The 57,671-nt window shown below is 52.8% G+C and carries 39 protein-coding genes (1 of these 39 running past the window's edge); 21 read left to right on the forward strand and 18 right to left on the reverse strand.

Features of this window, described 5'->3' with window-relative positions:
- The 5 genes from P8N76_23870 to P8N76_23890 all read left to right on the forward strand — a co-directional run.
- Positions 1–209: hypothetical protein (locus P8N76_23870; GenBank protein MDG2384727.1), on the forward strand; the 209-nt coding region annotated here is incomplete at its 5' end.
- A gap of 108 nt (positions 210–317) precedes the next feature.
- The gene (locus P8N76_23875; protein MDG2384728.1) at positions 318–1,418 is read left to right on the forward strand and encodes a hypothetical protein; all 1,101 of its coding nucleotides are present in this window, start codon (positions 318–320) and stop codon (positions 1,416–1,418) included.
- Positions 1,419–1,598: 180 nt separating this feature from the next.
- A complete protein-coding gene (locus P8N76_23880) occupies positions 1,599–2,018 on the forward strand; it encodes a PqqD family protein (protein ID MDG2384729.1) in 420 nt (139 codons plus the stop codon).
- A 2-nt stretch (positions 2,019–2,020) separates the two neighbouring features.
- A complete protein-coding gene (locus P8N76_23885) occupies positions 2,021–2,713 on the forward strand; it encodes a glycosyltransferase family A protein (protein ID MDG2384730.1) in 693 nt (230 codons plus the stop codon).
- Positions 2,700–3,971, forward strand: a complete 1,272-nt coding sequence (locus tag P8N76_23890) for a nucleotidyltransferase family protein (GenBank protein ID MDG2384731.1) — start codon at positions 2,700–2,702, stop codon at positions 3,969–3,971. The genes P8N76_23885 and P8N76_23890 overlap by 14 nt, the downstream gene beginning before the upstream one ends.
- A gap of 37 nt (positions 3,972–4,008) precedes the next feature.
- Here the strand turns inward: P8N76_23890 and P8N76_23895 are convergent, their stop codons facing one another.
- The 6 genes from P8N76_23895 to P8N76_23920 form a co-directional block, all read right to left on the reverse strand.
- On the reverse strand, positions 4,009–5,265 hold the full coding sequence (locus P8N76_23895) for a nucleotidyltransferase family protein (GenBank protein MDG2384732.1): 1,257 nt from the start codon (positions 5,263–5,265) through the stop codon (positions 4,009–4,011).
- A 164-nt stretch (positions 5,266–5,429) separates the two neighbouring features.
- Positions 5,430–6,290 carry a beta-1,6-N-acetylglucosaminyltransferase gene (locus P8N76_23900; protein ID MDG2384733.1) on the reverse strand — a complete coding sequence of 287 codons (861 nt, stop codon included), beginning with the start codon at positions 6,288–6,290 and terminating at the stop codon, positions 5,430–5,432.
- Positions 6,291–6,782: 492 nt separating this feature from the next.
- Positions 6,783–8,096, reverse strand: coding sequence for an Nramp family divalent metal transporter (locus P8N76_23905; GenBank protein MDG2384734.1), 1,314 nt, complete (start codon positions 8,094–8,096; stop codon positions 6,783–6,785).
- 65 nt (positions 8,097–8,161) lie between these two features.
- A complete protein-coding gene (locus tag P8N76_23910) occupies positions 8,162–9,355 on the reverse strand; it encodes a mandelate racemase/muconate lactonizing enzyme family protein (GenBank protein MDG2384735.1) in 1,194 nt (397 codons plus the stop codon).
- 32 nt (positions 9,356–9,387) lie between these two features.
- Positions 9,388–9,963, reverse strand: coding sequence for a thiamine pyrophosphate-dependent enzyme (locus tag P8N76_23915; protein MDG2384736.1), 576 nt, complete (start codon positions 9,961–9,963; stop codon positions 9,388–9,390).
- Between the two features lie 22 nt (positions 9,964–9,985).
- Positions 9,986–10,456 (reverse strand): hypothetical protein, encoded by a 471-nt coding sequence (locus P8N76_23920; protein ID MDG2384737.1) that lies wholly within the window; start codon positions 10,454–10,456, stop codon positions 9,986–9,988.
- Positions 10,457–11,126: 670 nt separating this feature from the next.
- Between P8N76_23920 and P8N76_23925 the strand changes: the two genes are divergently transcribed.
- Positions 11,127–12,983: a hypothetical protein gene (locus tag P8N76_23925; GenBank protein MDG2384738.1), complete on the forward strand. Its 1,857-nt coding sequence runs from the start codon at positions 11,127–11,129 to the stop codon at positions 12,981–12,983.
- Between the two features lie 249 nt (positions 12,984–13,232).
- On the opposite strand, the gene P8N76_23930 is transcribed toward P8N76_23925, so the two are convergent.
- From P8N76_23930 to P8N76_23945, 4 genes are all read right to left on the reverse strand, one after another.
- Positions 13,233–13,739 carry a hypothetical protein gene (locus tag P8N76_23930; protein MDG2384739.1) on the reverse strand — a complete coding sequence of 169 codons (507 nt, stop codon included), beginning with the start codon at positions 13,737–13,739 and terminating at the stop codon, positions 13,233–13,235.
- 618 nt (positions 13,740–14,357) lie between these two features.
- Positions 14,358–15,257: an alpha/beta hydrolase gene (locus P8N76_23935; GenBank protein ID MDG2384740.1), complete on the reverse strand. Its 900-nt coding sequence runs from the start codon at positions 15,255–15,257 to the stop codon at positions 14,358–14,360.
- 121 nt (positions 15,258–15,378) lie between these two features.
- Positions 15,379–16,038 (reverse strand): L-2-amino-thiazoline-4-carboxylic acid hydrolase, encoded by a 660-nt coding sequence (locus tag P8N76_23940; GenBank protein MDG2384741.1) that lies wholly within the window; start codon positions 16,036–16,038, stop codon positions 15,379–15,381.
- 129 nt (positions 16,039–16,167) lie between these two features.
- Positions 16,168–17,664, reverse strand: coding sequence for a sulfatase-like hydrolase/transferase (locus tag P8N76_23945; protein MDG2384742.1), 1,497 nt, complete (start codon positions 17,662–17,664; stop codon positions 16,168–16,170).
- Positions 17,665–18,651: 987 nt separating this feature from the next.
- Here P8N76_23945 and P8N76_23950 point away from each other — a divergent pair.
- The 3 genes from P8N76_23950 (at position 18,652) to P8N76_23960 (ending at position 28,422) form a co-directional block, all read left to right on the forward strand.
- Entirely contained in the window at positions 18,652–24,897 is a 6,246-nt protein-coding gene (locus tag P8N76_23950; GenBank protein MDG2384743.1) for a peroxidase family protein, read from the forward strand.
- Between the two features lie 250 nt (positions 24,898–25,147).
- On the forward strand, positions 25,148–27,058 hold the full coding sequence (locus P8N76_23955) for a DUF1592 domain-containing protein (protein MDG2384744.1): 1,911 nt from the start codon (positions 25,148–25,150) through the stop codon (positions 27,056–27,058).
- Positions 27,058–28,422: a DUF1552 domain-containing protein gene (locus tag P8N76_23960; GenBank protein MDG2384745.1), complete on the forward strand. Its 1,365-nt coding sequence runs from the start codon at positions 27,058–27,060 to the stop codon at positions 28,420–28,422. Before P8N76_23955 ends, P8N76_23960 begins: the two co-directional genes overlap by 1 nt.
- A gap of 3 nt (positions 28,423–28,425) precedes the next feature.
- Here P8N76_23960 and P8N76_23965 read toward each other — a convergent pair whose 3' ends face one another.
- Complete coding sequence (locus tag P8N76_23965) at positions 28,426–30,777, reverse strand: HEAT repeat domain-containing protein (GenBank protein MDG2384746.1); 2,352 nt, start codon at positions 30,775–30,777, stop codon at positions 28,426–28,428.
- A 700-nt stretch (positions 30,778–31,477) separates the two neighbouring features.
- Here P8N76_23965 and P8N76_23970 point away from each other — a divergent pair.
- The 6 genes from P8N76_23970 to P8N76_23995 all read left to right on the forward strand — a co-directional run bounded on the left by P8N76_23970 (position 31,478) and on the right by P8N76_23995 (position 42,999).
- The gene (locus tag P8N76_23970) at positions 31,478–33,760 is read left to right on the forward strand and encodes a PSD1 and planctomycete cytochrome C domain-containing protein (protein MDG2384747.1); all 2,283 of its coding nucleotides are present in this window, start codon (positions 31,478–31,480) and stop codon (positions 33,758–33,760) included.
- Entirely contained in the window at positions 33,760–35,196 is a 1,437-nt protein-coding gene (locus tag P8N76_23975) for a DUF1501 domain-containing protein (protein MDG2384748.1), read from the forward strand. Before P8N76_23970 ends, P8N76_23975 begins: the two co-directional genes overlap by 1 nt.
- Before the next feature lie 255 nt (positions 35,197–35,451).
- Positions 35,452–36,861: a DUF1501 domain-containing protein gene (locus tag P8N76_23980; protein ID MDG2384749.1), complete on the forward strand. Its 1,410-nt coding sequence runs from the start codon at positions 35,452–35,454 to the stop codon at positions 36,859–36,861.
- Positions 36,858–39,386, forward strand: a complete 2,529-nt coding sequence (locus P8N76_23985; GenBank protein ID MDG2384750.1) for a DUF1549 and DUF1553 domain-containing protein — start codon at positions 36,858–36,860, stop codon at positions 39,384–39,386. Before P8N76_23980 ends, P8N76_23985 begins: the two co-directional genes overlap by 4 nt.
- Before the next feature lie 76 nt (positions 39,387–39,462).
- Complete coding sequence (locus P8N76_23990) at positions 39,463–41,214, forward strand: hypothetical protein (GenBank protein MDG2384751.1); 1,752 nt, start codon at positions 39,463–39,465, stop codon at positions 41,212–41,214.
- A gap of 201 nt (positions 41,215–41,415) precedes the next feature.
- A complete protein-coding gene (locus P8N76_23995) occupies positions 41,416–42,999 on the forward strand; it encodes a hypothetical protein (GenBank protein ID MDG2384752.1) in 1,584 nt (527 codons plus the stop codon).
- A gap of 139 nt (positions 43,000–43,138) precedes the next feature.
- Here P8N76_23995 and P8N76_24000 read toward each other — a convergent pair whose 3' ends face one another.
- The 4 genes from P8N76_24000 to P8N76_24015 all read right to left on the reverse strand — a co-directional run bounded on the left by P8N76_24000 (position 43,139) and on the right by P8N76_24015 (position 45,046).
- Positions 43,139–43,663: a hypothetical protein gene (locus tag P8N76_24000; GenBank protein ID MDG2384753.1), complete on the reverse strand. Its 525-nt coding sequence runs from the start codon at positions 43,661–43,663 to the stop codon at positions 43,139–43,141.
- Between the two features lie 275 nt (positions 43,664–43,938).
- Positions 43,939–44,538 (reverse strand): hypothetical protein, encoded by a 600-nt coding sequence (locus P8N76_24005; GenBank protein MDG2384754.1) that lies wholly within the window; start codon positions 44,536–44,538, stop codon positions 43,939–43,941.
- Positions 44,539–44,609: 71 nt separating this feature from the next.
- Entirely contained in the window at positions 44,610–44,798 is a 189-nt protein-coding gene (locus tag P8N76_24010) for a hypothetical protein (GenBank protein ID MDG2384755.1), read from the reverse strand.
- 11 nt (positions 44,799–44,809) lie between these two features.
- On the reverse strand, positions 44,810–45,046 hold the full coding sequence (locus P8N76_24015; GenBank protein MDG2384756.1) for a hypothetical protein: 237 nt from the start codon (positions 45,044–45,046) through the stop codon (positions 44,810–44,812).
- 241 nt (positions 45,047–45,287) lie between these two features.
- Between P8N76_24015 and P8N76_24020 the strand changes: the two genes are divergently transcribed.
- Both P8N76_24020 and P8N76_24025 read left to right on the forward strand, forming a co-directional pair.
- Positions 45,288–46,031, forward strand: a complete 744-nt coding sequence (locus P8N76_24020) for an SH3 domain-containing protein (GenBank protein ID MDG2384757.1) — start codon at positions 45,288–45,290, stop codon at positions 46,029–46,031.
- 471 nt (positions 46,032–46,502) lie between these two features.
- Positions 46,503–48,881, forward strand: a complete 2,379-nt coding sequence (locus P8N76_24025) for an arylsulfatase (GenBank protein ID MDG2384758.1) — start codon at positions 46,503–46,505, stop codon at positions 48,879–48,881.
- A 411-nt stretch (positions 48,882–49,292) separates the two neighbouring features.
- On the opposite strand, the gene P8N76_24030 is transcribed toward P8N76_24025, so the two are convergent.
- Positions 49,293–49,484, reverse strand: coding sequence for a hypothetical protein (locus P8N76_24030; GenBank protein ID MDG2384759.1), 192 nt, complete (start codon positions 49,482–49,484; stop codon positions 49,293–49,295).
- Between the two features lie 167 nt (positions 49,485–49,651).
- Complete coding sequence (locus P8N76_24035; GenBank protein MDG2384760.1) at positions 49,652–49,939, reverse strand: hypothetical protein; 288 nt, start codon at positions 49,937–49,939, stop codon at positions 49,652–49,654.
- A gap of 704 nt (positions 49,940–50,643) precedes the next feature.
- Between P8N76_24035 and P8N76_24040 the strand changes: the two genes are divergently transcribed.
- The gene (locus P8N76_24040) at positions 50,644–52,074 is read left to right on the forward strand and encodes a hypothetical protein (protein ID MDG2384761.1); all 1,431 of its coding nucleotides are present in this window, start codon (positions 50,644–50,646) and stop codon (positions 52,072–52,074) included.
- A 63-nt stretch (positions 52,075–52,137) separates the two neighbouring features.
- On the opposite strand, the gene P8N76_24045 is transcribed toward P8N76_24040, so the two are convergent.
- Positions 52,138–53,352: a BBP7 family outer membrane beta-barrel protein gene (locus P8N76_24045; GenBank protein MDG2384762.1), complete on the reverse strand. Its 1,215-nt coding sequence runs from the start codon at positions 53,350–53,352 to the stop codon at positions 52,138–52,140.
- Between the two features lie 519 nt (positions 53,353–53,871).
- Here P8N76_24045 and P8N76_24050 point away from each other — a divergent pair.
- The 3 genes from P8N76_24050 to P8N76_24060 all read left to right on the forward strand — a co-directional run.
- Positions 53,872–55,287 (forward strand): FAD-dependent oxidoreductase, encoded by a 1,416-nt coding sequence (locus P8N76_24050; GenBank protein MDG2384763.1) that lies wholly within the window; start codon positions 53,872–53,874, stop codon positions 55,285–55,287.
- Positions 55,288–55,750: 463 nt separating this feature from the next.
- Positions 55,751–56,533, forward strand: coding sequence for a GNAT family N-acetyltransferase (locus P8N76_24055; protein MDG2384764.1), 783 nt, complete (start codon positions 55,751–55,753; stop codon positions 56,531–56,533).
- Positions 56,534–56,978: 445 nt separating this feature from the next.
- Positions 56,979–57,671: the 5' portion of a hypothetical protein gene (locus tag P8N76_24060; protein MDG2384765.1), read on the forward strand. The gene runs 45 nt beyond the window's last position; 693 of the gene's 738 nt are visible here — the first part of the coding sequence; it begins with the start codon at positions 56,979–56,981; the stop codon falls past the right edge of the window.

Genomic DNA, 57,671 nt, shown 5'->3' on the forward strand with positions numbered 1-57,671 from the left:
CTGGACCTGCTTCCGGGCTGTTTATTGCGGGCAAAACACGACCAACTGGGATGATCCCCCTAATCACCCAATTCAAAAAATTTGCTGTCTGCGCCACCGCTATGCATAAGCTGGCAATGGATCTTGTGGCAATTCAGTCGAATGATTCTCGACGCCCCTTCCGGCTCTGTCCGGAAACTATCTTTTCCAGATACAACACCCACTGTTGAACAGCAATCGCAGATTCCCCTCTCAGGAATTAAGCCTGGAGGAATTTCCAATCGTGCGAATTACGCTCGCATGCCAACGGACACTAAATTCGCCACTCCTTTTGCCTAATGATTCGAAAAGACCAAATCATCGTAGATGGAGCTGCAACGTTTTCTCAGCTTCAGAATACCTTCGAGGCCGCAGCGTTAGCACACACCACGGGGCAACGCCAACTTGATATAACCTGTGCGGGCCACACAATTCGTCTAAGCATTGTCGGCACCAAATTGGCCCGACAGCTCGCCAGCTCCTTCGGCCATCTGATTACCACGGACCTGGTCGATCCGGAGTTAACAATCCAGGCTTGGGACGCTGCCGAATCCGGCGTTCAACTGATGGCCAATTCCGATGCACCGAGCCAGCTCAACGACTTCGATATTCTCTTCAGGACTTCCACGGATGATCGTTACTTCAGCGAACAACGGGACACGAGTCTAAGCTGGTTCGATTCGGAGTCCAGCCAAGCCGCCAGCTACATTGCCTCGGCCGATGCACAGTATCCGGATCAAATCGGTCGACCTTTCCAAAAAATCATCACAGCTTGGTTACAAGAGCAGGGCGTTCAGTCAATTCACGCGGGTCTCGTCGGCGTTGAAGATACTGGCATGTTATTCGTTGGCAACGCCGGAGTCGGGAAAACGACTTCCACCATTTCCTGTCTCCGAGCCGGAATGAACTATCTGGGTGACGATATTATCGGGTTACAGACGCATTCGAATGGGTTTGAGGGGCACAGCCTGTTTGCAACCTGCCTTGTAGCAGAAGACCACTTAAAGCGATTTCCATATCTTCAAGAACATTCGTTGCCAACCACGCAGTCGACCACGGAAAAGACGGTTGTTTTTCTGAACGAGGCTTTTCACCAGCAAATCCAGCGTTCAATATCCATCAAGGCGATCCTGCTACCCAACATCGTCAACCGTGCAAAGACAACCTATCGGCCAGCCTCAAAATCGGACGCGTTATTTGCCCTTGCACCGACATCCGTCATGTTTCTACCTCGGCCCGATCAAGCTTCATTCAACCGCCTATCCGAAATGGTTCAACAGATTCCTGCCTACTGGCTCGACTTGGGCCACGAGATTAACCGTATCCCTGACTCGATTCGTCATTTAGCGAGGGAGGTGAGCCAAGGTTTATCTCAAACAAGCCGACGAGACACCGCCTGACGCATCAACCGGCCCACAAAATATCTCCCGCAACTCGTTTACTAAACTCCTGACCGTCAAGTGAAACAACCGGCTTAATCTTTGCCTCCGAAAAGTCACACCTTCAAAATATTCAACCGCTCCAAGCACCTTTGAAATCACCTCACACCGAGTGACTAAAACTTTGTAAAGGAAGAAAAAATGCCCCGAACGATCAGATTCATCACCAAGGAGGGTGAGATTGCCTCCAATGTTATGGATGGTGAAGTCATACTCATTAATCTTGGAAACGGCACGTACTACACGATGGGCGGGGTAGGCGATCGCGTTTGGGCCCTAATTCAAAAGCGAGCAACCCTCGATGAACTTTGCCAAGCGTTGACCAAAGAATATGATGTTCCGATGGGGCTAGTAAAAGCTGAGATGACAAAGCTCACCGAACAATTACTTTCCGAGGGCCTGATTGGAATCAACCGCGATACGGCCGAAGCGGTCACCGTCGACTCCCCGACAGAAAGATTGAAATACACGAGCCCGGAGCTGAAAAAGTTTGACGACATGGCGGAAATGTTTGCCCTGGACCCGCCACTTCCGGTACTCCCCAAAAACGACAAAAAATAACCATGCCATTTCCGACTGTCAGTTGCATCATCCCAGTGTTTAATGGAGCAGAATATCTGAAAGAGGCACTAGAAAGTGTCTTTTCTCAAAGCTACAGCCCCATTGAAATCATCGTGGTCGATGATGGATCCACCGATGCCACACCGAACATCCTTGAATCCTACGGCGATCGAATTCAAAGCCTCCGACAGGAGAATGCGGGCCCCTCGGCAGCGAGAAATCGAGGAGTTCAACAGTCAACCGGGCAGTTACTCTGCTTCTTGGATGCGGACGACATCTGGGTTGTCGACAAAACAGAATCTCAAGTCGCGCAGCTTGAGGATGAATCCCATCCCGGAATCTGCACAGGCTACCAGAAAAACTTCTGGATCGAATCTCTTCACGAGGAAGAACTCGACGCCCAAAATTCAGCACTCTCAGAGCCGCACCCCGGACCGTCTTCCACCCTAATGGTCCGTCGATCGGTTTTCGAACTCATTGGCTTATTTGACCCACAGCTTCGCCACCGTGACACGGCCGCTTGGTTGATAAAAGCTCGCGAAGCCGCTGTTAAGATCGTCGAGTCAGAACAACTCTGGGTACATCGACGCATCCATCTCAACAATCTAAGCCGAAACCGAGGCACTCAAGATGCCGACGAACTTTTTTCTCTGATCCGAAAACGGCAGTTAAAATCCAACGATGACCAAGCGTAGAGAGGCCGATCACGTGACTGACTCACGGAATCGAAATTCGGTTTCCCTCGCCCTTCGCCTGCCGTTGCACGCGGACGTTCTTTTACTCCGTTCCATCCTCTGGTCAGATTCTGCTGCGCGTGAAGCCTGGGAACAATGGGGCCTGCGAACAGGTGATCCCAAAGCCTACTTCCAGAATGAGATGATGGCCAGAAAAGGTCTGCTCCCCCTGATTAGCCAAGCGATTCGAGACAACCGAATCACGGTCGATGAAAATTTCTCAGCTTACACTCGCGCAGCACAACTGCGTGAGCAACTCCGCAACGAGATCTTCACCGACATCCTAAAAAGCGTGCATCTAGCGATGCACAACCTCGACGTCGATCCGCTCCTCATCGGCGGATCAGCCTATGCTTATTCAACTTACAAAGATCACGCGTTACGACACAACCACGGCATCGATCTGGTGGTCGTACCCGCCGAGCTCACGCGAGCCCGCTCAGCGCTATTCAAATCGAATTTCCGCGCCGTCCATTCGGAAAGAGCCGCCGTGGGATTAGTTGATCATTTCGTGCATCGATCTGGCCTCACTCTTACGATGCGATCAACGCTGTTCGCCATACCGCACGTAAGATGTAATCTCGAAGCGGTGCTACAGCGTAGTCACACCATCTGCATCGAAGAACGATCTGTCCGCATCCTCAGCCCGAATGATCGGCTAAGCCATACACTAATCGAAACCGCCACGTCGCCCAGCAGCCACAACCTTCGCTGGGTTTGTGATTCCTTCAAACTTCTCTCCCACTCTTCCGATCGCCCCAATCTGCTGAGCCTGAAGGAATCAGCGGGTGTGAACGACGCTCTTTCCCTGATTGCCAGGCTGCTCGACTACCTTCACCAACAACTTCACGCGCCCGTTGACCCGTCATTACTCCAGGAACTTTTGCAACAAGGCGAAGGCCAGGAACGCAGGGAACGAAATTTCATTCTCTCGGCAGGCCTACGTAGCCGTCGATCGGGCATCGCCTTTCTGAAACACGCGAGTACGATTCCACAGCTCCTGCCTGCAGCCATTGGATTCGCAGTGCTTCCAAGTCGCCAGCATTTATTCTATGAATCAAACGGTCGCCGAAACGTTCCAGTCAGCTATCTATTGCGAGCTGTCAGCTATCCCATCCGATTCGTCCGGCAACTCGGCTCGGCTTTTCGTGGATGGATCGCCGGATCACGCCAACCTCGATCGAAAATCTCAGATCCGCCAGTTGACCTAATGAAGTAATTTGTTATCCACCCTCGTACGGCGCGGACGCCAGTTTCTAGACCCGCTGCCCCAATGCGTTGACCTCGCGGGATCGCAAAGGTCTTTTTGCACGGGCAAGAGACCGGTAAAGCAACAAGTCTCGCCGGCCAACGCGTAGCAGATCCCACAAGAATCGTGCGAAACGATTGCGATCCGGAACTTCCCCGATCGCCTCCATGAAGCGTCGATTCCGACCCGAATTAAGAAAGGCTGTTCGCAAGAGTTCGCGGAGCGACGCCCCATGAAGAAGATGCAATACATCTCGATTGACCGAACGTGCATCGACCTGAAGCTCGAAAACAGCAGCCAGATTCTCTGCCTGCCGACGATCCGCAGCGTCAAGTAGTCTGCTCAGTCGCGCCTCCGTTCCTGCCCGTTGATCCTGCCCCGAAAACTTTCGCAAAATGTGTTGGCAGGCCACTAATGCAACGTTGGGCATTCCAGCTTCTTTGAAAATCCGTTCCTCCAACGGCTCATCATCGCCCCTAACAAGTTCATGGATATCCAACAGACTTTTGGTGATCGACGACGGTGTAAAGTTCTCGCGTAGCACGTGATGAGCTGACAACAAAAGATTATCAAGTCGACCTACATGGCGTATCGCCTGACCGCAGGCCTCGACCTGAACGCTCCGCTCTACAATTCGCTCTGGCTGGAGGGCAGGACCGCACATTTGTCCAAATCCCCAATGAAGGTCGATCGAATTGCTATCCTCATCTACCAAGGCAACGGCACGATTGCCAGAAAAGTGAGGCGCGCTGTGAATGAACGCTTGATAGTCTTCGATCGGTCCCGGAATATCGAGACGAAATCCGACATCCTCCAAGATCCTAATGGCGCGATCCAGAGCGTTCGGCGTTACCAAAAGGTCGACGTCACCCATCGAACGAAACGGCAGCATCCCCGTCTCGGCGTACCGGGCAAATCCTTTAAAGCAAACGGCATTGACGCCTGCCTCATTCAAAGCACCAAGAGCCATGGCGCCTCGGGATGCCAATTGCAAGGTGCGGACACGAGTCATTAATACGTAAGACTCGACACACTTGTTGACCTCAGCGGGAAGAGCCTCATCTCGTTCCGATAATCGCTGAAGCAATGCCGGAGCAAGCCCCCACTGAATTGCCCGTTCTGCGAGTCCTGCAGATAAAACGCGGGCTCGGCCTTGGGTCACTCCTCCCGAATTTTCCTCAAAAAGGAGTTCCAGTAACTGCCGTTCTATATTATCAACGGAACGATTCTGACTTCGACGGTCGTTGCCCAATGAATCACTCACAAATCACACCTGCTATCATTCCGATCTACAACTCGACGCAGAAGTTTCATCCAACAACTTGGCAAAGCACGCCTCGACGGTAAAACCGATGAAGTCTGCCTGCCGACTCCATACGACTCGAGTCCAGCATCGTTAATCAAAAAAAATTTGCGTCCACCGAGCGGTTAGCAATTTCCATCTACATGCGGCTTCAAAAAATCCTTGAGGCTGATTTCTGAACCTGCGATGCGGCAAGTCTTCTTAAACTTTCTCGCGAACAACGAATCGCTCCCGACGAGATCGTTTATTTCTTCTTCCGATATCTCCTCATAATCCTTAACTCGATTGTCCGTCGGTCGCGGATATTTGTATTCTGGCATCACATATCCAGTCCAACCTTCAATCTCTGGGTGAGGACCCCAGTTGGTAAATGTCGTTGCGTAGGTCAGGTCATCGACAACTTCAAGCTCTCCGCCGAGTCCTTCCCGACGCAACAGACTTAGATAGGCAACCTCTTCGGGTGCAAAGACCATGGAAAAATTCCTCATCCATTGCTCAGAGAAGAACCCATCTCGCGCGGCTAACAAAGACGCGTGCTTTCTATTCAGAATGCACCACGCGCTGGCTTTGTAAACCTGATGCTCTCCAAATATAGTTTCTATGATGCGATACCTGCGCAGAAATTCCTTGGGTCTTTCGTTGAAAAACGATTTATCGGTTTGATAGATCACCTTCTCAACGTGATCAAACGTTTTTACCGGAACGCATGACTGAGACAGAATGACAAACCGCTCGTTCGCCTTATCTTTTAGCGCTTCAGACAGAAGCAGATTTTGCGCGATCAACAAGGACACCTTTGCCCATTCTGTCTCCGTGCAAAATGGCAGAACCTTCTCTTTGTAATGTTTTGTCTTCAACTCAAGTTCAGGCTTGTAGTGAATGTAAATGCTATATTTCGAATCACTAACACCCGTGAAGAAGTGGTCATGCCACAAATCTTCGTGCAGAATTTCGTCGTAAACCATAAATAGGAAAGCAGTTTTCATGCACTGGATCCTTTTCGATTGCACCACGACAACCAAGCACCACTGGCTGCACGCCCACGACCCCGGGTTTGAACCTTGGCGCCCAACCAAGTGCTTGTCATAACAATGACCGTCTCGCCGCCAAACCTACACGGGGAGATAGCCACCCGGAGGCGGGCTACCCTACCGGTCAACGGTCATCCAAGGTCGTCGAGGATAAACGCTTAACCACTTCGTCCGGCCCTCATCTCTCCGTGTTTTTTAATATCGGCGAATACGCCTCAAATCTATCCCGATGACCGTCGGCAATCACCAAAAACACTGAGTGCGGGAGTCGGGAAGATACGATTTCAACAGTAAGGGCGATGAAAGAAAAAATATCGACAGACTTTGCTATCGCTGCTTTCCGACAGCATCACAGCCCGCGCGAGTCGATACGATGCATCGACCGTGGCGCAAACACCCTAGCTTACGGGATGAAACAATGATTGTCAGGCCACTGTTTTAAGCCGCTTACCAGATCAGTTCCCGCACCGCCCCTGTCACAGAAACGATCGCTGCCCACGCACCCCCAAGTGCGAGCACAAACAGGAGCAGCATGACAATATTTTCCCACAATCGATTCCGATACTTCTTGCCGATATAAGCAGGATCGGCAGTAATCCACCAGAGTCCACCCGCCAACAGAGGAATCAACACGACCTGTGCACTATTGGCGATAAGCGTGAGTGTCACGAAGTCGGGCATATTGGGAAGTGTCCAAATCAAGGGAGTAATCAGACACCACAGGACGATCCATCGATAACACCAATGCTGTTCGAATGCGCGGGTCGATCCCAACGGCTCTTTTCGCAAACACGAATAAGCATGGCTACCTAGCTGAGCCAATCCGAAGGCGTGCCCAATTAACGACGAGTAAACCGCTGCGAAAATCCCCACGTAAAACAAGAGCCGACCGCCGACACCCAGGATCTGGCTCAAGAGACGTGGCAAGTCATCCATCGTCTCGATGGTCAAGCCACGTGGATACAAAACCTCCGCACCCAGGGTCCAGATTGCCAAATCCAAGAGGATCATCACGACGACGGCTAACAGGAAGTCATACATCTGAACACGACGGTAGGCCGGACCTTTCCATCCCTTGCTTTCTAAAAGATAGGGGTACACAAGATTCATCAGCGATCCACCGACAGCCCCAATCATTCCAATCACGACCAACAGGGGAGAAAACTGCCCAGATTGGACAGGCAGTTTAAAGGCCAACGTGCCTTCCAGGATTCCCAACGGATTGGGCCCCACCCAGATCGCCGTCCCTAAGAATGAGACCGACAAGATGGCAAGAAACAATTTAAATAGCAGTTCAACTCGACTAAAAACGGGCCGAAACACGATCAATAAAGCCAGTCCATTCCAAAATAAAGCCCAGCCCAATTTCGTTCCGTAACCAGTGAGATTCACACAGGCTTCACCAATTCCGACGGTCATGTAAGCACAATAAATGTGCCCCATGACGATCGAGGCGACAAACAACAACACCGGGTAGAAACGGTGCAATCGGGCAAGGCCATCCAAGACACCCTCACCCCGTACATTGCAGAGCTGGTATTTGGCAATCAGCGACACGAACAGAAACCGCATCACGATGGCAATCACGGCGCCCCACATCAAGGCATATCCGAAATTGCCACCTGCCACACCGATCTCGACGATATCACCAGCGCCCAACCAGGTGAGCACAATCACCAAGCCGGGACCAAACGATCGCAAGTAACCCCAAAAAGTGTTCGGCAGTTCTGCGGCTTGAGAATCCTGATCTTTGCCGGTCATTCCATTCCCTTTTCAGAAGGCGAGATGCTTTAGCCAACGGGCAACCCGCTTAAAGATTCCTGGCATCAGTAATCCGTGACCGAGCCATCATCCAACAAACGAGGACCGCGCCAACGGAATCGAAAGGTCGGATCCTTGGCAATTCGTCGCATTTCGGTTTCGTCCACCTCAATCCCCAGCCCTGGCGCGTCGCCCATCCGGACGTAACCGGAATCCTTGGTCCAACTCGGCTTGAGAAACTTCGCAAACAAATCACTGTCATACGATTCATGAATCAACAGATGGGGCACGGCTATCGAAACCTGGAAGCTAGCGGTCATGCCGAGATATGATTGCGTGCAATGCGGAGCAAGCGGGCAGGTGTATGCTTCCGCCAACGTAGCAATCTTTTTCATCTGCGAGATTCCACCGGTATAGCCGCAGTCAGGTTGGACAATATCGACCACTCCCGCTTCCAGATATGGCAAAATACCCCAGATGGTCCGATCACGTTCTCCCAAGGCGAACGGAATGCGAATCTGCTGCTTGAGACGCTTAAAGACTTCAAGGTTACCTGGCACAGCGGGCTCTTCCAGGAACAACAACTCGTACGGTTCCACGGCATTGGCAAATTGAATCAGGAATGCCGGAGGCATCGCACAATGGGCGTCGAACATGACAGTGCCCTTGGGCCCCAACCGTTCGCGTGCCGAGCGGACCTGATCGACAAAAGGTTGAATTTCTGCCGGATTCCCAGCCAGTCGCTGCGGTCCGGCCCCCAACTTCACTGCGTCCGCCGATGGATAGACACGAATCTTGTCCCGGGTCGGACCACCGAGAAGGCTATACACCGGAACTCCCCAAAGCTTTCCGGCAATATCCCACAAGGCCATATCGATTCCAGAAATGCAGTGCAACATAAAGGCACCGCCTCGCTGATTCCGCTCGGCTCGGTACAAGATCTGCCAAATATGTTCGATACGCGTTGGGTTCTGACCTTCCAGCATTTCAAACATGGATACGACTAACGCTTCAGCGACACTCGGTATTACGCCTTTAATTTCACCCCACCCGCTCACCGCACGATTGGTATCGATTCGCACAAAGACACGATCTTGAAATCGAATCGGGACAAGTCGTGTGATCTTGACCTTGGAACCACGATCCACCACGGAGTCCTTTGTCTGCGCGGTCACCGACCACCAGCCACCCGCCAAACATGCCCCCGTAGACGCGGCCAACCACTTTCGACGTGAAGCGAATCGATCATTTGAATTCATCGCACGTATTATCTCCAAAGACAGAGTCAGTGTTAATTTTTCGCCAGCGATTCCCTAAATCGCTGAATCTGCATGGAAGCTGATTCAGGCGGTGTCTTTAGATCCTGCTGATCGGCAGCAGCAACCTTGAGATTGATAAAACGGGGTCCCTGGACCGCAAATATCGTCTCGGCGTCTTGGGTCCAGCTCGGCAAGTCGTCGAACGATCGTGCAACAGCAAAGCCGCTCCCGCTGGCGATCGCGGCAAAATCAATTGCGGTCCCGTTCGCGGCTGTCCTTTGTCCACCCGTCACTTCATAGATCCCATTCTCCAGTAGGACGACTGTTAGATTTCTAACGCCGCTGCCAATGACGGATACCAACGAACCAAGACTCATCAACAAGGCACCGTCACCCGAGACAACAATCACCTCTCGGTCCGCTTTTGCGAGTGCGATCCCCAAGGCCAAGGGTATCGCTCCTCCCATCGTCGACGGATTGTATTGAAAATCAAATCGATGACTCGAGATAAGCGGCCAAATACGTGCCGATCCCTGATTGGTAATCACAACGTCATTGTGTCCGCGCACACGCGACAGTACTTTCAACGACTCACGGACATCCATCATGCCGAAAACCTTTCCTATTGCACTATTCAGCCATCAACGCAAAGCCGGATCGTTTCGCCTCAAGGCACCGCGCATAGTGCGTCTTCAGTTCGTTCGCTTGGTTTGCTTGCTCAATCACGATGAAGTCGACTCCCCAGGCCTTCAACAAAGGTTCAGCACACAAGGCGGCCGAATCCTGAACTTCCGGCTTGAGCCAGTTTCTTGCTCCAATCAACGCATACACAGGTACTTCCAGGTCATACACCACGTGTCGCAATGCGTCACCAGATTCGAACAAACCCGTGGTTTGCATCATCACCAGCGGGCGACACCCGCCAACCGTTAGCCCCACCGCAAGTGGCCATGCCTCTCCCTCTCGACAGACACGCACCATCTGCAAGGAAGAGTCATCCAGCGCGGCCTCCCATCGCCCAATATCGCTGTCAGGGATCCACACCACGTGCGTGATACCCATCTCCTCTAACACCGAAACGATTTCGTTGCTCGTAAACATGACCTTTTTGCTCTCACTGCGAGTCGATCAAGGGGCGCATGCCCGTCCCATTCCCTCGGAAGGCGGATTGTACCAGATCACCCGCGTCAATTCCGCCTAACGGCCTACAAGTGGTTAACGGGCGGCCCGATCCCCAAGCCATGCATGAAAATTTCCTACGAAAACAGGCGAACGTTGCCACCTTCCAAAACGGTGTAACAAACAACCCAACACACCAGTCGGAAATAAATCCGGAACACTCGCTCCTTCCTATCAGCCCCGTTTTTTGGATCGGTTCAAATCACATAATTGGCCGCGGGAACGTTAACACGATCGCAGCCGCTCATCCGTTGAGAGACGATCGGGTGTTTATCCTCGACGATATTTTGTAACGTGCTGTCGCACTTAATCCCGCCCACGATAACCTTTTTTGGAGCGAGCCATTTACCTCATTAACTTCTATTCTTCCTGGATAAAATGAAGGGCAGGGGTTCCCAGTGGTTGAACAATCAGTTTTTTCCCTCACTCGGGCGGATTCCAGCTGAATTTGGTCTCACTTGTGCATTAAAATCAGGCACAACGGGCTAACCGCTTTTGCTTCGGCTCCGCGTGAGCGCCGTGATGGCAAAGCTCGAGAACATTCGTCAAACGCCTGCCTCTCCACCCTCAACCGCTGAAAGGTGATTTCGCCATGCAATTATTTGATCGTTATCACCCGATTTCTCGAAGTCTGCTGTCATCCATATCACTGACGCTTGGCCTGCTGTTGTCCTTCCAGCAGACACCTGTGCAGGCCGACCCCACCGTTGTCATTGACAGCCCGATGACACCACCCTATTGGGCGCTGCTTGAGCGGCAAGTACTCGATGCCAGTGCGAAAGCCTGCGCCGAGTTTTACCAACGGTATTTCGATGACCGTGGTTATTTGCTCTGCGTTGAGCGATGGGGTGGAAATGACGGACCCGATGATGCCATTGAAAACTGCAACGACTGGGCGCTATTACACACACTCGGCTGTGATGAGCAGGTGTTGAAAGATTTCCAGCGCGCGCTGGAAGGCCATTTCCGACAATATACGTTAGCCAAAACCACCGATGTGCCGTTGGCCCGCGACGGAATGTACTACAAAGAATTCCCAGTGATGTTCGACTGGGTTCACAACGGCGAAGGACTGAGCGGCTTCAATCTCCTCGGGCTATGCACACCCAACGACCTTCGACTCCGCCAACGAATCCAGAGATACGCTGGATTCTACATGAATGAAGATCCTGGCGCACCAAACTACGATACCGAGCATCGCATCATTCGCAGTATGTTCAACGGAAGCCGTGGCCCGTTACTTCGAAAGGCGACCGCGCTCGACTGGGCCGGCGATCCGATTGAAGTGGAAAACCGTTTTCTTGCGTTGCATGGTGAAAACAACTATGAGGAAATGCTTGCCCACTTCAAGGACTACAATGATATAGTCGGCGATCACCCTCAAAATCTCTGCGCAACTTCACTGGCGTTTAATGCCTACGCGATCACGGGCGAAGCCAAGTACCGCAGGTGGATTCTAGAATATGTTGATGCCTGGGCTAAAAGAACACGCGCTAACGATAATATTATTCCTACCAACATTGGACTCGACGGCAAAATCGGCGGCGCAGCCGATGGCAAATGGTATGGCGGTGTCTATGGATGGTCGTTTTCCGTTGAAGTGCCGCAAACAGGCGAGATAGCTCACCGCAACACCCATCAACTGGGACTCGATGGATTTGGAAACGCATTCCTACTCAGCGGCGATCCTAAATATCTGGCGGTTTGGCGCGACATGATCACGGCAATCAATCAGCAGCGGCGTACGGAAAATGGCGTCACCAGCTATCCAACCATGTACGGCGACAACGGATGGTATGCCTATCGCGCGGGTCACTATAGCCACGGCGCCTTGCCGATCTATTTTTGGTCGATGGCTGCGGAAGATCGAGAACGCGTCGGAAATAACCCTTGGTTATCCTTTCTGGAAGGGAACAATCCGGGTTACGCCGCCTCTGCCTTATCAGGCGATCTCGATGCAATCCGCCAACGGATCTCAAACATGCGTCAGGATCCGACAACGCCCGACACCCGGCTTGCTGATGTTCCGATGCAATACAACCCGGCAAGGGCGAACAACTTGGTGCAATTGATGCTCGGAGGCCTTCACCCAGGGCGATACGGTGGACCACTACATGCCAGGCTTCGATATTTTGATCCGGTTCGCCGCCGCAGTGGTATTCCTCCGGACGTCGCCGCACTTGTGACGCGCATCACGGATGAGGAAGTTGACGTCACTCTCGTCAATTTGAATTTAACGGAGTCTCGGGAACTGGTTGTCCAGTCAGGTGCGTACGGGGAGCATCAATGCGAACAAGTTAAAAGTCACAACGGAACCCTGTCCGTCAACGGCCCTTATTTTTCAGTTACGCTTGAACCGGGATGTGGCAACCGTTTAACGATCCAACAGGATCGTTATCGCAATCCGCCACAACTGCGACAACCCTGGAACCATCGCCGTAGTCCCTGACACCATTTTCACTTTCGACCATTCCGCCAAGCGGAAACCGGACGGACCCCAGCACCGCTGAGTCCGGCCCAAAACCAGCCTGAGCGAGTTAAACTCTCTCGGCGTCAACGCCAATATTGCAGCAAAACTCTCCACGCTGTTGTTCTGTGGAAACTCCACTTTTATCGCGAGTCGCGCACTCGATCCAATCTGCCAACGGGCCATTACCAATCATTTACGCATTCAAGCGGCGATCCAGCGAAGGATCTGTTACTTCGACTTCTCCTTGAGTTTTAATCTCACCAATTTCGCCCTGTAAACTGGCTCGGGCACGCCGGGAAAATGGACCGTCACAACCATGTTGTCTGCATCAGTCCTGTGATACTTAACACTCATTGCCCCTTCTTGCCCCCGCTCGTCGGTAAACAAGAAATTAAGTACCGCATCATCTTCCTCGAATTCCCATTCACCGAGCACGGAGGTCCCCTCACTGTCTGCCCCCATATGAAAAACCTTGCCAGTCTTCCCATTCACACCCATCAACCCGATCGATTCCTTACCGCTCTCTTTCGACCTTATTTCGATCACTTGGTCCCGAAATTTCCAGCTGAATTTGGTCGCGTTCTTGGTGTCCGGATCGACCCATGTTCCAACAATCCCGTCCCATTTTGCTTCGCGCAGGATCTCACCCAGATTTTCCGCCGCAGCCGCCTGTGCGGCAGTTAACAGCACAACGCCGGCCACCCAAATCCATCGCGTCGATTTGACGATATCCATTTTTGTCTCCGATCTTTTTTTGAAGTGCTTAAACCTAACTAAAAGTCTGACTCTTTGCGAATAACAACACAGCTGAGTTCGCTTACCTGAGGACCTTATTTCGTAACAAATCGTATCTGAACCAAACTCGGTAACCTCCCGGTTACCCTGCTATTGACAACCTGGGTTATCAAACTGTGCAGGCAACCGATTTTCTCGATTACGTGCTTCAACCTTTCCAGCTCTGGGCGTTCATTGCTTGCAAGCATTCCTTTGACCAACCGCTGTCCTTCCGATTCATCCTTCCGCCAGCAATCCCCAAAAGCGCTCTCGAGCTAACGTCTGCGGTGCCTTACAGTTCGCAACTATCGATCGCAGGTGGTGGTGCGGAATCGAAAGGCCTCATTCAGTGTTAGGAGAACACCTACCAAAGGTCCCGAACGTTCACCGTGCAAGTTTGTCAACCCTTGACCTCACGACACAAGAAACCTGCCCAAACTTGCCGCTTGTGATTCAACGCACTCGCGGTGGAAAGACAGCAATGAGAAGAGTTAGACTCATCGCAACAACGGCACGCACGTCGCTGTCCATTGGAAACGGAATTGCCTGGCTAGGAAAACGTCTCGCTAATTCGTTCGTTCAGTCCGAAGCCTCAGTCGACCGCAGGTGTAAATCCAGAAAGGGCACAATCTCATTCCGATATTGATGAGAATTGTGTTCCAGCAAATCATCGTGCGCTGCATCAGCGAAAACCACGAATTGTTTCGGTTCGTTAGCCGCTTGAAACAACGTCCTCGATTCGGTCAACGTCGTATGCAGGTCTTGATCCCCTGCCGCGACCAACACTGGACAATCCGCTTTGACAATATGGTCCACCGGACGAAGTTCCGATGGTGAGACACCAAGACGCGGCTTCAACTGAACAAGCAAAGCAGGAGCCAAAACATAATGAAACGGTCCCAGTCGCATCTCGATACGATTGTGAACTGCCTCAGTGACGTCGGGATAAACCGATTCGAGCACGAGTGCATCGATATCAAGTGGACTCGCCAGCAATGCGGCCGCTCCTCCCAACGAGCGGCCAACCACACCAATTCGATGCTTCGGATTTCGTGACCGGACGAACTCTACGGCCGCGACAGCGTCGTGCCGCTCAAGTTCGCCAAGTGCAATCCGATCACCAATTGATTCACCATGCGATTGCAGATCGACGAGAAGCGTCGAATAGCCAAGGTCATGCAATAACTTTGCGCGCCCAAGCATCGATCGACGATCCGCTCGTATCGGATGCAATAAGACAATGGTTGCCACGGCATTATCGACCGGTGCATACCAAGCCGAAATGGACGCTGCCGATTTGGATGGAAAGGTGACTTCGACGGCCGGAAAATCACTTGGAGGCAGGCCCACCGATCGATGAGCGGGTGCGATTAACGCGTTTCCGACAAGCCAACAGACAGCAACAAACATCAAAATCAGAACAGCAACAACGCCTAATAACCATCGCCCCGTTTTCATCGTTCCGAAAAAACTATTCATACCGTTTCGCCTCGAAGAACACTCAAGTACCACACCCATTCGCTTTTACGATCCGACCCAGATTTAAGATTGCAACGATTTTCTTTCCCCTACGCCGGCTGCTTGACTGTTTCTTGTGAGATTACTTCACCTTCTCGATGGAAAAGATGCAGTTCTCACCACCGTAACCTTTGGTCGTGTATCGTACGCGATTAAATCTCAGGCCGTGCCGCTGCGGGCTCATGCGGTTGAACCACAAGCCATCGAGTCGACAGGCACAGGTAGTCAAGCGAGGAACACCATGAGCTGCAAAAAAGTTAAAATACCAACAACGCACGATCGTAAACGTTAGCTGCCGATCATCGGTTTTGATTTCCCAACGAAAAAAACTGCCGTATTGCTTCATAATTGAATCGAAGATTCTGCCTGCACGAACAACGTCACCTCGAAACGATTTCATCAAACGCTCTAGTACAAACAGGGTCATCGGCGTTGCGTGAGCCTTTTCCATCGAAGCAGCCAGCGCCTCGATCGTCTGATCGGGACCTTCGAATTCTGGCAGCAGCACCTGGTAGGCCGCCAAAATAAAACTACTCCACTCCAAATGTCCATGCGAAGGCGGGTCGGTGGCCAGCGACTCCTCGTTACAAACATAATCCGCCGCTCGTTGATCAATTTGACGCAAGACATTCTTGCGCTCATGAGGCAGCTTGACTGCGTTGATCAAACTACGAACACCTTTACGGGTGATGCCTCTCGTAAAGTGTCCGAAAAACAAATGTCGGATCCAATTAGTAACCACCCGTTGCTCCTCGGTCTAAACCGTTGACAACCGCAGCATCACGTTGCCAACGCGACCCACACGCACTACGAGAGCTTAGCACGGCCAAGCTGGCCATTTGAAACATGGCACTCACCGTGGTACGCGAGGTCAGTCAGTGTAATCCGCTTCGCGAAGACTATTCAGGACGGACTGCTGCCATTGGCGAAGCTTCCTAGCCAACTCATCGGCCTCAGCCGATTGACTTTCGACAATATTCTGGCTCTCAGCCGGATCCTTTTCGAGATCGAAAAGCTCTTGCTTCAGCTGTCCCTCATTCGTTTCCTGGAGAACAAGCTTCAAGTCGCCTTGAATGATCGAACGAGCGCCTAAAAAGTCGGCTTCGGCGATAGGCGGCTGATGATAATTCTTAAAATCCCGAGTTGGCTTGCCACGAGCCAATTTAACGAGCGGCGTTGTTCCTTCCTGGAGTTTCGGATCGATGTAGGGGGTCGGTTGAATCCCGCGAAAGCGTCGGGTGTTGTACATCCAAAAACAGAGGGGTGCGCCTCGCTCAACCATTTGACCATCGAGTAACGGCACAAGATCAATCCCATCCAGGGGTCGTTTCGGAGGCCGCTGTCCCGTCAGGGCACAAAGGGTAGGCAACAGATCGCTCGTGGATGCTCTAACCTTCGTAGATCGTGCTTCCGTTATTCGAGCTGGCCACTCGATCAGGCCAGGCACAAGCGTACCGCCCTCGTAGATTTGCCCTTTCACACCCAAGTGTGGCGAGGCAACAGCAGAATCGGGAGATGTTCCGTTATCACCGCAATAAAAGAGCAGGGTGTTTTCCCGGAGGCCGTTGTTAGCCAGATATTCCCGCAACTGACCAATGGCACGATCCATGGCAGTAATCTCTGCGTAACGTTCGCGCAGCACCTCACCCTGGGGTCGTCGAATCTGCTGTCCCGTTTGGTTCGACGTAAGTCGAACCTCCTTTTGCTTGTACTTGGCCGGTAAATCATCGTAGATCGCCAAATCATCAGGCAATCCACTGTACGGTTCGTGCGGCGAACCAAACCAAATCACGGTCAAAAAGGGTTTCTGATCCTGGTGTGCCTGGTTGATAAAACGAATGGCTTCACGCACCAATATTTCCGAACTTTCGCCGGCCAGGACTTCGGGCGCTTCACCATTGAGAGACAGCGACGGATTCAATTCAAAAAAATTGTCATGAGAAAGCCAACTGTCAAACCCCATGGCGCCTGGATTCGTCGGTGAGCCAGCCTTCACCGTGCCCACGTGCCATTTGCCAAAGTGACCGCATTGATAGCCGGCCTTTTGTGCAATATGGGCGAGGGTGACTTCCTCGGGCCGCAGTGACCAACCCGGGGCAAACGTTCCCATCCGATTCGGATGGCGTCCCGTGAGAAAACTCGCCCGTGTCGGTGAACAAGTTGGATGCCCCGCGTAAAACCGATCCAGTCGCAAGCCGCTCACTGCCATCTCGTCGAGAATCGGTGTCTTAACATGCGGATGGCCGTTGTAACCCGTTTCTTCCCAGCCGTGATCATCACCCATCAACAAGACAATATTGGGCGATGCGACGACATTGGACATCAACGCCAAGAGCAGGAGCAACGTGACAGGAAGGCAGTTACTCATCAGAACAGATCCTAACCTTATTACGGAGTAAACGCTTCAATGATGTCACCCACGATTTTCGGCAGTCTACCACAACGTCTTCCACTTTGCCGACAACGCAAACCACCTTTTGATTCCTCCCAGGCAAAAAAAATCATCGAGCTAACGATCCCCTTGAAACCTTACCCGCTCTAACTCGCTCTTAAGCAGCTTCCCCGAGACCACTCCCTCCATCACTTCTGCAGCCACAAAAAACCATGCGTTGCCAATCAAAGGGAGTCCTCAGCACTAATCGATCGCCACTGAGGTCCCGAGATCGGTAACGTCCAAGACAGAAAAAGTGCCGTTCCCTGTCTCTCGCCACATTCGATTCACAGCATGCCTGTCAAGTTCACAACCCGTTCAAAGGCAGCGTGTGCACATCCTGGATTCGTCTTAACACTTCATCTACGCGGCCAAGTTTGGCATGTCATCACCTGCCACGCCCAGGCCGTAGCTAAGGAAACAGCGAGCGCCAATTCAAGATCCCTCACTCAGCCAAACGCGTGTCAACTTGATTAAACACCGACCCGATCACCGCTGCCGATCTTCAATTTTCTGCTTGTCTTCCCTACTTTGCGCCGTTATTTTCCGAAGCATGAATCTTTCCTAACACCAAAAGTTTGAACGTTAACTTTTTGAACGTTAACTTGAAGCGGCCTGCTAACAGGCCGACCACCAAACTCCGCACACGGGACTTGTTCCACCTTGGCCTCGCACAGCACGACCTTTCGGCCCAGCGTTCTTTCAGCCTATCGTGACGGCTAATGACGCGTCGCAACGCCATGTCTTCCTTCACAATTCAGTCAAAACCACTTATCGAACTTTACCCGACGCAGCGGCGCCGTATCGAACCGCCACCGTGAGTCATCGACAAACAAACGATCAAGGATCAACCAAGGAAGCAAATAGCAGCGAAACTTTCCGACACGATCTATCAACTGTCAAGCCACCTAACGAAAGCCAGACATGAGTAAATATCGAAGAATCGCACGCGTCGAAAAACTTGAGGACCGAAACCTCTTAGCCATTGGACAAGGGTTTAATCTCAACGCGGCAGACGTCTCATTCATTGCGGATCAAATCAAAATCGCCGAATTCCACAGTGATACGGTAACGTTTTCAAATCCGTGCGGAACACTAATTGGCACCGCCGCATCCCAGATTCCAGTCGGTGCCAATGCCGAACTGCTACCCTTGGGTTTACGCACGATCGATGGTTCTTGCAATAACTTGGTAGCCGGACAAGAAGATTTCGGTGCGGCGGACCGTCCCTTCCCTCGACTAACCGCGCCGTATTATCGAGACGCAGAGAATCTGACGGTTGACCTTGATGGCCCTGGTCCCCAAAACATCGGTGATCCATCATCTTACGCTCAATTGACAGGAGTTGTTGAGGACAGCGAACCTCGAGTGATTAGCAATTTGATCGCCGATCAAACACCAAGCAATCCGGCCGCGGTAGCTGCAGCAGGGCCCGACATGGTTCCGGACACCGAGCATGGCGATGTGCTTTTCATTCCCAACGTGGCACCCGACGAGGGTCTTTCTGCGCCCTTCAACAATACGATGGTCTTCTTCAGTCAGTTTTTTGATCACGGCCTGGATTTAACGACCAAGACAGGGAGTCCGGTTTACATGCCATTGAAACCGGACGATTCTTTATTTGACCCGGAGCCTGACGCACTAAATTTCATGCTCATCTCCCGTGCGATTAATGAATCGGGCGTTCCCATCAACAACACGACGCCTTATGTTGATCAACAACAAACCTACGCGTCTCACCCGTCAATGCACATATTTTTACGAGAGTACGAAAACAATGCGGAGAATCTCCCGGTTCCCACTGGCCGCATGCTAACCAATTCACCTGACACGGGGATGGGCACTTGGACGGCGCTTAAGGCGCAGGCGGCCAGTCTACTTGGTATTCAACTAGTCGATCACGACGTATCCAGCGTCCCGCTGATGGCCACGGATCCCTACGGAAAATTCCTGCCGGGCGAAAATGGATATCCTCAATTCGCGTTACACAACGGCGAGTTACTCGAAGGCGACCCCACAGCAAACGGCGGCCTTGGTGTCCTTGTCCCTGCTAACGCTATTTCGACGGGACATGCCTTTCTCGTCGACATCGCCCACCATGCGGTTCCAGGCTCATGGAATCACGACTCCAATCCGGCCACGCCCCCAATCCTTCAGACCGCTGATCTGGATACGTTGACGGTCGACGACCACGACCCAGGAACCTTTGATGACGAAATGCTCGGTGCTCACTACGTCGCCGGCGATGGTCGCGTCAATGAAAACATTGGCCTAACCGCCGTACACCATGTGTTTCACTCGGAACACAACCGACTCGTCGAGCACATCAAAGAGATTGTCCTCAGCGCGGATGCCACGCTACTCGACGAATATCAGGTCAGCCCGGGTATCTGGGATGGTGAACGCTTATTCCAGGCCGCCAGATTTGTCACAGAGATGGAATACCAACATCTGGCGTTTGAGGAATTCGCGCGAAAAGTCCAGCCGCAAGTCAACGTCTTTGACGGATACGACGCAACGATCGATGCGGCGATCACCGCGGAATTTTCACAGGCTGCCTATCGTTTTGGGCATTCGATCCTACCGGAAGTTCTTGCTCGTACTCATGACGGAACCTCCAACACGATCGATCTATTTGATGCATTCCTGAATCCGCTCGCTTTCGACGAAAACGACAGTTTGACAGCGGACGAAGCTGCGGGAAGCCTCTTCCAAGGCTTGACCCACCAGATCGCCAATGCATTGGATCCGTTCATCAGCGAGTCGGTTCGGAATACCTTGGTAGGTCTTCCTCTAGATTTGGCAGCCATCAATATTGCTCGCGGACGCGATTACGGCTTACCGCCGCTCAACCAAACACGTCGTGAGCTTTTTGAAATGAGCCCCAACACGGCAGTGCAACCCTACGAAAGCTGGATGGATTTCAGCTTCAACCTCACGGTGCCAGAGTCCCTGGTAAATTACATCGCAGCCTACGGCACTCACCCCACGATCACCGCATCTACCACCGTCGCCGCCAAGCGAACAGCGGCTGATGCCTTGGTCACCGGATCACATTCCGACAGTACAGATTTCATGCACAGCTTGGGCGATTTCGCCAACATCGACGGCATCACCACCACAGGTGTCGACGAGATCGATCTTTGGATCGGTGGACTTGGCGAACAGACACAACCCTTCGGCGGCATCCTCGGTGATACCTTCAACTCAATCTTCGAGTTGCAAATGGAAATGCTGCAAGAAGGCGATCGGTTCTATTACTTAGAACGAACAGCTGGCATGAACTTGTTGGTCCAGCTGGAAGGCAATTCGTTTTCTGAGATGATCATGCGCAACACCAGCGCAACCGATTTACCCGCTGACGCTTTTTCAGTGGCCACTTACTTTTTCGATGCCGCGGTGCAGGGCTCCCAACCCATGACGCCGATCGTGGATGATCCGAACACGCCATACGATGAGCGGACTTTACTGGTTCGTGAACTTGCTGGAACGATTCGATATCCGGGCGGAGATCATGTCAATTGGGCCGGTAACGATTCAGCTATCCCTGGCGAGGGTGACCGCATCCGATCTGGTGCCGGTGATGACACCCTCATGGGGAGCGGAGGAGACGATCGCCTTGAAGGCGGAAGCGGGAACGACAACATCATCGGCGGATTAGGCGATGACATTATCACAGATCTTTTCGGCGACGAAGACATCAAGGGAGGTGACGGAAATGATGCCATCTCCTCAGGACAAGGGTTTGATCTGCTCCAGGGCGGTCGTGGCATGGACTTTATCATCGGTTCCACCGATCCGAAGGAGATTCTTGGGGGACCAGGAAACGACTTTATATTCGATGGCGATGCAGGCGGTGATAGTCACGGAGATGACGGCGACGACTGGATCGAAGGGGGTCGGCAAGGCGACGGGCTCGAAGGAGACAGCGGGCTAGTATTTCTAGCGGGTCCGGACATCAACACAGCTGGCCATGATGTCCTGAACGGCAATGAAGGCAACGACCAATATTTTGCTGAAGGAGGTGACGACATTCTCATCTCTGGCACGGGGCAAGAGAGGTTCATGGGGCAGTTTGGTTTCGACTGGGTGACGCATTACAACGATCCCCAGGACGCCGATTCCGACCTACTCAACAACGTCTTTGCCCCTCCACTCACCGTCAATGATTTCGATCGCTTTTCTGGCATCGAAGGGCTATCCGGTTGGAGCAGGGACGATGCGCTCCGTGGCGACGACGCCGGTGAGATCGACTTAGCTGGACCGCTCGGATCCAACCACGAATTGAACGCGGCCGGTATCACCCGAATCGCCGGTCTGGCCTCCATCCTCCCCGCGGAAACGACATCATTCAGATCGGGTAACATCCTTCTGGGTGGCGGTGGCAGCGATACACTCGAAGGTCGGGGTGGCGATGACGTCATTCATGGAAATGCCTGGCTGCGTGCTCAACTAATGGCGCCAGATCCACAGGGAGAACCAGGTGCGACACAACTCGTCGACAGCATGATTGACCTCCAGGCCGACGTCTTTGCGGGCCTGATTAATCCGGGTGACATCTCGATCGTACGCTCGATCGAATCAAGCGATACGGGTACCGATACGGCCGTTTATTCCGGACCTCTTGCCGACTATGACCTCGGCGTGAGTAACGGCACATTCACGGTAGATCATGCTCGAGGAGACGGCCTCAGCAACGACGCTCAGCTGGACAATGGAACCGACCTGGTGACGGACGTCGAGCGTCTACAGTTCGCCGATCAGACGATCGATCTCCCCACTCCTCAGGCCCCACGAAGCCTCATGTTCTCCACATTGGGCAACAATGCACTTCCCAACCTTGCCGGCGCGCCAGACGATGCCGACATTTACCAATGGGCCGGAAGCGGTGCGAATTACAGTCGGATCGAGGATGCATCCTCCATGGGCCTGGCGGGTAGTGCTGACATCGATGGATTGTCCGTGGTCACCAATGGCCATTTCTTTGCCACCTTTAATAATCCGACTGTAATACCTGGCCTAGGCACCGTGCAGGACGAAGATGTCGTCCTATTCGAAAACGGCGCGTGGTCCCACCATTTCGACGGTAGCCTTCACGGTCTGGCCGGCCCCGCCGGCTTCGACCTGGATGCCATCAGCGTAGATGGTTCAACCACCTACTTCTCAATCGTCGACAATGAGACCTTACCTGGCGTCGCTGGCACCGGCGATGATGCCGATATTTATTCATGGAACGGGGTAAGCTTTGCACGTGAATTCGATGCATCCACCGTCGGCCTTGCGACTACGGCAGATGTGGATGCAATTTCGTTTATCGCACCCAACCATTTCTTCCTTTCCTTTAACTCAGCAACGACGGTGCCGATCTGGGGTCTTATCCAGGACGAAGATGTGGTCTCCTATAATGCTGGCGTTTGGAGCTTGGAATTTGACGGATCGAACAATGGACTGAGCGGCAGTTCAGGATTGGACCTGGACGCCATCAGCATGTCGGAAGGGCCTGATGTCACGCGACCGGAGTGGAGCTCTGGCAACGTTACGGCGTCCAACGAAACCGAAAGTTCATTCGACCTGGAATGGTCGGGAGCTAACGACGACATCGGTGTCATCGCCTACAACGTCTACCTTGATGGCAATCTTGCTCAGACCGTCGCAAGCAGTTCAACCACGGTCGAAGGGCTCCAGTCTGAAACAACATTCGCTGTCACCATTCAGGCGTTGGATGGAGCCATGAATGAGTCGGTGAATGGTCCATCAACGTTCGCAGCCACCAACGGACCTGATCTGACCCCACCCAATTGGTCAGGAGGAGTGGTCACTGCCTCCAATGAGACCGCCAGCACCATCGACCTCAACTGGTCGGGTGCGCAGGACAATATGGGCGTTACTGCGTACCGGGTATACGTTGACGGCAGCCTCGACCAAACGGTCACGGGGACTTCCACAACGGTCAGTGGACTGGCTCCCAACACCACGATCGACGTCACCATTCAGGCAACCGATGAGGCCTTGAACGAATCCATTGATGGGCCCTCCACGTCCGCAACCACCTTGGCCGCCAATGTGCTGACTTTCTCCACCTTGGGCAACGGAAAACTACAGAATCTTGATGGCGCAGCAGATAATGCAGATCTGTATCAGTGGTCCGAAAGTAACGTGAACTTCGAGCGACCTTTTGATGCAACCGCCATCGGGCTAAGCGATAAGGCAAACGTCGATGGTTTGTCAGTGGTGGGCAACCGACACTTCTTTGCCTCGTTCACCGCGTCGGTTGAGGTGCCCGATATCGGCACCGTTGAGGACGAGGACGTTGTCGAATTCAACAATGGAACATGGACCCTGTTCTTCGACGGCAGCCATTTCGGACTAGGAACAGCCGGCGGCTTGGATCTGGATGCGATTAGCGTCGACGGCTCCACTCTATATTTTTCGACGATCGGCAATACCAAGCTCCCCGGCGTCGATGGTCAAAAGGACGATTCTGACGTTTACTCGTGGAGCGGTTCGAGTTTTGCTCGCGTCCTCGACGCCACCGAGATTGGGCTACCCAAAGCAACGGATCTCGACGGGTTGACCCGAATCGCACCGGAACATTTCTTCTTTTCCTTCAACGTCCCCACATCGGTACCAACCCTGGGTAGAGTCGAAGACAAAGATGTAATCGAATACAACGCTGGCGTTTGGAGTGTTTTCTTTGACGCTCTCGCCAACGGAATTGGCACACGTGGGTCCTTTGATTTAGATGCCATCAGCATCTCCGTTCCCTTAGGCAACGGTGGAGAAATCCCGGCCAATCACGATGGAACCTTTCCCGGTGCAAGGCTACTGGGAGATTTCAATGGAGATGGGCGCCTGAATCACATCGATGTCAAACTCCTCTCTGCCGGAATCCAGGTCTCGGATCTAATCTTCGACTTAAATGAAGATCACACCCTGGATCAAATGGATATGGACGTGATGGTGGAAGACATCTTGCGCACGAGTTACGGCGATGCAAATCTGGATGGCCGATTCAACTCATCCGACCTGGTTCGTATCTTCCAGGCTGGAGAATGGGAAGACGCCGTGCATGGAAATTCAGATTGGTCCGAAGGGGACTGGAACGGTGATGGCGACTTTGATTCTGCTGATCTCGTGCTCGCCTTTACGAAGAATAGCTTCTCAAGTTAGTCCCGAGCGATTGTCGGAAATCTATCTTTCCAGCCCTTACCTTGGCACGGTTTTCAGCACTAGACCGTGCCTTGGACTGCCACGCTCCCAAAGCGTGGCCTCATAACATCCCGCTCGACAATCAACGGATGTTCGTGAGCCCTCGTAAAAGGTAGAGAAATCAAAACGAGTACCATGACGGTGAGCGATTCGAGATCCCCCACATTTAAACAAGCTTGACTCGCGAGTCCCGGCAGATGAGAATCCGGTCATGGGTTTGCCCGACCATTCACAATGCGCCCGTCGCTGGACACTTTCACTTCTCGCAACATTTTGCGGAAGTTCGCCCTTTGTGCATGCGGATACCAGTGCGACGCAACTGAATGCATTTATCGTTCAACACTGCACAAGTTGTCATTCGGGTGATGAGTCCGAAGCCGACCTCAATCTGGCGAGTCTTGCGGATCAACAACTCACGCCAGCCAACCGCAAAACTTGGATTCGTATCCTTGAAGTGCTGCATCGTCGTCAGATGCCTCCGAACGGTGAATCGCAACCGAGCGAACAACAGATTCAGACCACAACCAAGACGCTCCATTACCGCCTGCTGTTGCTGGACGGCCTGAAAGGGCCCAATCCTGGCCACGTGACACTGCGACGTTTAAACCGCACGGAATACCAGAATCTCATTACTGATCTGTTTCACATCAACATCGATGTGACAAAGGACTTCCCCGCCGACGACACAGGATATGGATTCGACACCATTGGCGATGTACTCTCAATTTCCCCACTGCTGTTCGAGAAATACCTAGCCACCGCCGAGAAAATCACCGACGTCATTTTTTCCAATCAGGAAATCAGCCCCGAGGGAACGGAAAAGTTCCGAGGAGACATTCCGAGCGACGACGATGATTGGAAAAGCTACGCCCGCCACATCCTTGCACCGGTGGCCCGCGGTGCCTTTCGGCGACCTGTGCGCGATGATGAGTTGGACAAGTTGCTTGAATTCGTCGATCAAGCCAAAGAGAACGACAAAAGCTTTGAGCATGGCATTCGCCTCGCGTTGCACGCGATCCTGATCTCCCCAGACTTCCTATTTCATGTCATCCGTACGCAATCTTCCAAGGAAGAGGAAGCCGAGACGGTCGTGTCGCTCAGTGAATTTGAATTCGCATCACGGCTCTCATTCTTTCTTTGGAGTCGCGGTCCCGACGAAGAACTTTTTGCACTCGCAGAACAGAACCGGCTTCGGGACGACACCATTCTGACGCAACAAGTTCGCCGCATGCTCGCCCACGAGCGCGCGGGGGCGCTCGCCGACAATTTCGCCAGTCAGTGGCTCCAATTATCGCGCCTTACCTCGGTAGCACCCGACCCAGATCTCTTCCCCGATTTTGACGACGACCTGCGGCTTGCCAGTCGGGAAGAAACAACCCGTTTCTTCGCATCGATTCTGCGTGAAGACCAGAGCATCCTGACTCTCCTGGATGCCAACTATTCGTTTCTCAATGAGCGACTGGCTCGCCATTACAATATCCCAGAGGTAAACGGTCCCGAATTCCGCCGCGTTTCTCTACCAACGCGGCGTCGAGGCGGTCTCCTGGGGCAATCAAGCATCCTGACCCTCACCTCGAATTCCACTCGCACCTCGCCCGTCAAACGAGGCAAGTGGATCCTCGAAGAGATTCTGGGGGCACCGCCCCCACCGCCGCCACCCAATGTGGAAGATCTTAGTGAGACCAAGGAGGCCGCCATATCAGCCTCATTGCGAGACCGACTAGAAGAACATCTCAGCAACGAAAGCTGTGCATCCTGTCACCGTGTCATGGATCCGCTAGGCTTCGCCTTAGAGAACTACAATGCCATCGGTGCATGGCGAGAACGAGATGGTAAATTTCCCATCAACGCCTCGGGCACCTTACCCGATGGTACTTTTCTGGACGGACCCCGCGGAATTAAGTCGGCCCTTTTAGCACGTAAACACGATTTCGTGCGATGCCTGACCGAAAAGATGTTCGTCTATGCAATGGGTCGCGGCATCGAGTATTATGACCTTGCCGCAATCGAGACGATTGTAACCGCGGTAGAAAATGACAATTATCGCATGTCCCGGTTGGTGCTTGAGGTTATCCGGTCGGTCCCGTTTCAGATGAAACGCCAACAACGGAGATCTTCCTAATGCGTACGCCAATGGTTTCGCGTCGTGGGTTTCTACGTGGCATGAGCACGGCGATTGCTTTGCCAATGCTCGAATCAATACCGTTGCGAGCGGATGAGCGAGGGGACGCCCAACCACCTCAAAGGCTGGCTTTCATCTATATTCCCAATGGAGTCCAAATACCGGAATGGACCCCTGAACTCACCGGTGTAAATTATGCACTGCCCCCCATCCTCGAACCGCTCCAGCCGCTGCAAGAAGATTTCTTAGTCCTCAGCGGCTTAACCCACGACAAGGCGCGACCGAACGGCGACGGTGGAGGTGCACACGCCCGCTCCTGTGCTTCATTTTTGACGGCCGTTCAACCGGTTAAAACGGGTGGCTCCGATCTTCGGTTAGGTCCTTCTGTCGACCAGCTCGCAGCTGACGTTATCGGACAAGGCACCCGTCTGGCATCGCTGGAACTGGGCGCCGACCGCGGCACCAAAGCGGGTTCCTGTGACTCAGGTTACAGCTGCGCCTACACGCATAACATCTCTTGGAGATCGGAAACAACGCCGATGCCCAAGGAAACCGATCCTCGTGTGGTATTCGAACGACTCTTCGGACAAGGAAATAGTTCCGTCGACAGAGCCACTCAAGCCCAACGACTCCAGGAACGTCGCAGCGTCCTCGATTTCGTTCGTGAGCAAGCTCGAGGACTAGAAGGACAGGTGAACAACAAAGACCGGCAAAAGCTTGACGAGTACTTCACCGGCATCCGTGAAGCTGAACGAAAGATTGCCGCCACTACAAGCGGAAGTCTAGCTCGTAGGCCTCTCGGCGCGACGGCCCCACCACCCGGCGTTCCAGAAGCTTTTCCGGACCACCTTCGACTCATGAGCGATATGCTTGTACTGGCTTTTCAGGGTGACGTAACTCGCGTCTCCAGTTTCATGTTCGGCAACGCGGGCAGTAACCGGAATTACCGCTTCATCGGCATCCCAGAAGGACACCATGAACTGTCGCATCACGGTGGAGACCTGAAAAAACAGGCCAAGATTGCCAAGATCAATCGATTTCAAATTGAACAATTCGCCTATTTACTGCAACGGTTACGTCAAATCCCAGAAGGCGAAGGTACGCTTCTCGACCAATGCATGATCGTCTATGGCAGCGGCATGAGCGACGGAAACAAACACAATCACGAAGATCTTCCGATCTTGCTTGCCGGCCGTGGCGGCGGAACGATCGACACGGGTCGCCACGTTCGCTTCCCCCAAGAAACGCCACTCGCAAATCTATACGTTGCGATGTTGCATCGTTTGGGAGTACCCATCGATGAGTTTGGTGATAGTACGGGAGAGCTTGATCAACTCAGTGTCGGGCTGCCAGCAAGATCCTGACCATCAAGTCGAGTCGGTCGCAGACAATCCCATTACCGTTTCCTCAATACACCGACGAATTCCATAGTCCTGTCCCTTATTTGCCTGCTCTCGCAACTTCACATCGGCAAGCTGTTCCTGCAGAAACGACAAAGCCTGCCCCGCATCGGTGCCGAGATGACGTAAAGCCTTACAGGCAGCCAATCGCACAAAGGGGCTTTCATTCTGCATTTTTTCAATGAGCAGCGTCACATCGCGCGGGCTAATTTTCGCAACCGCATTACTGGCCGCATAGCGATCATTATCGTCCTCGATCATCACAAACAACCGCGGCACGGCAGCTTGTGCCTCCTCACCAATCTCTCCCAACTCGTAGGCTGCGGCCTGTTTTACTTCGCGATCCTCATCCTCGGTCGCCAAGAGCAACGGCTTCAGCAACGGATCAAGTTCTTGGACGATGGACCGAAACGACTCGATGACCAGAATGCGAAAATCGCTATCCTCGTGTTCCAATGCTTCTACCAACCGACCGGTGATTGCTGCGGCGGCCGCTCCCATTTCCCGCAAAGCCAAAATGCTTTCATTTCGCACCTGGGCCGATCCGTCATCCAAACATTTCGCAAGCGCCTCTAAAGTGAGAGGTTCGACATGGTTGACGGCCCCCAGTGCGCGTGCGGCCTGAGCGCGAACGGTGACGTCAGGATCTTGAAGACAAACGATCAACGACGGAACCGCCTGTTTGGCTACACCACCAGCCAGCGCCAGGGCGACCGCCGCGTCGGCGCGTATTCGCTGGTCCGAATCAGTCAGTCCAACAGCTAACGTGGCAATCGACATCTCAGCCAATTCCTTATGTTGCCCAATGACACGTATCGCTGCTCGTCGAACGCTCGCGTCAGCGTCTTGATAGGCTCGTTCAAACTCGGCTACATAGGTCGTCGGTTTCTCAGCAGTGGCCCCCAAGGCCAGCAAACTTGCCGCTCGGACTGTTGGATTACGGTCGTTGAGTGTGTTGGCCAGCAGGTGGATCGCTGGTCTGGCAACTCCGCTGAGTCCTCCCAGGGCTTCCGCAGCCCGAGCTCGAACGACTTCGTTTTCGTCTCTCAACAACTCCATTAACTGAGGCAAGGCAGGTTGAGCAGATTCGCCAAGATTCCCAAGCGCCAACGCGGCCACCGAACGAACTTGCGACGACTGCGCCTCCAAGGCGCCGGTTAGAGCACTCGATGCTTCTCGGCCAACGATGGTTAACGCAACCACAAACTGCCGACAGACAGTTTCGGAACATTCTTGCTGTGAAAGCTGGGACAGAACACCGCTCACGGCTGACTGCCCCATTGCGCCAAGGGCCTGCGGAAGCAGAGCATCCAAATCTAATTCTGCGAAACGAACAATGGCATTTGTTAGGGGCACAACCGCAAAATCGGCTTTCATTCCCATACGTCGCAAAAGGTCGGCCGCTCGGATAACCGTCCGCAGATCCCCCGTCTCGACAACGCCGGCCAGCTGCCTAACCACCGCCTCTTGCGCTCCCACAAGTAAAAACAGCTCGCCCGCCGTATGACTCACTTCATCATGTTCGTCAGCGAGGAGCGTCCCCAGAATCGGAATGAGTTTCTCATGGCCAGGTGCAACATAGGCCAGCGCTCGGGCGGCTCGTAAACGAACTAACGGATCCTCATCTTCAACCGCTGCGAGAATATCGGGCACGGCTGAATTCGCGTCAGGGCCGACCCGCTCGAACACGAGCAATATTCCCGCTCGGCCGCTGGCATCTGCGTCGGGCAGGGCGGTCATTAATCTTTCGATGCTTTCGGTACCAAACGTGGCAAGAGCCCGACCCGCTTCGTCCCGAAAGTCTGCTTCAGAATTTGCCAATGCATTTATCAAAGAATTCACCGCAGTAAGGCCAGCAGGACCGATTCCTGCCAACGCCCGTGCAGCGCCCGTTTGTCCGATCACTGAACCGTTTTGAAGTGATTGCATCAGTGCGGGAACTGCGGCAGGTCCAACCTGGCGAAGGGCAATCGCTGCTCGGTATCGAACCTGGGCGTCCTGGTGATCCAAAGCCTTGATCAGTTCGGGAACCGCGGGTTCAGCCAGCGGACCCAGACGACTTAACGCAGCCAGGGCATGCGAACGGACTTGACCGTCATCATCGCTTAAGGCTTTCGCGAGAACACCCACGGCTGCTTGCGACGGTGTACCCATTTTCGACAGGGTGCGCGCTGCGTCGCGCCTTTCGTCCATGTCCGTAGACGACAGTCGATTGATTAACAAAGACACGTCGGACGGAGTTTGCCCCATCACGGCGGACAAGCTGAGCCCAGCCATGCATGCGGCCAAAAGGACTGTGCGGATCGTTTTCTTTGTCAAAATGTGTCTCTCCATCCATGCGTCGTTCGCAAAGCTGCGTCTCACTCAGCTTTACGAAGATGGACCTTTTCCATCAAGCTGTGATCGATAAAACACTCATCCGTTCTCGCAGCAATTCGTGCAAGCCACGCGCTGCATCTGCAGAAAAATATCCAGCCGGAATCTTAGCCTCCCCGCCAGTTGGTCGCAACGGACTTCCGCTGCCAGCGATTTCAACAGCACCGCCTGCGCTTTCAACAGTCGATCCCAGGCTCGCTGTTATGTTTTGCGTTTTGATGCACGGTGCCCTGAGCATGCCTGCGGCCGCAGAAACCAGTCTGCGTTAACTAACTCGATAGAAATGATACCAACACGGGCACCGTTCCCGTCGTCAAGCGTTTAAAATCATCAAATTTATAGCTCGCCGCCCCACAGTGGGCTCCGACTGCAGACCGGTCGTTTCCTGCTCGCGGCTTGAGAAGAGGCAGGACGTTAATTTAGCTTAAATTTCCGCATTCCGCCCACGGCAAAGGGTGCGAAAACGCTCAGTCGCAAACTGACCTGCGCTGAATTGATTCATCTTTGCTGCGCAATTCGCAAAAAGCGGCGGTGAAGATAGGATTCATTGGAAAGATCCCTTACGAGCCGAAAGTATCGTTGTCATGTGGCCTCGCAAACGTAAAAATGGAGAGGTACCATTCGTTGAAACGAGGATCTTGAAATGATGACGCTTTCGCGGATTCAACGCAGCAACACGGCCTGTTTTCCCAAAACAATTTTTTTACTTCTTACCGTGGTAATCATTCCCATTAACGGCTGGGCAGACACCATTGACTTCAACCGCGACATTCGTCCAATCCTGTCGGACCGCTGTTTTCATTGCCATGGGCCTTCCGAAGACGATCGTGAGGCTAACTTACGGCTCGACCAACCCGAAGGCGAAGAGGGCGCTTTGCGCAGCGTTGACGATTCTACCGTGATCGCCCCCGGAGATCCCAACGCTAGCCAGTTATGGCATCGAATCACTTCGACGGATCCCGACGAGCGGATGCCACCAGCCGATTCCAACAAGAAGCCATTGAGTGCGGAGCAACAAGAACTCTTCAAACAATGGATCCTCGAAGGAGCCAAGTTCGATAACTTTTGGTCTTTCGTATCCATCAAACCTGTTTCTCTACCCGACGTCGACGACGCATGGGCAAGCGGCATGATCGATTCCCATGTACTCGCCGAACTCGAGCGTGAAGGCATTCGCCCGAAACCGCGAGCGGATCAACGAACTCTAATACGACGGGTCACTTTTGATCTGACAGGTCTTCCACCGACCCCCGCCGAGATCGATCAATTTTTGGCTGACAAATCCCCCGATGCCTATGCGGATCTAGTTGAACGATTGCTCAACCGAAAATCCTATGGCGAACATATGGCTCGTTATTGGGCTGACCTGGTCCGGCTAGCGGACACGAATGGGATGCACAAAGACTTCTTCCGCAATTTCTCCACTTACCGATCCTGGCTAATCCGCGCCTTCAACGACAATCTTTCGTTTGATGACTTCATTCGGTACCAGTTAGCGGGCGATCTATACGAGACTCCAAGTGAAGACCAGCTCATTGCATCTGGATTCAATCGACTCCACATGATCATCGACAAGGGAACAGCTCTCCCAGAAGAAAGTCATCACAAAAACGTCCTGGACCGTGTTGAGGCATTTGGAACTGCATTCCTTGGTTTGACGATTCAATGCAGTCAATGCCACGATCATAAATATGATCCGATCAGTCAAAAAGAGTTTTACCAACTCTACGCATTCTTTAATAACTTTGATGGCGCGCCCGAAACAGATCGGGCGCCGAAAGGCGGTATTCAGACACCCGCGATCGAACTTGCATCGTCGCCCGACGAGCCTCGTCCAGATGGGACCCTCGCCATGGTGATGAAAGAAAGATCAACTCCCAAACCCACCCACATTTTGGTCGGGGGAGCCTACGATGTGCCCGGCGAGCGAGTCGAACGCAAGACTCCGGCTGCCTTGCCATCCATGAAACCCAAAGACGGCATCTACACTCGGATGGACTTAGCCGAATGGCTTATCGACCCTGCACACCCACTGACAGCCCGCGTCGCCGTGAATCGCTTCTGGCAGCAATTTTTTGGCACCGGCTTGGTAAAAACATCGGAAGATTTTGGAGCACAGGGAGAGTGGCCAAGCCATCCGGAGCTCCTGGATCAACTTGCTTTCCGTTTCAGCGATTCAAACTGGGACGTGAAAGAGCTGGTTCGTTCCATCGTGCTTTCCAACACCTACCAGCAAAGCTCTGATGCGAGTCCCGAGGAGTACAGGAACGACCCGGACAATCGACGACTCTCTCGAGGTTCCCGTTATCGCATGGATGCCGAAATGATCCGCGATCAGATCCTGCTATTGAGTGGTAAGTTAAACACCACGATGTATGGACCGAGCGTCAAGCCACCTCAACCACCAGGACTTTGGAAGGCGGTTAGCATGGCGGCTCCGCTTACCTATGTTGCCGACAAAGGAGATGCGATCTATCGGCGTAGCATCTACACCTATTGGAGACGAGCCATGCCGCCGCCTCAGATGACCATACTCAACGCCCCTTCCAGGGAATTCTGTACACCGCGCCGAGAGCGAACCAACACACCGCTGCAAGCTCTGCTGATGATGAACGAGACCGAATTTTTCAGTGCCGCCAAAGCTTGCGCCCAGGTGAGCATCGAACCGGGGAAGGGCGATGACGATCAACGGCTTACGTCACTTTACGAAAAGATCACCTCGCATCTTCCGGATCCTGATCGGCTCGTCCTTCTGCAGGCGACGTTAAATGACTTCCGCAACGTCTACGCAAACAATCCCCAGCTTACACAATCGTTGACCACCGAATTCGTAGATCTCGATGACAAACAACGCATCGAGCTCGCTGCCTGGACAATGATCACCCATAGCTTGATGAATCTTGAACTCGCAAAGGTCAAACGTTGATGACAAATCTTTTTCAGCAATTTTGCGACCTGCAGAATCGTCGCCAGTTTATTCGACAAGCGGGTATTGGACTGGGTGCAGCAGCGGTAAGCAACGTCGCAAAGCGCGCGGCTGCAGATTCCAACATCATGCAAGATCACACTCCCAAGGCGAAACGAGTCATCTTTCTTTTCATGGCTGGTGCTCCGAGTCAACTTGACCTTTTTGACTACAAACCTGACCTAGAAAAGCTCCATGACCAGCCGCTTCCGAAGGAGATCAGTGCGGGCCAGCGCGTCACCACTATGACACGAGGGCAAAAACAACTCATCTGTGCTTCGATCTTCAAGTTCGCTCCTCAAGGACAAAGCGGCCTTTACATGAGCGAGCTGCTGCCGCATCTTTCCACGATGGCAGACGATCTCTGCTTAATCAAATCGACCCATACGGAAGCGATCAACCATGATCCCGCGAAAACATTTTTTTGCACGGGAGACGAGATGCCTGGTCGGCCTAGCATGGGGGCATGGCTAAGTTACGGGCTGGGATCGATGAACCGAGATCTACCTGACTTCATCGTGCTCACCTCAGCTTTTTGGTCGGGAAAGGTGAATGTTCAGGCGCTTTACAGCCGCCTGTGGGGCACGGGGCCACTTCCATCCAGACACCAGGGAATTGCATTTCAAACGGTTGGTGATCCGGTTCTTTTTCTTTCGAATCCAGCCGGCGTAGACCGTGGCACACGGCAAAAAATGCTCGCACTTGTCGCAAGCGTCAATCGACAACAGCAACAGTTGACCGGCGACCCTGAAATCCAGACTTCCATTTCACAACAGGAAATGGCGTTTCGAATGCAAATGTCAGTGCCGGAGTTGACTGACCTGAGCTCTGAAACACAAGCCAACCTGCAAATGTACGGGCCCGAAGTGCACAAAACGGGATCTTTCGCGCGGAACTGTTTATTAGCCCGCCGTATGGCCGAACGAAACGTACGATTCATCCAACTCTTTCATCGCGGCTGGGACCACCATACGAATTTACCCACCCATTTACGTGGCCAGGCTCGCGACGTCGATCAGCCAATTGCAGCTCTGCTCAAAGACCTGAAGCAGCGCGGCCTGCTTGACGACACACTCGTTGTCTTTGCAGGAGAATTCGGTAGGACGACATTTGCCCAAGGGGTGAAAGATCGACAGTCCTATGGTCGCGATCACCATCCTCGCTGTTTTACCACATGGATGGCGGGTGGCGGAATCAAGGGCGGTTTGAGCTACGGTGAGACAGACGACTTTTGTTACAACGTTGCCAAGGACCCCGTCCACATTCGCGACCTCCACGCGACGATGCTCCACCAACTCGGCATCAATCACAAACAGCTCAGCATTCCACACCAAGGTTTAGATCTCCGGTTAACCGGAGTCGAACCCAGCCGAGTCATCCACGAAATCCTCAGCTAGGAACCGTCAAAGCGAGACGAGCGGAGCACTGGCCGATTGATATCAGCTTGTCGGTCCTCTGCCTTTCGTACTGGTAGACCGATCGCTCATCAGACTGAATTCCTTTTCGGTCGCCTCGATCAGGTAATCCGAAACGAAGGGTGATATGTTGGGCGAGGTGAGTTACACTACGGGAAACGGCTGTTAACCCCGACCACGTTGCAAAATCCCACCGCCGGGCAATCCGCTGGCACCCCCACAAACCCACGATGCGTCATGAGTCCCTCCCCCATCCCACTCAGTCGCCGTAGCTTTATCGGAATCGCAACCAGCGGACTCGCTGGTTTAACAACCGGATCGACTGATTCGTCGAATCTCCAGGCAGCTCTAGCCACTCAGGCGCGTCGCGCTCAAGCGAAGAACGTATTGGTGATTTTCGAACAAGGCGGAATCTCGCACACCGACACATGGGACCCCAAACCCAAAACAAACCCATTCCATCGCTCGCCGTTCAAACCGATTTCGACGTCCGTCCCAGGCATGCAGTTTACGGAATTATTGAGTCGAACGGCGCAGGTCGCCCACAAGTTAACCGTTGTCCGTTGCATGCGGCAGCCAAAGCCAAATGTCGGGAACTCCCACCCGATGGGTTCGCAATATATTTTCTCTGGCTCTGACCCAACAGGACCGGTCACCATACCAGATATCGGCTCAGTCGTTTCTCAACAGATTGGCAGCTCAGCCAGATACCTGCCCGCCTACGTGCTTGAGGGTTCGGGAGAGCAATCGAAGGAATCTCGCCTTGGCTTTCTTGCCGCAAGCCATCAAGCATTTAAAATTCGTCACGGTCGCGTCTCTGGCTTAAAGCTGGAAGGAATCAGCCCCCAACGATTACGAAAACGGCGTGATCTGCTCGCCAATCTCAATATCGGATTACTGGGCAACGCCCCCAATGATGTTCGAGCCATGGAGCAATTCTCGGCACAAGCAGAAGACATGCTCACGAATCCGGCAACCTTGGCGGCGTTCGACCTCAGCCGTGAACCGGACAGTATCAAAAGGCTGTATCACCCGAATGAAGAACACCGAACTCACCGAGGCGACCTCTATCTTCTCGGTCGAAAACTGATCGAATCGGGTGTTCGTTTCGTAACGATCAATACTCAATGGCCCTCCGACGGCAACCGATGGCCCGGCGGCGGAAACATGAACTGGGATCACCATGACGCGATTTATTCGCAAAGCCATACAAATATCAAAGGCGGAGGAGCAGGAAGTGGTCGCTGGGGCATTGGGACTTGGCCTATGATGCAAAGTACCGACTGGGCATTTTCCGGCTTGATCAGAGACATGGATCAACGCGGCATGTTAGACGAGACGCTCATTTGCTTTGTGACGGAATTCGGTCGCACTCCAAAAATTAACGAGCGACAGGGACGCGACCACTGGGTGCATGCTTTTTCAATCGTCTTCGCCGGTGCTGGAGTCCCAGAAGGTCAGGTGGTGGGCCAAACGGACCAAGACGGTGCCTATGTCACCAGTCCGATGGCCTACACGGTCGAAGATTACGGCGCAACTGTCTACGCAAAACTTGGCATTGACGTATCTGAGCCGATCTTAACCCCCGAGAACCGCCCGATCTTTCTTGCCAAAGGCGGCCGAGCCATTCCCGAGGTCTTCGCATGAAAAATGTTCCTGTGCTGCACCTGATTGCGTCCTCCCTGTGCGCCATCCTGCTCGCCAGTAACAGCCACGCTGAAATTCCTTTCGACCGAATTGAGGTAGAACCTACTCAGCTGACTCTAGCGGGAGAACGTGCCACAGCGCAGATCCTGGTCACAGGCTACACCCCCAACAATACGCCCATCGATCTCACCCAGCATGCCGTTTTTTCTCCCACGCCGCTTGTCGAAATCGAGTCAGGCTATGTGAAACCCCAACAAGACGGAAGCGTAGTGATCGATGTTCGCTATCGACACCACCGCACTCCTTTAAACATCACGATCACCGGGTCCACTGACCCGACACCGATCTCATTCCGCTGGGAGACGCTGGCGGTTTTGACAAAGCAGGGCTGCAATGGGGGCGCTTGCCACGGCAAACCTAACGGACGAGGAGCCTTGGAACTGTCTTTGAATGCCTTTGATCCCAAACTTGATCAGGAAAATCTAGTAAGAGGTTCCTGGGTCCGTTTTACCACGCCTTTAGTCCCAGAACAAAGCTTGATACTCAAGAAGCCGACGCTTGCCATTCCGCATGGCGGTGGTAAGCGACTTCGCAAAGGTACCGAACCCTATGAGATTCTTCGCCGTTGGGTGGAAGAAGGATGCCAGGTCGATAATGAAACGGCGCCGGACTGTGTTGCCGTTCAAGTCGAACCGAAAAGCCGTGTTCTTCCGATCCACGACGACGGAGGTAGGCAGCAGATGCAGGTCATCGCCTCGTTCTCGGACGGTAGCAGCCGCGACGTCACTCGAATCGCTAGTTATACGCTCTCCGATCCGTCGGTTGGCGATGTGACGCCCACGGGCGTTGTATTGGCAAACCAACGAGGCCAGACGGCGGTGGTCGTTCGTTACCTCGACCGGGTGGTCGCTGCAAAACTCACCCTTATACGTGACATTCCCGGATTTGAATGGAATCCTCCCAACGAGACGAACTACGTCGATCAACTGGTCAACAACAAACTCCGACAGCTGCAGTATCAGCCGGCAAATACATGCGATGATGCTACCTTCCTGCGTCGTGTCTCGCTGGATATCCGAGGCTTGCTCCCAACCGTTGCTGAAGCTCGCACCTTTCTTTCCGACAAGAATCCGCACAAACGATCCACGTTGATCGATCGCTGGCTCGAATCCCCCGAGTATGCCAGCCACTGGAGTCTTCGGATGGCAGATCTGCTGCGAATCAACCGGGAGTCTCTCTCCAAAGATCGCGCCACGGCCTACAGCAGTTGGGTGGCTGATTCCATTGCAGACAACATGCCCTACGATCGCTTCGTCAGGGAACTGCTCACCGCAAGCGGAACGACTTCGGAAGTGCCAGCCGCTAACTTTTATCGGGTTGCACCCGAAACGAAACAGGTTTCCGAAAGCGTCGCACAGATTTTCATGGGATCCCGAATCATGTGCGCCCAGTGCCACAACCATCCCTATGAAAGTTGGACTCAGGACAATTATTACCAAATTGCCTCAGCCTTCCACGAGGTCGACCGTAGCGTCGACGATCCGAAGAAAAAACTCCCGGCGCCCGACAACGAGGTCACAGTCGGACTCACGACAGGTCGTCGTTTGAGCAACCCTCGCACGGGCATCGAACAGAAGCCGTGGCCCACCGAACTCGAACGCCAGGAAAACGAGGATAGCCGTATCGCATTTGCCAATTGGTTAACATCGTCAGACAACCCGTACTTTGCTCGAGTCGCTGTAAATCGCATCTGGTCCCAACTGATGGGGCGAGGCATCGTCGAACCGATCGATGACTTTCGTTCGTCCAACCCAGCTGCAAACGACCAATTACTCGATGCGTTGGCGGCTGACTTCATCAATGCTGGCTTTGACCGCAAACACATCATCAGGAAAATACTTAACAGCCAAACCTATCAGCGAAAATCCGAAACAACTCCGTTCAACAAATCGGATGAAACATTATTTTCCCATGCCAGGATACGCCTGCTATCAGCCGAAGCAATTCAAGATGCTATCCGTCGTCTTTGCGAAGGAGCGACGGCCTGGGAACAACTGACAGCGAAGGTGAATGCGATTGAGACGTCGCTTCCGAAAGATGACTCCGACGCCTCATCGGAATTGCGAACAGAGCTCAACAAAGCGAAACAAAAACGAGCTGGCTATTTCATGACACAGCAACCCTATCCTCATTTAACAACATTTCTCAAAGCATTCGGCCAACCGGAAAGAAAAACAGCATGTGCTTGTGAACGTCGTGATGAAGTCAGTCTTGATCAAGCTCTGCAATTAATGAACAGCCCCCTGATTCGCCAACAGGTGAACCATGCGCGCCAGCGTTTCGGACAAATGTCGGATCAAGAACTTACGGATCAACTTTATCTGAGTGCCTTCAGTCGTTTTCCCAAGCCACAGGAAGTCCAAGCGATCCTTGACCATCTCGAGGCAACCCATGATCGTGAACAGGCAATCGAAGACATTGTCTGGGCATTGATCAACACCAACGAATTCCTATTTCAACATTGAGCGTTCCAGCCACTCGGTAGACAGAGGTCACATCGAAGCACCGCCTCCTCCCTCAAAAGAGCACCCCGAGAACACAATGCGAAGCTACTACCTGATCCTCCTGCTGCTGCCGACCCTCTCCCAGGCCGAGGAGATCAGCTTTCGTAATCAAATCGCGCCACTCTTCGTTGAACGTTGCCTCGGATGCCACAACAATCAAAAGATGGAAGGTCGATATGCCTTGCACACCTTTGAAATGCTAATGAAGGCTGGAGAGAGCGATGAAGCCCCGATTGTGAAAGGGCAAGCCGATGAAAGCTACCTTTACTTGAAGCTAGTCGATCCCGATCCCGATCTAAAAATGCCACAGGAGGACAGTTCACTTACGCCAGAACAACTGGAGATGGTTCGAAACTGGATTAACCAAGGCGCCCCATTCGACGGCACCGTTCCTCACCAGCGACTAACCTCACTACTACCGGCGCGTCGTCACCCATCTCCCCCTGAAACTTATCGCTCAAACCCTCCAATCTTCGCCATCCGCTTTTCAATCGACGACCCAATAATCTTCACCGGCGGGTGGCATGAAATCATCGCTTGGGACATCGCCACCGGATCACTGAAAAAGCGAATCCAGGGACTTCCTCAGCGAATCCACTGCATTGAATACAGTCCCAACCGTCAACAGCTCGCCGTTGGAGGAGGCGCACCGGGCGAGTACGGAGAAATCCGGCTGATGGACGTTGGACAAACAGCCACTCCGCCTTCAGGCGATCGCCACGAATTGCTGGCCAGTTGGCCCGACGTGGTCACAGACCTTTGTTTTACGACAGACGGGTCATGCTTAATCGCGGGGGGCGCTGACAATTCGGTCCGATGTTATGACTTAAAAACTCGCAAGGAAATATGGAGCAACACGCAGCATATCGACTGGGTCACGTCCGTGGATACAACCAACTATCGATTTGCAGAACAAGTCGTCTCAAACGACCAGTTACCCGATTTTTTCACAACCAATGACAACGAAAAAAAAAGCGGATCCCACCTGGAACAGAGGTGGGAATTTGCCGACAAACGCTTCATCATTCGCAAGGCAAACTGGGAGCTACAAGTCGACGACGATCAAACCACCCGACTCACACGAGTCACGACCTCAGGGATTGGAAAAACCTACCGGGTTCAACGCGAGGATATCTCCGGCGATTCACTTATCGACCACGAACCGCAAATCGATTTCTTGCTTCGACTCGAATCAGAATGGCCCCAACAAAATCTCGGCAGCGATTTCGTTTTTTCATCCTCCAAAGATCGGACCGTTCGTGTCTTCTCGCGTGACACCGGCAATTTATTTACCACTTACAAGGGACATCGTCGCGAATATGGCCCCCTCAAGGGCCTTCACCGCGTCTATGGTGTACAAAGCGAACCCACCACGCGACGCGTCTGGTCGGTGGGCGAAGGCCAACATCTACACGGATGGAACCCAGTCACTGTGAGAGACGAAGATGGCACGGCCGCCGACATGGAGGCTCGTTTCGCAAAAGAGTACTCGATCGATCTCCTACAACATGCATGCTCCCAACCAGTCTTCGCATTGCACCGCGGACAGTCCCATTTATTTACCGCCGCAGCCAATGGAGAAGTGAAGAGCTTCGAGATCGGACCCGGTGCCGTGTTTGGCTTGAAGCAACAGGCCGAAAAAAAACGGTACGTCGGACACGAGGACCAACTCTATTCGCTTGACCTAAGCTCATCGGGATTGCTCGCCGCAGCGGGTTTCTCGGGAGAAATTACGATCTGGGACCTGACGACCGGCCAACTTGTGACACGCTTTTTTGCGGCTCCCTAATCAAAAATCAGCAAACGGAACGTGCCAAGGATCAGTCCGCGATCAGAGCAATCCCGCAGGCGATCGACTCCACAAGAGACACAATACGGCCGTTGAGAATCGCGCCGGATCATGTCACAATCGTGGCGAGACATTAGAACCTCTCATCACATTTTATTGACAGTCTGACTGTTGCAGCAGCGAAAAGCGAGGCTCGCATTGATGTGGTATCGACGACTCTTACTTTTCGCCAGCATCCCCACCCTCGTGCTTGGCGTCGCGTTAAGCGTCCCCGCCGAGACGAGCTCTGATAGCAAGCTAAAAACACAAATCACCATCACGCTCGACCGCGGAAAAGATCTCGGACAATGTTTTGGGTCGCTGTTCGAAGCCACAAGCGAAAATGGTTCGCTGACCATCGGAGCAGGATTCCAAAACGCTTACAATACGCGCTATCGGGCAGATCGTCACGCTTTACATTTTTTTGTTCGGCCGAGAGCTAACTCACGGCAGCTAACTGTCGAGGAATTACCGCGACCCACGAAGAACCTCACCGGAGCCTATCTGTTTCATCGTGACGGCACCGTCTATTCAACAGAGGGAGGCCTCAAATCATGGAATGCAGTTGCATCCCAGTGGACCTCGGTGAATGCCCTCGGAGGCACGCACGAGTCAATGCGAGTCGGGAACGGAACCCTGACATTCGGTGACAGCAAGGTGCTCTGGAATGGCCACACGATCCTATCGCCTCCTGAAAATGGCCGCTACCAATTATTTTTTTACGCGCATGGCCATTTATGCTTCTACCACGTCAACCGACAAAACAAGCCGTATCGCATCTACCAGAATGATCAAGACGGATCTAGCCGCCTCTTCGCATGCCCTTGGACACCGGAAGAATCCAACGTCGACCTTTCCCGGGCCATCGTCTTACAACTTCCCATCGTTGGGGAAACCACATTTGCTTGGGGCCAACTCAATCGACAAATCGTGACAGGATCAAACATTGGCGGCTTCTACGTCTTTGAGAATGGGAAGTGGCGAATGATTCTCAAGCCGCGACTGAGTGAGAGCTATCAACTCTATTCGACGTTGGGATTTGATAATCGATTAGTGATGGGCCAATATCCAACGGGACGTGTCTTCGCATACGACGGAAAACAAATCACCGATCAACCTGGCTGGCCACCGGTTCTGGCTGGCGTTTCAGCTCAGGCGCGCGAAGCACAAACAACCACCATATACGGCGGAGAACTCTTTGTTGGCGTTTGGCCCTGGGGCGAACTCTGGCGGTACAACCCGTCAGGACGCAAATGGGGCTTTCTGAGACGAATGTTTACCCACCCGAAACGCAACGCCCAGATTATTCACCCCTATGATATCGAAAATGCCAGCAACACTCCTCAAAATCTCTGGGGCCAACGCGTCACCAGCCTCATAACGAATGGACCGAATCTTTTTGTTTCAACATCCGCCAAGGCACCGCACGAATGGAAACCCGATCAATACCCGTTCCTGACCGCCGATCAATGGAAATCGTATGGGAAAGTGTATCGCGCCACGATGCCAGGCCATCTCTCGGTACCGACACAATGGACCCACGGTGCGACCCAATTCGAATTTATCATCAACCATCGATCGATCTCGATCCGTCAAGATGGTCACCTGCTTGGTAAAAGCGTTTTGAGTAGCGATCTCGCCACTCAAATCAAACAGGTAGTTCAATACCAACGGGTCAAATGGGGCTCAGGCACCTATGGCCCCTTTGGAGGTATTTCGTTGAAAGGCGAGTTGATGCGCGAATAAATTTGCGAGCAACTCACGACTTCGACTCCCCGAACAGAGGCAATCTGCAGCTGAGTGATCAGGAGCCTGCGTCTGCGAAACAGATCGTCCCGTTAAACTCCACGAGTTGGAATCACCTCAGGATTAGCAAATACGAGCGCTATTTGCTGACCCGATGCCAGATATTTTTCTGATTCTCGATCACTCTGTCCCCCAATTCGCCGTTGATGACAACAGTGATCGTATTGCCATCCATTGTGATGACCGACTCCATTTCACCTCGAGTCCCATCGGCGGCCGTGAATTGCGTCAATCGCATCCAATGATCTCCGTGACGACGAACTTGATGCTGATTGATTACACCTTCCGAGTTGACACTTGTGATGCAAATCTTTTTGCCAGCCGGGTCAAAATAACAGAGACCTCGATTCGAGGTTTTGGGCCCCATAAATCTCATCGCGAAAGCATTGCCATCCTCGGTCATGCTTCCTTCCCAATATCCCGCATATGTTTCGCCTGGGGCGCCGATTATCGACTGATTAATGACAGATGAAATCTCACCTGCCCAACGTCCAACGTGCCCCTGGCAAAACCGCTCATAGTCAGCACGAGTCGTCTCTTCCCCAACTGCTGGACAACTGCAGACCACAACTAACATGAACCCGATAGCAAATAAATTCTTCACTTTCACACCTTTCAAAACTGGGATTCAACACCGCGAGAGTCATCAAATGTAACGAACCCAGTTACCCCATGCGCCCCCCCGACAGAACAACCGTTGACTCAAGCAAATCAGAACGGATTGAATAGAAAAACATGTCTGGTCTAGCATTTACTGAAAGGGGGATTGTGCAATCGTAAGCATTTTTTTTCGTGAGTCTCGGCGGGCGAACTGACCTATGAAAAACCCCGCTAGCCGAAGCCAGCGGGGTTGGTGTGGTTCTGGTTGCCTACCGTCGTCTACGTCGGCGTGTTATGCCGAAGCCAGCCAAGCCCCAAGCCCAATCCCATCAGCAACCAAATGGCGATGCTGGCTGGTTCGGGGACGACAGTCGTCGTTACCCGGATGTTGTCCGCGTAGCCATCGCCCGTATTAGCACGCCGAACGTATATTTGGGTGAATTCTTGATTTTTCACGTCCGCATTCAGTACAACGGTTTGAGTATCTGAGAGGATCGCGTTGGTGACCAGATTGGTGAAGGTCAAGTCAACACGCCAATCGTCCGCCGACGATGGGTTATCAGCATTAGGCCCGACGAAGGAGAAGCTCGCAGTGGCGTTCTGCCAGACATCAGAACCAAAGTGACTGAAGTCACTGAAGGCGTCATTAGGGAAGCCGTTAGCTACCCCTGACGAGTTATGGACTTGGCCGTCGTGTCTAACCTTTATGGCAAAGGGAGAGAAGTTCGCGCCGTCTACTGCTTCAGCGGGAGAGCCTGCGGCTGCTATCTGCATCCCAAAATCGATTCTTCTGCCCCCGGGGGCTCCGGGCGCAAGAAAGAAATCCATCGAGATGGTCGCGCCATCAAAGGAGATCCCGTTGGTGAAGTTTCCGTCCATGGAGCCCCACGTGAATGCATAGTAAACCTGGTTCGACAAGTTTCCCGATTTGACGGGGTTAACGACTACGTCTACCCCCCCGGCATGGAGTTGTCCCAAGAGTCGCCGATGTCGCTACCACTGATGACCGGCTCAACGGTTAGGATCTCGCCGTCTTCGAAATCATCGAAAAACACGATCACGCTCGCATTGGCTTGCTGACTTGTCAGAAGCGTCAAGAAGCCGACCGAGGCCAAAAGGACAAATCGATAAAACAGCATCGGAGAATCTTTCATGGGCGAGAAAACAACTGACAGTGGGTGGAATGAGCAAGATGCAGGTCATAGGCAATCGCTGCATTGTAAGCAACCACTGCATCAGCACCAGCCTGTTCGCCCCGGTCGGAAAAACCGTCTCTTCCGTGAGACGCAATCGTCGATCTTTGGGTTTGACCGTAGGCGTTTGAATCCACATCGGCGAGAAACCCGCTGGGAATTGGCTTCCAGCGAAAACGTCGCGAAACAAACAAGGATTCGCCAGCTCACATTTACTGAGCAAGACCTGCCCCTACCTGCATTCTTCGCTATTTCCCAAGCACGTCGGTGATCGACACCTCAGCAAACCAAAGCCAGTTGGTGGAAGATGGCAGCGGTTTTCTCTAGAGCTGTCGTAGTCACCGGTGTACATTGCGGACTTGTTCGAAAACCATTTCGAGTTGCCCTAGCCGACCTTCTCGAAAGGCAAAACTTTTCTCACATTAGGAGAAAGTAATGAACCTTACTCGCTTAGCGATCGCCACGATCGCCTTTCACAACGCGTTGATAGTCGCGATTAGCGTGGCACAAAACGACGGTGGGCCAACTGCCAACCAACAAGCTGCAAATTTGCAAATCGATCTTAAGGACCGAGAGGCAGAGTCACTGGAACAAAGCATTGTCCAAAATTGGAAACAATACTCCAAAGCGTTTGAGTACGCGGATTACAATCAGATCGCCGATCATTTCGCGCTGCCGGTAACGATGATCGACTCATCAGGAAAAGCCGATATCCTCGAGACTCGCAAATCCTTTCTTGACAAATATCGTGACATTCGCAGTAAGGTTCAGGACGGATACAAATACAGCTTGCTCCGAAATCATCATTTCCGACGGCTCGCTGAAGACGTCTGCCTGCTCGAAACAAGCTACCAACGTTTTAACAGCTCTTACCAACCCATTTACAATGGACGTGGTGTTTATTTCTACCGAAAGATCGACAGCGAGTGGCGGATCTATACCATCATGCAGCTACCAAGCGATCCTTCTCCGCCATCAAGCGCCGCTCACCTGATCCAGGTTGAGACGCATTACTACACGACAGGCCCCCAACAGGGACGCCCAGCCGATGGCAAGTTCCCACCGGGAACACGAATCAAACTGCTAAAAGTATCTGGCAGCTACTCATTGGTTCAATCAAATGACGGCATCGTCGCTTACGTGTCCAGTGACTCCCTCAAGCCGCTGCACCAGCCATAGCCCACACCTGGCGGGGAAATTTCAGCAACCTTTACCAACGCCGCGTTTCAGGACAGACCTCAAAGCCCATTCACGTGCGAGCGATCAGCGTTCCCCCAGTCGAGGGAACCGTTGCTGCTAACTCCCTGGTTGAGGGGTACTCTTTCTTCCTTTTGTCAAGCCTGCTCGGCTGCCCCCGAGGCACGCTGACGGTTGAATCCGTCCAAATTTGGCCTGTCCCGTCTCTACGGCCCGCCAAATCGCCGGCTCATCAATATCACATCCGTTTTTTGTTGAATCCGACTGTCGTTTTTGCGCAAATTGCATAGCAAACGCTGAGTTAGAATGTATGATTTTATGGCCTTATACAGCCCACTCGGGTGGCATTCCCCCGTAAGTCGACTCTGATCGATCGCCCACTCGATTTATTCCAATCCCCCGCACGCGCCCTGGATCGTTCGAGCAAGTGCATTCCCCGCTTTTGACAAAATCATGCTCCATCAAAAACACATTCGCTTTGCTGTCATCATTCTTGCCACTCTCTTTTTTCGCAGTCCGGGAACGGCGCAGGATACGCTTCCGTTTCCTCCAACGCCAAGCGCCAGTGAAGCTGGTGTGACCATGGCGGATTCCAAGCATAAGTGGCGTGACGAATCGGTACTACGAGTTGCTCCGGACGCTCCCAACATCCTGATCATCCTGATCGATGACGCGGGCGCAGCTTTACCGGACACCTATGGTGGCATGGTGCATACCCCGAACCTGACCCGAATCGCCAACCAAGGCATCAGCTACAATCGCTTTCACTCGACGGCCATGTGCTCGCCCACACGTGCAAGCCTGCTCACCGGTCGAAATCACACGCGGATCGCAAACGGGCAAATTAGCGAATTGAGAAACGACTGGGATGGTTTTTACGGAACCATTCCGCGAAGCTCTGCACTGGGCCCAGAGGTCCTTCGCCACTACGGCTACTGCACGGCCGCATTTGGCAAATGGCACAATACAGCGCCAGACGAAATCACATCCGCAGGTCCGTATGACAACTGGCCAACAGGCATCGGCTTCGAATACTTCTATGGATTCCTAGCAGGTGAATCCTCGCAATGGGAACCGAGGCTCGTTCGAAACACCACCTTGGTCGATCCCACGATCGAACGGGAAAATGGCTTTCTCGATCCTAACGGCTACCATTTATCGAAGGACCTTGCAGAAGATGCTGTCGACTGGATCCGCAGGCAAAAGACTCTAAAACCGAATCAGCCGTTTTTTCTATATTGGGCACCAGGAGCTATCCACGGTCCACATCAAGTGCCCAAAGCGTTCGCCGATCGCTACAAAGGTAAATTCGACGATGGCTGGGATGCCTATCGCGAAAAAGCGTTCGAAGGTGCTCGCAAGAAGGGCTGGATTCCTCAGACCGCAAAATTAACGCCTCGACCAGAGGGCTTACAGAGCTGGGAGGAGATTCCCGCTAATGAAAGAGCTTTTCAGTCGAGGCTGATGGAGGTGGCTGCCGGGTTTGCAGAACACGTTGACGCTCAGGCCGGTTTAATCCTGGACGAGCTAGAACGCAACGGCGATCTCGAGAACACTTTGGTGTTCTATATCTGGGGAGACAACGGCTCCAGTGCCGAAGGACAACTTGGTACCATCTCGGAGTTGCTTGCTCAAAACCAGGTCACCACCAAAGTTGCAGACCACATCCGTGTCCTTGATGAACTGGGCGGCCTTGAAGTATTAGGCGGGCCCAAAACAGACAACATGTATCACGCTGGTTGGTCATGGGCGGGCAGCTCACCCTACCAAGGAATGAAGCTACTGGCCAGCTACCTGGGTGGAACCCGACAACCGATGGCAATCTCTTGGCCGAAAAAAATCAAACCGGGCCCCCTTCGAGAACAGTTCACTCACGTGAATGACATCGTCCCAACGCTCTACGATCTCCTTGACATTAAACATCCTCACGTTGTCAATGGATTCACTCAAGATCCGATTGACGGAAAGAGCTTTGCAGACAGCTTATTTGATGCAAACGCCGAAGCACACAAGGACGTGCAATTCTTCGATATCATGGGCAGTCGGGCCATTTACGCAGATGGCTGGATGGCCAGTCAAGTCGGACCCCGTGTGCCATGGGCACAAGGCGCGGTTGATATCTCCAAATGGAACCCCACCGAGGACAAGTGGGAACTCTACAACTTAACCGAAGATTGGTCGCAGTCGACTGATCTGGCCTCAGCTCATCCGAAAAAGCTCGACGAGCTTAAAGCGTTGTTCCTGACCGAATCGGCCAAGAACAAGAACCTTCCCATCGGCGGTGGGCTTTATCGCTTGCTTCACCCGGGCGATCAACCGGGCGTAGGCGTCACAGAGATGCTCTTCTATGGCAAGATGACGGGCGAACCCGAGTTCCCCATGCCGCGAATCGGCTTTCGCGATAACACGGTCACCATGTCGATTGACAATCCGGGCGATGCCGAAGGTGTTCTCTACGCAGTCGGTGGTTTTTCTGGAGGGCTGACCCTTTTTGCCAGCGATAACCGACTCGTTTACGAGTACAACCTCTTTGAAATCGAACGAACACGAATCACTGCCGAGCAACCCATTCCGAAGGGCAAATCAACGATCACCGTCACTTCCCGAATGCAAGCTGAACAGCCCGGGGCACCGATGCAGGTCACCATCAAGATTAATGACAAGGTCGTTGCTCAGGACACGGTGAAACGCACAGGGACTCTGACCTTTACCGCCAATGACAATTTCGACATCGGCAGTGATACGCTTTCACCCGTCTCCGAGGCCTACTTCGACAAAAAGCCGTTTGAATTCAACGGAAAGATTGAAACCACGGTAGTCCAACTCGACTGAACGTATCGAAAAAGACGACCGGTGCGTGATAAAACCGCACGCTGTTAGGGATCGTTAGAATTCCCCACAGCGTCGCTTGAACAGGCAGGCAAGGGCTGGAATCCAACTTGCCAGCTAGTTTCTGGATTTCGCCGGCGAAGCGTGTCGCTCGGCTTTTCACCAAACAAACGGCGATACTGCACGGCAAACCGCCCCAGCTCCAAAAACTCTGCTTGATCGGCCAACCTCGTTACCGAGCACTCGCGAGGGCCTGCCTTCAACAACGATTGATAAACCCTGGTCATCTTTCGATTATGGAAAAACTTCCGTGGAGAAACCGATGTGATTTCTTTGAAGGCAATCTCCAGCTTCCGCCTGCTCATATGTAATTGACCGGAGACTTCCGAAATCAACGGCGGCTCAGCAAAGGAATCAAATATCCCGACGGCAGGTAGCATTTTCTAACAGCAGCAACACTTCGGCGAGCACCAATGAGTTGAATTTGCGAGAGTTGATCGGCAGCGTTTCCTTTCCATCAGCTGGCAACAGCGCTGAAAGCCGCCTCGCAATGCCTTGAATCAAGGCAGGTTCACATCGCAATCGATGCTGCCTTCGGTTGAACATGTCAAGCTCAACTCCATGACGGAACCCTGCTTGGCGAACGGGCTCCCGATCCGCAACCAACACAATTTGCTCACATCCCGGCTCCAAGTAGTTCTGTATCTCCTGACCTGAGCTGGCACAAACGACATCGTTTGCAACTTGTAAATCCCCCCACCAGCGACTGCCCTCTATGCAGATCGCAACGCGAAAGCGATGAAATCTCCTCGCAAGGTTCCGAGATGATAAACCGGCGCTTCGTACCTCTCTCGATAAACAATGCCGCTCGGCGATGCCGTAAAACGCACCTTGTTTAAAAAGCTGGCTTGTTCCAGTTGCACAGCCTCATAATCGTAAAGAAGCCTGGAGACAGAATTGCCTTGGTCACAATCCTCTGTATCGAGAATCGCCGACTGCAACTCAGGTCCAATCGAGCGAGCCACATTCTTGCCGCAGTCGGATACCGTAATTCCCATCATTTCGAACTCTCATGTTTTTATAACGACCAACGATTTGATAGCGATCGAATACGCGGATTTTATCGTGAAGAATTTCCCTTGACGGTTCAGAGCCACCCCAATGCAGCTTCCTCAATCCTCACTCCGCACAACGCTTACGCCCGCTTCCTAACTTGCAGCATCACAAATGAGTCGAAAAACGTAACACACAACCGTCACACCGCCATCCGCATCAAGGCTATCTCCAACCAATCTTTCACTTTTCTCACGTTGCCCCAGCTGACCCCAGCAAACTTTTACGTCATCTCCATCAAGGGCAGAACATTTGGCACTGGAGTGCATGACAAAAAATGGAGACCTGTTACAGGCCAACGCTACGCGTAAGCGTTCCCGACGGCGACTCCCATCGCTTTGTGATTTCACCTTTATCGGAGGCAGCACATTCGTCAATTTTGCATCCCCTATCTGAAAAAAAGTCGGGCTAATTCTGGCTTCCACCAGGGCTCATCTTCTGCTCGACCTGCCCAGACCCCCTTTTTTGCCTCGAAAATACACCCACGGAGTGGGTAATCAACTTCGACTACCGCTCGTGTCACTCCACCGACCGTAGCTGAAGTGCGTCCATCGAGGCGATATAATCCGAGGTGGGGTTGGGTCGCGAGTTGCGTTCAGCACCGCCAAGAAAACGATTAGCAAGCCGCTTAAAACCCGATAGGAAAATGATTATGTCTTTTGCCTTCATCAGCGCGCGAGCGGCCAACACGGGCGTCTTGCTTCTTCTCATCGGGCTCTTATCGTCATCGGGTCACGCCGATCCAGTTGATTACGAAAGCCAAGTCAAACCGTTGTTAACCGAACGGTGCTATACCTGCCACGGGGCGTTAAAGCAGGAAGCCGGCTTGCGATTGGATACGGGTACATTCATCCGGAAAGGCGGTGACAGCGGCGGGGCACTGAACAGCAGCGATCCGATAACGAGCCTACTCATTGAACGGATTTCGTCCGATGAGCCAACCCAACGAATGCCACCGAAAGGCGATCCGCTCACGCCGCCTCAGATCGAGATGCTACAAGATTGGATAGGGCAGGGCGCCAAATCGCCCCCCGACGAACAACCCCAAGCCACGCCGCCACAATACCAACATGGTGATATTTCAATTCCGACCGCATCGGAGGCAGAGCCAAAACGAACGACCGTTTCAACCCATCTGGCTCATCAATACCTCGAAGACGCAACAGTTGCTTGGAGCAAACAACATAAGTGTATCAGCTGCCACACGAACGCGACTTACATGTTCGTTCGCCCAGCCCTTTCGCCCACGTTGGGAAAGCCACAGGAGACGACGCGCGAGTTTTTCCTATCCGAACTGAAAACATTCGCGACCACAGACAAAACAAAACTCGACGAGGGTGTCCACCCTGCTCAATTAATCTACTTGGCGGCCGGCTTGGCAGAGTGGGATGCACACGTCACCAAACAACTCTCGCCAGAAACCGAACAGGCAATCGACCTCATGTTCGCTTTACAGCGTGAACATGGTTCCTGGGGTGCTGTGGATTGCTGGCCCCCTTATGAATCAGACGCTTACCACTTGGCGACGGTGGCTGCCATGGCCATAAGCTCCGCGCCCGGATGGGAAACGAAAGTGACCGAAACAAATAATGAACAGATGCTCAAGAACGTGGCACAGCTAAAATCTTACCTCCAGTCCACGCCGCCCCATGATTACGGCCGAACGTTGTTACTGTGGTCGGCCGCACGAATGCCGGGTTTGATTGACGACGCGAGAAAAACCGATTTGATCGATATGCTGACACGCCATCAACGCGAGGACGGAGGCTGGTCCCTACGCACGATGGCAGCTCCGGAAGCTTGGGGACAAGGGAATCGGGCCGAAAAACTTCGCTCAGAATCGAACTTTTCAAATCCCGAAAGTGACGGTCACATGACCGGCCTGGCGATTATCGCATTGCGGGAATCGGGGTTACCCGTCCAAGACGCCCGTATTCAACGCGGGATCACTTGGCTTCAGAACAACCAACGTGAATCGGGTCGTTGGTGGACTCGCTCCCTGAATACCGATGGGCCGCATTTCATCACCTATAGCGGCACCGCGCTGCCATTACTGGCACTCCAATGGTGCGATACCCAATAGCAAAATCCATTGCCCCCAGTTTCGACCCGATACACATTATTCAAGCAAACAGCTCCAGGACCGTTAGAAGTCATATCGCAAGCCACATGTCAGGGTCTGGAAAAACAGTTCACTCGTTTCAAACCTTGGTGCTGGACGCGCTTCGCCCACCAATTCTCCACCGCCTCGCTGCGTCGGATTGACCACTCGATCAATTTGATTTCCCGGCCGAACAACCTGACTCCAGTAGAGCACTTCGTAGCCAATCTGTGCGGTAAGTCGAGGTGTTAGATCATAGGCACACGTTAGCTTGATCTCCGGTGCCACCGAAAAACGAGTCTTCGATACGTGACCGATATTGGTTGGTTCTGCAAAAACAAAACCTGCCGTCGTCACGGGTGCCTGCCCCGGATTCATCTGGGTTCGACTTCCCGCGACCTTTACAACATCTACATTCGCACCGAGCGCCATCTTGCCACTCACGCCTAATAACGCGCGACCACATCGTTGAGTCAAACGCATGCCAACTTGAGCGCCGTAAAACCGCGACTGAGCCTCGAAATAGTCATGGCCAGAGGTCATCGCCGTTCCCCCACCAACAGGCCGCGTCAGATCAACGAGAATCCCCAAAGATTCATTCAAATTGACATGCCGAAAACCTACCAACCCTTCCACATTTCGACATCCGCAACCTGCCTGCTCAAAAACTGCATTTAGCTCCGCACCCCACAACTGGCTGGAAGATAATGTTCGAATTCTCGTCGATGGCAACGGTGTTCCCGGCTCCCTATTTACAAGGGCAAACACGGATGTCTCTTCACCGGTGGGCAGTTGAATGGGCAAGGTCACGACAAGGTCCGGATCAGTAAAGTTGTCGGTCGAAAAAATGGAGGTCCGGTCTTCCATGAGGAAACCGGTTGCCTCCAAACCCACATTTCGGCATCGATCCAACCAAGTGCCCAACGAAGCTCGAAGGCCTGAAAAATTTCCGAAGTCGACCTGTTGGTCACCAAACAGGACTTGCGTACCGGGCTGGCCGATCGCAGCGGGCAGTGGATCGGCCAAGGACCCGCTTGTGACCAGTGGTAGGGGAACCGGACCATCCTTGAGCCAACCACTCATGAATTCAATCGCAACCCAGTCATCGCCGCATACGGGTTTCGGTGCGCAGCAAAGATCACAGCCAGCCTCACACGTTCCTTGAACATTCAGACACGGTGAGCCTTCTAATCCGCGTGAAGAAGAAGGAAATCCCAGGCAGAAGACCGCCAAGCAGAGAGCCAAGAATCGATTCACCATTGGGCTATTCCCCTTATTCTTAACTGAGAGGAGGGCATAATTGTTCAATCTTCTTCGACCGGCAAACTCGACGACTCCTACGTTTATCCGAAATTTTCCTCTCTCAAAGCCAATCGTCTCCAGCAATCACTCAAAACAGATCGCCGCCAGTGCTATCATGGCATTTACATTCACCTGCCGACAAAGGCGGAAACACAGAAGCAATGTCGTGAGCTTCATTTAAATCATGATTGAGCCTTCGTCTTACCTCTCAAGTGATGCATTAATGAGATGCTCCACACTAGGATACCGAACCTGCCACATGGCTGTTAAATTCAAACCATTACTAGGCAAGTGGGAATCGCAGATCGACAAGAATGTTCATCCGACCGATGAATATTAGTCATTGGTATTCTGCTCCCATCGAACAACAATCAAGAAAGGTTGCCGTCTGCCTGTTTTGTCGTAGCCGATCGGCACAGCAACGCCAACATCTCCAGTAACATCAAGATAAATGCGCCTCGAAGGAACAGGCTGTCAATGAAACAATTTCGCCCCTACTGGTTTGAAAAGGCACTAATCGCTGAAGGCAACCCGGCAACGGAACCGCTTGCTAAACAAATCGATGTCGATGTGTGCATTATCGGGGGAGGCTATACCGGACTCTGGACCGCACTCGATCTGAAAGCACGAAATCCGGAGCTTACAATCGCCGTGATCGAACAAAAACAATGTGGCTATGGCGCCTCTGGCTGCAACGGCGGCTGCGTTCTCACCTTGGCAACCAAATACCTCTCTCTCTGCAAATACTATGGCGAGAAAGAAGCGCATCGACTTGTGATTGCCTCCGAAGAGGCCGTCGATCAAATCCAACACTTCGTCAAAACACACAAGATTTCATGTGATCTTCGTATTGACGGATCTCTCTACGTCGCCACCAATCAGGCCCAGGTCGGCGTTAGCGATGCGGTCATGCAGGCTCTGGAACAAGCCGGCATTAATTCCTGGAAAAAGCTTTCGCTGGAAGCGGCCAAAACGCTTGCTGCCACCGACGGCATACAGGAAGGGCTCTTTTCACCGAAAGCTGGTAGTGTCCAACCCGCACTGCTCGTACGAGGAATGGCCAGAGTTGCTCGCGAACAAGGCATTCAAATTTACGAGCACAGCCCGATGAACCGCATCGAAAAAACGGATCGGCCACGAGTCGTCACACCCAACGGATCCATCTCGAGCGACAAGGTGGTGGTGGCGATCAACGCCTGGATGGCAAGCCAGTTCAAACAGTTCGAGCGTAGCATCCTTGTTGTATCATCCGACATGGGCATTACGGAGCCAATTCCCGAGCTTCTGGATGAGTTGAATCTCAGCCACGGGGCCACCATCTGCGACTCTCGGTTATTCGTTCACTACCTTCACACCACCAGCGATGGCAGATTAATGTTGGGAAAAGGCGGTAATACGTTCGCTTATGGATCAAAAATGATTCCTTCTTTTTTTTCACCGAGTGGATACGAAGATCAAATCAAGCAGGCGATCGAACGTTTCTATCCGAAACTCAAATCGGTCAAGCTGGAACAAAGCTGGAACGGCGGTTCTGACCGCTCAACAACCGGCTTTCCCTTCTTCGGAAATCTCGACGGTCATCCGAACATCCACTACGGCTTCGGTTATTCCGGCAACGGCGTCACCCAGTCGTGGCTGGGTGGCAAGATCCTCGCATCCCTTTGCTTAAATGCGGATGACGAATGGAGTCGTTGCGGCTTTGTTGGCGGCCCCCGAGGCTATTTCCCCTCCGAACCAATTCGATGGGTCGGATCGCTGTTGGTCCGAAACGCAATTCGCCGCAAGGAGTGTGCCGAAGATGCAGGACGAATTCCCAGCCGTTTTGATAACTGCATGGCGCGCTTCGCCGCTAGTGCCGGAAAAACAGACAAATCATCTCGAATGCGGTGGTAATTTCTCGGACAAACCGAATCGTGCAGCTTGTCGGAGGAAATCGCCAATTTCAATACAATCCGTCGCAGTCACCCTCGGGCGGGTCGTTCAATTGATCAAGCTCCGCCACCCCCCTGCGGTGCATCGCCGATCCAACGGTACTCGAATGGAATATCGTGCGGCGATTTCAAGCAGGCGAAATAGATTTTACGAACCGATCCGCGGCGACGTGACAAGTCCATTCCAACCAGCGAAACTTCCGAACAATCCGCACAACAGCTCATATCACAGGAAAAAACAGGCTGGGTGGAATGCATGAAGAGCAGGGCCGTAGAAGGACGTATACTTCTCGCATAAACTCACTGAGTGCAGCCCAACGTCGACCCGCGCCATGCATCCACTTAATCCACTCTATCGTGCTTTGGGCCATCGAACCTTTGAACGGTTCGATCGTTTGTGGATCAACGTTGGTCGATTCTCCCTAATGTCGAAACCTAGCGCCCTCAACGTTGAGGTGACACGCGAGGGACTGAACGACCTGTTGAAAGAATCAGGTGCGCTAGCTGCAACTTTTCCTACCACGTTACCAACTGGGATTAAGTCCGTTGCTTACACGATGCAAGATCCAGACTATGGTCTTTCATCCGTGCGACGACAGTTTCGACAACATTTGAAGCGAGGAGCAGCACACTGCGAAGTTCGCCTGCTCACTTGGAAAGAATTGCGTCAGGATGGCCTGGAGGTCAATCTCGACACAGCACGGCGACGGAATCAGCCCAACGCTTGCTACGCCAATCCCAAGCAGTGGGGGAAATTCTGTGAAGTCGTTTCCGATTGCCAACAGCTAAAGGCCGTGGGATGTCTGGTTGACGGCACCCTCGCCTCATTCATTATTGCGTGGGTGCAAGGAAACCGCTGCGAAGGCTTGATGACACACCACACGAGGAAGTTTGCAGAACAGCGTCCTTCCCATGCCGTCATGCATGGATTCACACGAACGATGATCGCGCATCCCGAAATTGACACAGTATGCATCGGCCGGGATATGTTTCCTCCCAAACCATCCTTGGCTCGATTCAAACGCTACGCTGGATACAGTGCCACACCAATCCAACTTGGAGTAGTCATTCATCCCAGCTGGAATCGGCTCCTGACAAATCCCTGGTCACGTGCTGGATTTCGTAGCCTGCGCCAAGCCGTCGGGAGTCGAAGCAACTTCCTTGAAGACTCACAAATATTGGATGTGGCTGCCGCCACTGAGATCTAGACCCACTCAACTCGCTCGGAATCAAATCGCCCGCTCATTCACCAATCATCATTGGCGTGAAGCTCTGGGAACTGGAGTGACACTGGGAGCCATCGAGTTGCCTGCAAACCATCATCGCTCGAGAACCGGGTTTCCATTCTTCGGGAATCTCGACGATCATCCAACAATCGACATAACTGCTCATAACACCACGCAGAAAACTTTCTCTTTGCTTATCACGAGAAAAGCAGTAGGTAGGAAAGATCATCTACTTAGACCAAGGATCGTCCTTACCCCTATCTCTCTACAACCGTGACTCTCCGGCGTTACGCATCCACTTAACCCTCGCTATCGTGCTCTAGGCCATCTGACCTTCGAACACTTCGGTCGCTTGTGGATCAACGTTGGTCGATTTACTTTGACAACTGCCCCCTGCGCCCTCAACGTTGAGACCACTTGCGAGAAAGTGAACGACCTCCTAAAGGAATCGGAGGCGCTAGCTGCGACCTTTCCTACACCGTTACCAACTGGAATTAGCTCGGTTGCTTACACGATCCAAGATCCAGACTATGGTCTTTCATCCGTCCAACGACAGTTTCGACCACATTTAAAGCGAGGTGCGGCACACTGCGAAATCCGCTCGCTCTCTTGGAAGGAATTACGTGATGATGGCCTAGAAGTCAATCGTGACACAGCACGACAACGCAACCAGCCAAACGCTAACTGCGCTAATGCCAAGTGCTGGGCAGAATTCTGTGATGCCGTTAGGAATCACGAACAGATCGAGGTAATCGGGTGCTTAGTTGACGGCACGATCGCCGCATTCATCGTTGCGTGGATGCGTGAAAACCGCTGTGATGGCTTGCTGATACACCACACAAGGAAGTTTGCAAAACAGAGTCCTTCCCATGCCATCATGCATGGATTCGCGCGAACCATCATCTCGTGTCCCGAAATTGATTTAGTGTGCGTCGGTCGGGATATGATTCCTCAACAAGCCTCTTTGGGACGATTCAAACGTCATGCCGGATACGACCGAACACCAATCCAAGTTGGAGTCGTCATTCATCCCAGCTGGAATCGGCTCCTGACACACCCCTGGTCACGCGTTGGATTTCGCCGCCTGCGACAAGCCCTCGGGCATCGAATCAACTCCATT

It is taken from the genome of Pirellulaceae bacterium, from assembly GCA_029243025.1.
Lineage (GTDB): Bacteria > Planctomycetota > Planctomycetia > Pirellulales > Pirellulaceae.

Excerpts from the sequence above, each read along its gene's own strand:
- P8N76_23950 (MDG2384743.1), top strand. The coding sequence starts at position 18,652 with ATGAGTAAATATCGAAGAATCGCACGCGTCGAAAAACTTGAGGACCGA.
- P8N76_24055 (MDG2384764.1), top strand. The coding sequence starts at position 55,751 with ATGTCGAAACCTAGCGCCCTCAACGTTGAGGTGACACGCGAGGGACTG.
- P8N76_23945 (MDG2384742.1), bottom strand. The coding sequence starts at position 17,664 with ATGAGTAACTGCCTTCCTGTCACGTTGCTCCTGCTCTTGGCGTTGATG.
- P8N76_24045 (MDG2384762.1), bottom strand. The coding sequence starts at position 53,352 with ATGGTGAATCGATTCTTGGCTCTCTGCTTGGCGGTCTTCTGCCTGGGA.
- P8N76_24050 (MDG2384763.1), top strand. The coding sequence starts at position 53,872 with ATGAAACAATTTCGCCCCTACTGGTTTGAAAAGGCACTAATCGCTGAA.
- P8N76_23880 (MDG2384729.1), top strand. The coding sequence starts at position 1,599 with ATGCCCCGAACGATCAGATTCATCACCAAGGAGGGTGAGATTGCCTCC.
- P8N76_23910 (MDG2384735.1), bottom strand. The coding sequence starts at position 9,355 with ATGAATTCAAATGATCGATTCGCTTCACGTCGAAAGTGGTTGGCCGCG.
- P8N76_23920 (MDG2384737.1), bottom strand. The coding sequence starts at position 10,456 with ATGTTTACGAGCAACGAAATCGTTTCGGTGTTAGAGGAGATGGGTATC.
- P8N76_23970 (MDG2384747.1), top strand. The coding sequence starts at position 31,478 with ATGATGACGCTTTCGCGGATTCAACGCAGCAACACGGCCTGTTTTCCC.
- P8N76_23905 (MDG2384734.1), bottom strand. The coding sequence starts at position 8,096 with ATGACCGGCAAAGATCAGGATTCTCAAGCCGCAGAACTGCCGAACACT.
- P8N76_24005 (MDG2384754.1), bottom strand. The coding sequence starts at position 44,538 with ATGGACGGAAACTTCACCAACGGGATCTCCTTTGATGGCGCGACCATC.
- P8N76_23885 (MDG2384730.1), top strand. The coding sequence starts at position 2,021 with ATGCCATTTCCGACTGTCAGTTGCATCATCCCAGTGTTTAATGGAGCA.
- P8N76_23930 (MDG2384739.1), bottom strand. The coding sequence starts at position 13,739 with ATGGATATCGTCAAATCGACGCGATGGATTTGGGTGGCCGGCGTTGTG.
- P8N76_23975 (MDG2384748.1), top strand. The coding sequence starts at position 33,760 with ATGACAAATCTTTTTCAGCAATTTTGCGACCTGCAGAATCGTCGCCAG.
- P8N76_24040 (MDG2384761.1), top strand. The coding sequence starts at position 50,644 with ATGTCTTTTGCCTTCATCAGCGCGCGAGCGGCCAACACGGGCGTCTTG.
- P8N76_23935 (MDG2384740.1), bottom strand. The coding sequence starts at position 15,257 with ATGAATAGTTTTTTCGGAACGATGAAAACGGGGCGATGGTTATTAGGC.
- P8N76_23995 (MDG2384752.1), top strand. The coding sequence starts at position 41,416 with ATGTGGTATCGACGACTCTTACTTTTCGCCAGCATCCCCACCCTCGTG.
- P8N76_23990 (MDG2384751.1), top strand. The coding sequence starts at position 39,463 with ATGCGAAGCTACTACCTGATCCTCCTGCTGCTGCCGACCCTCTCCCAG.
- P8N76_23960 (MDG2384745.1), top strand. The coding sequence starts at position 27,058 with ATGCGTACGCCAATGGTTTCGCGTCGTGGGTTTCTACGTGGCATGAGC.
- P8N76_23985 (MDG2384750.1), top strand. The coding sequence starts at position 36,858 with ATGAAAAATGTTCCTGTGCTGCACCTGATTGCGTCCTCCCTGTGCGCC.
- P8N76_24030 (MDG2384759.1), bottom strand. The coding sequence starts at position 49,484 with ATGTTCAACCGAAGGCAGCATCGATTGCGATGTGAACCTGCCTTGATT.
- P8N76_24035 (MDG2384760.1), bottom strand. The coding sequence starts at position 49,939 with ATGATGGGAATTACGGTATCCGACTGCGGCAAGAATGTGGCTCGCTCG.
- P8N76_24025 (MDG2384758.1), top strand. The coding sequence starts at position 46,503 with ATGCTCCATCAAAAACACATTCGCTTTGCTGTCATCATTCTTGCCACT.
- P8N76_23890 (MDG2384731.1), top strand. The coding sequence starts at position 2,700 with ATGACCAAGCGTAGAGAGGCCGATCACGTGACTGACTCACGGAATCGA.
- P8N76_23980 (MDG2384749.1), top strand. The coding sequence starts at position 35,452 with ATGAGTCCCTCCCCCATCCCACTCAGTCGCCGTAGCTTTATCGGAATC.
- P8N76_23925 (MDG2384738.1), top strand. The coding sequence starts at position 11,127 with ATGCAATTATTTGATCGTTATCACCCGATTTCTCGAAGTCTGCTGTCA.
- P8N76_24020 (MDG2384757.1), top strand. The coding sequence starts at position 45,288 with ATGAACCTTACTCGCTTAGCGATCGCCACGATCGCCTTTCACAACGCG.
- P8N76_23955 (MDG2384744.1), top strand. The coding sequence starts at position 25,148 with ATGGGTTTGCCCGACCATTCACAATGCGCCCGTCGCTGGACACTTTCA.
- P8N76_23915 (MDG2384736.1), bottom strand. The coding sequence starts at position 9,963 with ATGATGGATGTCCGTGAGTCGTTGAAAGTACTGTCGCGTGTGCGCGGA.
- P8N76_24010 (MDG2384755.1), bottom strand. The coding sequence starts at position 44,798 with ATGCTGTTTTATCGATTTGTCCTTTTGGCCTCGGTCGGCTTCTTGACG.
- P8N76_23875 (MDG2384728.1), top strand. The coding sequence starts at position 318 with ATGATTCGAAAAGACCAAATCATCGTAGATGGAGCTGCAACGTTTTCT.
- P8N76_23900 (MDG2384733.1), bottom strand. The coding sequence starts at position 6,290 with ATGAAAACTGCTTTCCTATTTATGGTTTACGACGAAATTCTGCACGAA.